54 protein-coding genes and 1 tRNA gene are annotated in these 55,698 nt (G+C 68.0%); 17 read left to right on the forward strand and 38 right to left on the reverse strand.

Annotated features, from left to right (window positions below):
• A partial coding sequence (locus VB739_RS01345; RefSeq protein ID WP_323355349.1) for a dihydrolipoamide acetyltransferase family protein occupies positions 1 to 959 on the forward strand: 959 nt, incomplete at its 5' end.
• Between the two features lie 31 nt (positions 960 to 990).
• The gene (gene queA, locus VB739_RS01350) at positions 991 to 2,133 is read left to right on the forward strand and encodes a tRNA preQ1(34) S-adenosylmethionine ribosyltransferase-isomerase QueA (RefSeq protein ID WP_323355445.1); all 1,143 of its coding nucleotides are present in this window, start codon (positions 991 to 993) and stop codon (positions 2,131 to 2,133) included.
• Here the strand turns inward: queA and VB739_RS01355 are convergent, their stop codons facing one another.
• From VB739_RS01355 to VB739_RS01365, 3 genes are all read right to left on the reverse strand, one after another.
• Positions 2,134 to 2,733 (reverse strand): superoxide dismutase, encoded by a 600-nt coding sequence (locus VB739_RS01355; RefSeq protein ID WP_323355350.1) that lies wholly within the window; start codon positions 2,731 to 2,733, stop codon positions 2,134 to 2,136.
• A 70-nt stretch (positions 2,734 to 2,803) separates the two neighbouring features.
• Positions 2,804 to 3,454 (reverse strand): FKBP-type peptidyl-prolyl cis-trans isomerase, encoded by a 651-nt coding sequence (locus VB739_RS01360; protein ID WP_323355351.1) that lies wholly within the window; start codon positions 3,452 to 3,454, stop codon positions 2,804 to 2,806.
• Positions 3,455 to 3,492: 38 nt separating this feature from the next.
• Complete coding sequence (locus VB739_RS01365) at positions 3,493 to 3,834, reverse strand: phasin family protein (protein ID WP_259725808.1); 342 nt, start codon at positions 3,832 to 3,834, stop codon at positions 3,493 to 3,495.
• A 65-nt stretch (positions 3,835 to 3,899) separates the two neighbouring features.
• On the opposite strand from VB739_RS01365, the gene VB739_RS01370 reads away from it, so the two are divergent.
• The gene (locus VB739_RS01370) at positions 3,900 to 5,381 is read left to right on the forward strand and encodes an apolipoprotein N-acyltransferase (protein ID WP_323355352.1); all 1,482 of its coding nucleotides are present in this window, start codon (positions 3,900 to 3,902) and stop codon (positions 5,379 to 5,381) included.
• Between the two features lie 24 nt (positions 5,382 to 5,405).
• On the opposite strand, the gene VB739_RS01375 is transcribed toward VB739_RS01370, so the two are convergent.
• The 5 genes from VB739_RS01375 to VB739_RS01395 all read right to left on the reverse strand — a co-directional run bounded on the left by VB739_RS01375 (position 5,406) and on the right by VB739_RS01395 (position 10,521).
• Positions 5,406 to 6,461, reverse strand: coding sequence for a mechanosensitive ion channel family protein (locus VB739_RS01375; protein ID WP_323355353.1), 1,056 nt, complete (start codon positions 6,459 to 6,461; stop codon positions 5,406 to 5,408).
• A 56-nt stretch (positions 6,462 to 6,517) separates the two neighbouring features.
• Positions 6,518 to 8,158 carry a mechanosensitive ion channel family protein gene (locus tag VB739_RS01380; protein WP_323355354.1) on the reverse strand — a complete coding sequence of 547 codons (1,641 nt, stop codon included), beginning with the start codon at positions 8,156 to 8,158 and terminating at the stop codon, positions 6,518 to 6,520.
• A gap of 57 nt (positions 8,159 to 8,215) precedes the next feature.
• A complete protein-coding gene (locus VB739_RS01385; RefSeq protein ID WP_323355355.1) occupies positions 8,216 to 8,890 on the reverse strand; it encodes a hypothetical protein in 675 nt (224 codons plus the stop codon).
• Positions 8,891 to 8,989: 99 nt separating this feature from the next.
• Complete coding sequence (locus VB739_RS01390) at positions 8,990 to 10,000, reverse strand: AraC family transcriptional regulator (protein ID WP_323355356.1); 1,011 nt, start codon at positions 9,998 to 10,000, stop codon at positions 8,990 to 8,992.
• Complete coding sequence (locus VB739_RS01395) at positions 9,997 to 10,521, reverse strand: type IV pilin-like G/H family protein (RefSeq protein ID WP_323355357.1); 525 nt, start codon at positions 10,519 to 10,521, stop codon at positions 9,997 to 9,999. The genes VB739_RS01390 and VB739_RS01395 overlap by 4 nt, the downstream gene beginning before the upstream one ends.
• 434 nt (positions 10,522 to 10,955) lie before the next feature.
• Here VB739_RS01395 and VB739_RS01400 point away from each other — a divergent pair, with 434 nt between their 5' ends.
• Both VB739_RS01400 and VB739_RS01405 read left to right on the forward strand, forming a co-directional pair.
• Positions 10,956 to 11,912 (forward strand): formylglycine-generating enzyme family protein, encoded by a 957-nt coding sequence (locus tag VB739_RS01400; protein ID WP_416233285.1) that lies wholly within the window; start codon positions 10,956 to 10,958, stop codon positions 11,910 to 11,912.
• Positions 11,905 to 14,469: an arylsulfatase gene (locus VB739_RS01405; protein ID WP_323355358.1), complete on the forward strand. Its 2,565-nt coding sequence runs from the start codon at positions 11,905 to 11,907 to the stop codon at positions 14,467 to 14,469. Before VB739_RS01400 ends, VB739_RS01405 begins: the two co-directional genes overlap by 8 nt.
• A gap of 28 nt (positions 14,470 to 14,497) precedes the next feature.
• Here the strand turns inward: VB739_RS01405 and VB739_RS01410 are convergent, their stop codons facing one another.
• The 7 genes from VB739_RS01410 to ftsH form a co-directional block, all read right to left on the reverse strand.
• Positions 14,498 to 14,926: a hypothetical protein gene (locus VB739_RS01410; protein WP_323355359.1), complete on the reverse strand. Its 429-nt coding sequence runs from the start codon at positions 14,924 to 14,926 to the stop codon at positions 14,498 to 14,500.
• 152 nt (positions 14,927 to 15,078) lie between these two features.
• Positions 15,079 to 16,656 carry an APC family permease gene (locus VB739_RS01415; protein ID WP_323355360.1) on the reverse strand — a complete coding sequence of 526 codons (1,578 nt, stop codon included), beginning with the start codon at positions 16,654 to 16,656 and terminating at the stop codon, positions 15,079 to 15,081.
• Positions 16,657 to 16,776: 120 nt separating this feature from the next.
• Positions 16,777 to 16,849, reverse strand: a tRNA-Ala gene (locus VB739_RS01420).
• A 66-nt stretch (positions 16,850 to 16,915) separates the two neighbouring features.
• Positions 16,916 to 17,530, reverse strand: a complete 615-nt coding sequence (gene lexA / locus VB739_RS01425; protein WP_416233284.1) for a transcriptional repressor LexA — start codon at positions 17,528 to 17,530, stop codon at positions 16,916 to 16,918.
• Positions 17,531 to 17,600: 70 nt separating this feature from the next.
• Complete coding sequence (gene argF / locus VB739_RS01430; protein WP_323355361.1) at positions 17,601 to 18,563, reverse strand: ornithine carbamoyltransferase; 963 nt, start codon at positions 18,561 to 18,563, stop codon at positions 17,601 to 17,603.
• 46 nt (positions 18,564 to 18,609) lie between these two features.
• Entirely contained in the window at positions 18,610 to 20,130 is a 1,521-nt protein-coding gene (locus tag VB739_RS01435; RefSeq protein ID WP_323355362.1) for a hypothetical protein, read from the reverse strand.
• A gap of 52 nt (positions 20,131 to 20,182) precedes the next feature.
• The gene (gene ftsH / locus VB739_RS01440; protein ID WP_323355363.1) at positions 20,183 to 22,078 is read right to left on the reverse strand and encodes an ATP-dependent zinc metalloprotease FtsH; all 1,896 of its coding nucleotides are present in this window, start codon (positions 22,076 to 22,078) and stop codon (positions 20,183 to 20,185) included.
• A gap of 107 nt (positions 22,079 to 22,185) precedes the next feature.
• Between ftsH and VB739_RS01445 the strand changes: the two genes are divergently transcribed.
• Genes VB739_RS01445 through VB739_RS01455 form a run of 3 tightly spaced genes read left to right on the forward strand, consistent with a single transcriptional unit; the run spans position 22,186 to position 23,658 of the window.
• Complete coding sequence (locus tag VB739_RS01445) at positions 22,186 to 22,890, forward strand: SOS response-associated peptidase (RefSeq protein ID WP_323355364.1); 705 nt, start codon at positions 22,186 to 22,188, stop codon at positions 22,888 to 22,890.
• Between the two features lie 26 nt (positions 22,891 to 22,916).
• Positions 22,917 to 23,171: a Nif11-like leader peptide family RiPP precursor gene (locus tag VB739_RS01450; RefSeq protein WP_323355365.1), complete on the forward strand. Its 255-nt coding sequence runs from the start codon at positions 22,917 to 22,919 to the stop codon at positions 23,169 to 23,171.
• Positions 23,172 to 23,175: 4 nt separating this feature from the next.
• Entirely contained in the window at positions 23,176 to 23,658 is a 483-nt protein-coding gene (locus tag VB739_RS01455) for a DUF427 domain-containing protein (protein WP_323355366.1), read from the forward strand.
• 28 nt (positions 23,659 to 23,686) lie between these two features.
• On the opposite strand, the gene VB739_RS01460 is transcribed toward VB739_RS01455, so the two are convergent.
• The 4 genes from VB739_RS01460 to VB739_RS01475 all read right to left on the reverse strand — a co-directional run bounded on the left by VB739_RS01460 (position 23,687) and on the right by VB739_RS01475 (position 28,886).
• Complete coding sequence (locus tag VB739_RS01460) at positions 23,687 to 24,490, reverse strand: glycosyltransferase family 61 protein (RefSeq protein ID WP_323355367.1); 804 nt, start codon at positions 24,488 to 24,490, stop codon at positions 23,687 to 23,689.
• A 243-nt stretch (positions 24,491 to 24,733) separates the two neighbouring features.
• Positions 24,734 to 25,813: a bifunctional diaminohydroxyphosphoribosylaminopyrimidine deaminase/5-amino-6-(5-phosphoribosylamino)uracil reductase RibD gene (gene ribD, locus VB739_RS01465; RefSeq protein ID WP_323355368.1), complete on the reverse strand. Its 1,080-nt coding sequence runs from the start codon at positions 25,811 to 25,813 to the stop codon at positions 24,734 to 24,736.
• 26 nt (positions 25,814 to 25,839) lie between these two features.
• The gene (locus VB739_RS01470) at positions 25,840 to 26,298 is read right to left on the reverse strand and encodes a DUF3122 domain-containing protein (protein WP_416233286.1); all 459 of its coding nucleotides are present in this window, start codon (positions 26,296 to 26,298) and stop codon (positions 25,840 to 25,842) included.
• Between the two features lie 80 nt (positions 26,299 to 26,378).
• A complete protein-coding gene (locus VB739_RS01475; RefSeq protein ID WP_323355371.1) occupies positions 26,379 to 28,886 on the reverse strand; it encodes a GH116 family glycosyl hydrolase in 2,508 nt (835 codons plus the stop codon).
• Between the two features lie 87 nt (positions 28,887 to 28,973).
• On the opposite strand from VB739_RS01475, the gene VB739_RS01480 reads away from it, so the two are divergent.
• A complete protein-coding gene (locus VB739_RS01480; RefSeq protein ID WP_323355372.1) occupies positions 28,974 to 31,121 on the forward strand; it encodes an acyltransferase family protein in 2,148 nt (715 codons plus the stop codon).
• Here VB739_RS01480 and VB739_RS01485 read toward each other — a convergent pair.
• Entirely contained in the window at positions 31,103 to 31,354 is a 252-nt protein-coding gene (locus tag VB739_RS01485; protein ID WP_323355373.1) for a hypothetical protein, read from the reverse strand. The genes VB739_RS01480 and VB739_RS01485 overlap by 19 nt on opposite strands.
• Positions 31,355 to 31,391: 37 nt before the next feature.
• On the opposite strand from VB739_RS01485, the gene cbiE reads away from it, so the two are divergent.
• Positions 31,392 to 32,687 carry a precorrin-6y C5,15-methyltransferase (decarboxylating) subunit CbiE gene (gene cbiE, locus VB739_RS01490; RefSeq protein ID WP_323355374.1) on the forward strand — a complete coding sequence of 432 codons (1,296 nt, stop codon included), beginning with the start codon at positions 31,392 to 31,394 and terminating at the stop codon, positions 32,685 to 32,687.
• Here cbiE and VB739_RS01495 read toward each other — a convergent pair.
• From VB739_RS01495 to pheS, 4 genes are read right to left on the reverse strand one after another with little or no spacing between them, the layout of a single operon-like run.
• Positions 32,641 to 33,150 carry a DUF192 domain-containing protein gene (locus VB739_RS01495; RefSeq protein ID WP_323355375.1) on the reverse strand — a complete coding sequence of 170 codons (510 nt, stop codon included), beginning with the start codon at positions 33,148 to 33,150 and terminating at the stop codon, positions 32,641 to 32,643. The genes cbiE and VB739_RS01495 overlap by 47 nt on opposite strands.
• Positions 33,147 to 33,827 carry a response regulator transcription factor gene (locus tag VB739_RS01500; RefSeq protein WP_323355376.1) on the reverse strand — a complete coding sequence of 227 codons (681 nt, stop codon included), beginning with the start codon at positions 33,825 to 33,827 and terminating at the stop codon, positions 33,147 to 33,149. The genes VB739_RS01495 and VB739_RS01500 overlap by 4 nt, the downstream gene beginning before the upstream one ends.
• A complete protein-coding gene (locus tag VB739_RS01505) occupies positions 33,824 to 34,750 on the reverse strand; it encodes an NAD(+) kinase (RefSeq protein WP_323355377.1) in 927 nt (308 codons plus the stop codon). The genes VB739_RS01500 and VB739_RS01505 overlap by 4 nt, the downstream gene beginning before the upstream one ends.
• Before the next feature lie 41 nt (positions 34,751 to 34,791).
• Positions 34,792 to 35,799, reverse strand: coding sequence for a phenylalanine--tRNA ligase subunit alpha (pheS, locus tag VB739_RS01510; protein WP_323355378.1), 1,008 nt, complete (start codon positions 35,797 to 35,799; stop codon positions 34,792 to 34,794).
• A gap of 73 nt (positions 35,800 to 35,872) precedes the next feature.
• Between pheS and surE the strand changes: the two genes are divergently transcribed.
• A complete protein-coding gene (gene surE, locus VB739_RS01515) occupies positions 35,873 to 36,691 on the forward strand; it encodes a 5'/3'-nucleotidase SurE (RefSeq protein ID WP_323355379.1) in 819 nt (272 codons plus the stop codon).
• Here surE and VB739_RS01520 read toward each other — a convergent pair.
• Positions 36,676 to 37,257, reverse strand: coding sequence for a DUF3611 family protein (locus tag VB739_RS01520; RefSeq protein WP_323355380.1), 582 nt, complete (start codon positions 37,255 to 37,257; stop codon positions 36,676 to 36,678). The two genes, surE and VB739_RS01520, sit on opposite strands and share 16 nt — an antisense overlap.
• Positions 37,258 to 37,320: 63 nt before the next feature.
• Here VB739_RS01520 and VB739_RS01525 point away from each other — a divergent pair, with 63 nt between their 5' ends.
• From VB739_RS01525 to VB739_RS01540, 4 genes are read left to right on the forward strand one after another with little or no spacing between them, the layout of a single operon-like run.
• The gene (locus VB739_RS01525; protein ID WP_323355381.1) at positions 37,321 to 38,283 is read left to right on the forward strand and encodes a bifunctional riboflavin kinase/FAD synthetase; all 963 of its coding nucleotides are present in this window, start codon (positions 37,321 to 37,323) and stop codon (positions 38,281 to 38,283) included.
• A 43-nt stretch (positions 38,284 to 38,326) separates the two neighbouring features.
• On the forward strand, positions 38,327 to 39,409 hold the full coding sequence (locus tag VB739_RS01530; RefSeq protein ID WP_323355382.1) for a thiamine phosphate synthase: 1,083 nt from the start codon (positions 38,327 to 38,329) through the stop codon (positions 39,407 to 39,409).
• Positions 39,406 to 39,645, forward strand: a complete 240-nt coding sequence (gene thiS / locus VB739_RS01535; RefSeq protein ID WP_323355383.1) for a sulfur carrier protein ThiS — start codon at positions 39,406 to 39,408, stop codon at positions 39,643 to 39,645. Before VB739_RS01530 ends, thiS begins: the two co-directional genes overlap by 4 nt.
• A 27-nt stretch (positions 39,646 to 39,672) precedes the next feature.
• On the forward strand, positions 39,673 to 40,632 hold the full coding sequence (locus VB739_RS01540) for a DUF1517 domain-containing protein (RefSeq protein WP_323355384.1): 960 nt from the start codon (positions 39,673 to 39,675) through the stop codon (positions 40,630 to 40,632).
• Positions 40,633 to 40,827: 195 nt separating this feature from the next.
• On the opposite strand, the gene larB is transcribed toward VB739_RS01540, so the two are convergent.
• From larB to era, 6 genes are all read right to left on the reverse strand, one after another.
• Positions 40,828 to 41,544, reverse strand: coding sequence for a nickel pincer cofactor biosynthesis protein LarB (gene larB, locus VB739_RS01545; protein WP_323355385.1), 717 nt, complete (start codon positions 41,542 to 41,544; stop codon positions 40,828 to 40,830).
• Positions 41,541 to 42,056, reverse strand: a complete 516-nt coding sequence (locus VB739_RS01550; RefSeq protein ID WP_323355386.1) for a TIGR03792 family protein — start codon at positions 42,054 to 42,056, stop codon at positions 41,541 to 41,543. Before VB739_RS01550 ends, larB begins: the two co-directional genes overlap by 4 nt.
• A complete protein-coding gene (ispF, locus tag VB739_RS01555) occupies positions 42,053 to 42,538 on the reverse strand; it encodes a 2-C-methyl-D-erythritol 2,4-cyclodiphosphate synthase (RefSeq protein WP_323355387.1) in 486 nt (161 codons plus the stop codon). Before ispF ends, VB739_RS01550 begins: the two co-directional genes overlap by 4 nt.
• A 53-nt stretch (positions 42,539 to 42,591) precedes the next feature.
• Positions 42,592 to 43,287, reverse strand: a complete 696-nt coding sequence (gene trmD, locus VB739_RS01560) for a tRNA (guanosine(37)-N1)-methyltransferase TrmD (RefSeq protein WP_323355388.1) — start codon at positions 43,285 to 43,287, stop codon at positions 42,592 to 42,594.
• Positions 43,288 to 43,294: 7 nt separating this feature from the next.
• Complete coding sequence (locus VB739_RS01565; RefSeq protein ID WP_323355389.1) at positions 43,295 to 43,828, reverse strand: phycobiliprotein lyase; 534 nt, start codon at positions 43,826 to 43,828, stop codon at positions 43,295 to 43,297.
• Positions 43,829 to 43,899: 71 nt separating this feature from the next.
• A complete protein-coding gene (gene era / locus VB739_RS01570; RefSeq protein ID WP_323355390.1) occupies positions 43,900 to 44,883 on the reverse strand; it encodes a GTPase Era in 984 nt (327 codons plus the stop codon).
• A gap of 46 nt (positions 44,884 to 44,929) precedes the next feature.
• Between era and VB739_RS01575 the strand changes: the two genes are divergently transcribed.
• Positions 44,930 to 45,505 (forward strand): hypothetical protein, encoded by a 576-nt coding sequence (locus tag VB739_RS01575; protein WP_323355391.1) that lies wholly within the window; start codon positions 44,930 to 44,932, stop codon positions 45,503 to 45,505.
• Between the two features lie 19 nt (positions 45,506 to 45,524).
• On the opposite strand, the gene VB739_RS01580 is transcribed toward VB739_RS01575, so the two are convergent.
• The 3 genes from VB739_RS01580 to VB739_RS01590 form a co-directional block, all read right to left on the reverse strand.
• Positions 45,525 to 46,043 (reverse strand): outer membrane beta-barrel protein, encoded by a 519-nt coding sequence (locus VB739_RS01580; protein ID WP_323355392.1) that lies wholly within the window; start codon positions 46,041 to 46,043, stop codon positions 45,525 to 45,527.
• 152 nt (positions 46,044 to 46,195) lie between these two features.
• Positions 46,196 to 47,233: a hypothetical protein gene (locus VB739_RS01585; RefSeq protein WP_323355393.1), complete on the reverse strand. Its 1,038-nt coding sequence runs from the start codon at positions 47,231 to 47,233 to the stop codon at positions 46,196 to 46,198.
• A gap of 100 nt (positions 47,234 to 47,333) precedes the next feature.
• The gene (locus tag VB739_RS01590) at positions 47,334 to 48,482 is read right to left on the reverse strand and encodes a polysaccharide biosynthesis/export family protein (protein WP_323355394.1); all 1,149 of its coding nucleotides are present in this window, start codon (positions 48,480 to 48,482) and stop codon (positions 47,334 to 47,336) included.
• A 369-nt stretch (positions 48,483 to 48,851) separates the two neighbouring features.
• On the opposite strand from VB739_RS01590, the gene VB739_RS01595 reads away from it, so the two are divergent.
• Entirely contained in the window at positions 48,852 to 51,260 is a 2,409-nt protein-coding gene (locus tag VB739_RS01595) for a GumC family protein (RefSeq protein WP_323355448.1), read from the forward strand.
• A 3-nt stretch (positions 51,261 to 51,263) separates the two neighbouring features.
• Here the strand turns inward: VB739_RS01595 and VB739_RS01600 are convergent, their stop codons facing one another.
• The 4 genes from VB739_RS01600 to VB739_RS01615 all read right to left on the reverse strand — a co-directional run bounded on the left by VB739_RS01600 (position 51,264) and on the right by VB739_RS01615 (position 55,529).
• Complete coding sequence (locus VB739_RS01600) at positions 51,264 to 51,698, reverse strand: hypothetical protein (RefSeq protein WP_323355395.1); 435 nt, start codon at positions 51,696 to 51,698, stop codon at positions 51,264 to 51,266.
• Between the two features lie 287 nt (positions 51,699 to 51,985).
• On the reverse strand, positions 51,986 to 52,270 hold the full coding sequence (locus VB739_RS01605) for a hypothetical protein (protein WP_323355396.1): 285 nt from the start codon (positions 52,268 to 52,270) through the stop codon (positions 51,986 to 51,988).
• A gap of 386 nt (positions 52,271 to 52,656) precedes the next feature.
• On the reverse strand, positions 52,657 to 53,469 hold the full coding sequence (locus VB739_RS01610; protein ID WP_323355397.1) for an exosortase/archaeosortase family protein: 813 nt from the start codon (positions 53,467 to 53,469) through the stop codon (positions 52,657 to 52,659).
• Positions 53,470 to 53,591: 122 nt separating this feature from the next.
• Entirely contained in the window at positions 53,592 to 55,529 is a 1,938-nt protein-coding gene (locus VB739_RS01615) for a nucleoside-diphosphate sugar epimerase/dehydratase (RefSeq protein WP_323355398.1), read from the reverse strand.
• Positions 55,530 to 55,698 lie beyond the last annotated feature (169 nt).

Genomic DNA, 55,698 nt, shown 5'->3' on the forward strand with positions numbered 1-55,698 from the left:
TCGTTGCACCGGCACCGGTGGCTGTGCCAGCAAGCGCCGGAGACGGCCGTGTGGTGGCCACCCCCCGGGCCCGCAAGCTGGCGGCCCAGCTGGGGGTGGCCCTGGCCTCGGTGCGGGGCAGCGGACCCAACGGCCGGATCCAGGCCGAGGATGTGGAGCAGGCCACCGGCCAACCGGTGAGCGTGCCACGGGTGGCCGAGGGCACCGCCCCGGCGATGGCGGTCGCCACGGGCAACGGCGCCGCTGCCGCTCCGGCCGCGCCGGCGGGACAGGCCTTCGGCCGCGCCGGTGAGACGGTGGCCTTCAACACCCTGCAGCAGGCGGTGGTCCGCAACATGAACACCAGCCTGGCGGTCCCCTGCTTCCATGTCGGCTACACGATCACCACCGACCGGCTCGATGCCTTCTACAAGCAGGTGAAGTCCAAGGGCGTCACGATGACGGCCCTGCTGGCCAAGGCGGTGGGCGTCACCCTGGCCCGCCACCCCCAGCTGAACGCCTCGGCCAGTGAGGCCGGCATGGCCTACCCGGCGGCCATCAACGTGGCCGTGGCGGTGGCCATGGATGACGGCGGCCTGATCACCCCGGTGCTGGCCGCTGCCGATCGCACCGACCTCTACGCGCTGTCGCGCCAGTGGGCCGATCTGGTGGCCCGCTCCCGTTCCAAACAGCTCAAACCGGAGGAGTACACCACCGGCACCTTCACCCTTTCCAACCTGGGCATGTTCGGGGTCGATCGCTTCGATGCGATCCTGCCGCCGGGCACCGGCGCCATCCTGGCGGTGGCCGCCTCAAGGCCCGTGGTGGCGGCCCTCACGGACGGGTCGATCGCCGTGCGGCGCCAGATGCAGGTGAACCTCACCGCTGATCACCGCGTGATCTACGGCACCCACGCGGCGGCCTTCCTCAAGGATCTGGCCGACCTGATCGAGAACCGGCCCGAGAGCCTGACGCACTAGGGCCCCTTCCTCCCGCTTGTTCACCAACGCCGTGCCGGATCCCGCCGACGGGCTCCTCTCCAGCTACGCGTTCGCGTTGCCGCAGGAGCTGATCGCCCAGAGGCCTGTCGAGCCCCGCCATGGGGCCCGCCTGCTGGCCCTGGAGGCCCCTTCCGCTGCTGATCCGGCAGCGGCAGCGGCCCGCCACCTCAGCGTTTGGGATCTGCAGGAGGAGCTGGAGCCCGGTGATCTGCTGGTGGTCAACGACACGCGGGTGCTGCGGGCCCGGCTGGCGGCGCGCCGGGCCAGCGGTGGGGCGGTGGAGCTCCTGCTGGTTGAGCCCCGCGGTGATGGCCTCTGGCTGTGCCTGGCCCGGCCAGCCAAGCGGTTGCGTCCCGATGAGGTGCTTGAGGTGGTGGCCCCGGGCGAGCCGCCGCTGCCGGTGCGCATCGAGGGGACCGACCTGGAGAGCGGCGGCCGCTTCGTGCGCTTCCCGCCCGGCTGCGCTGATGCTGCCGCGATTGAACCGCTGCTGGAGCGCTACGGCTCCATGCCCCTGCCGCCCTACATCGAACCCGGTGAAGGGATGGATGACAGCCGCTACCAGACCCGCTATGCCGCCAGGCCCGGCGCGGTGGCGGCACCCACGGCGGGTCTGCACCTCAGTGACGAGCTGCTGGAGGCGTTGCGAGCCAGGGGGGTGCAGCGGGCCACCGTCACCTTGCATGTCGGTCTGGGCACCTTCCGCCCCCTGGAGGGCGAGGACCTCAGGGGGCTGACGCTCCATAGCGAGTGGGTGGAGGTCAGCGGGGAGCTGGTGCAGGCTGTGGCCTCCTGCCGGGCCCGGGGAGGGCGGGTGATCGCTGTGGGCACCACCTGTGTGCGCAGCCTGGAGGGGGTGGCCGCCTTGAACGGCGGCCGGCTGCTGCCCCACACCGGGCCGGTGAATCTGGTGATCCAGCCCGGTTTCCACTTCGCCGTGGTGCAGGGACTGCTGACCAATTTCCATCTGCCGCGCAGCTCCCTGCTGCTGCTGGTCAGTGCCCTGGTGGGCCGGCGCCGGCTGCTCAACCTCTACGCCGAAGCCATCGAGCGGAACTACCGCTTTTTCTCCTATGGAGATGCGATGTGGATTCCCCCCGAGGCCGTGCTGGAGACCGCGCGGCCAGGGGGGAAGGGTTCGCCCGTCGCCTGATCAGGCGGCGGCGAAGTTGGCGGCCACGAAGTCCCAGTTGACCAGCTTGTCGAGGTAGGTGGTCATGTAGTCGGGACGGCGGTTCTGGTAGTCGAGGTAGTAGGCGTGCTCCCAGACGTCCATGGTGAGCAGGGCCTTCTGGCCATGGGCCAGCGGCAGATCGGCATTGGCCGTCTTGGTGATCTTCAGGGTGCCGCCATCGAGCACCAGCCAGGCCCAGCCGCTGCCGAACTGGGTGGCACCGGCGGCCTTGAACTGCTCGGTGAAGGCCTCGAAGCTGCCGAAGTCGGCGGCGATCTTGTCGGCCAGGGCGCCGCTGGGGGCGCCGCCGCCACCGGGCTTGATGCACTGCCAGTAGAAGCTGTGGTTCCACACCTGGGCGGCGTTGTTGAACACCCCGGCCTTGCTGGCGTCACCGGCGACGGCCAGGATCACCTCTTCGAGGCTCTTGTCTTCGAGGTCACCGCCTTCGATCAGCTTGTTGAGGTTGGTGACGTAGGCGGCGTGGTGCTTGCCGTGGTGGAACTCGAGGGTCTGCCTGGAGATATGGGGCTCGAGTGCGTCGAGGCCGTAGGGCAGTTCGGGCAGCTGGTGAGCCATGGAAACCGGTTGTGGTTAGGAGGCATTGTAACGATCGTCACCCGAACCCTGGCCCATCCGGCGCCGGTGCTCAGCCCTTGATCTCCAGCAGTTCCACCTCGAACACCAGGGTGGCATTGGGGGGGATCACGCCACCGGCGCCGCGCTCGCCATAGGCCAGATCGGGGGGGATGACCAGCTTGCGCTTGCCGCCCACCTTCATCCCGGCCACGCCCTCGTCCCAGCCCCGGATCACCCGGCCGGCGCCGAGGGGAAAGGAGAACGGACCGCGTCCGTAGCTGCTGTCGAACTCCTTGCCGTTGGTGAGGGTGCCGCGGTAGTTGACCACCACGGTCTGGCCGCTCTTGGCTTCGGCGCCTTCGCCCAGGGCCAGGTCGGTGATGCGCAGGCCGCTGGGGGTGGTGCGCTCGGTGGGGGAGACGAGCTCCCCACCCAGGGCCGCAGCGCCGGCGGCGGCGATCTCGGGGCTGGAGGAATCGGGGGCCATGGTGAACAGGGTGGGGTTGGGGACGTCGGGGTCGAGTTCAAGGGGAGCCGCTACAGCGGGGCCGGCCTTCGGTGCGGTGGGGGCAGGGCCGGAGCGGGCCAGGGCCTGCTGCACGCCAGCGTCGGCTGCGGCCGGCGAAGACGCTTCCACCACCGAGGGGGACACCAGCTGGCTCACCAGGGCCAGCATCAGGCAGGCCACACAGACGAACGAGCTGATCAGGATGTCGCGCATGCGGAAAGTTCCTGGATGGGGCGATTCTGCCAGTGCGATCAGTCGCTGCTCTCGCCGCTGTTCTGGCGCTGGCGCAGGGCCTGCTCCAGGCGATCAATGCGGCCACGCAGTTCGTCAAGCTCCCGCTGGCGGGCCAGGCCCAGGTCCTGCAGCAGCTGGTCGCGGTTGCGCTCCAGCTGGCGTTCCGCCTGTTGTTCCACCTCCGGCGTCTCGCCCCTCAGGGCGCGCATCACGTCCTCCACCAGAGCGGAGGCATGGTTGGGGTCGAGGCGGCCGCTGCTCACCCATTCCTGGCTGACGTACTTGAGTCGGTCGGCCACCAGCGAGGTGGTGCCGAGGCCGCGCAGCAGCAGCATCTGCAGCAGATTGCCCTGGTCCATGAAAAGGTTTCCTTGGAGGAACAGCGTCACTCTTTCGACCTTGGCGCCTCCAGCGCAGGCTGACCATGGGCAATGACCGTCGTGCCGGTTGGGTCATCGCCGGGGCCGCCGGGCTCCTGGCGGGGGTGGCCCTGCCGCCCCTGGGCTGGCCCTGGCTGCTCTGGCCCAGCCTGATCGTGCTCTGGTCCCTGACGGCGAGTCGCGGTGGCACCGCGCCGTCCAGGTTCTGGCGCGGTGGGCTGTGGGGGCTGGCGGCGGTGCTGGTGAGCCACCGCTGGCTGCTCTGGCTCCACCCCCTCGACTGGATCGGCGTTCCCGGCCCGTTGAGCCTGCCGATCTGCCTGGCGCTGTGGCTGGCCATCGGCCTGACCGCCGGACTGCTGGTCGGGGCCTGGACGGCGCTGGTGGGCCGGCTCGAGCCCGCACGGCCCAGCACGGCGCTGCTGGCGGCGACCCTGTGGGGGCTGGCCGAGGTGCTGCTGGCCCGCGGTCCCCTGTTCTGGCTGGGGCTGGGGGCGGCGTCGCTGCCGGGGGATCGGGCCCTGGCTGGTCTGGCGACCCTCGGTGGAGCGGGGCTGCTGGCCGCTGTGCAGCTCCTGATTGGCTGGGGGCTGTGGCGCACGGTGACGGCGACGGCCCGACCGCTGCGCCGGGTCGGTGTGACCCTGGCCCTGGTGATGGCAGCCCATCTGCTCGGCCTGGCGCTCCTCGGCGACGGCCCCGCTGCGGACGGGACGGTGGAGCGGTGGCTGGTGCTCCAGCCGGCCACCCCCACCCGCCAGAAGTTTCTGCCGGAGCAGCAGCAGCGCCTGCTGCGCCAGCTGGCCGCGGCCCAGCGGCGGGCCCTGCTCCCTGAGGACGCGCCGGCGCCTGAGGCGATCACGGGGCTGCTGCTGCCCGAAGGGGCGCTGGCCCTGGGCCAGCCCCTGCCGGAGCCGGCGACCGTGGAGGTGCTCAGTGGCGGTTTCCGCCGTGAGGGTCTCGAGCAGCGCAGCAGCGTGCTCCGCTTCGCGCCCGGCGAATGGCTGCCCAGCAGCTGGATCGACAAGCACCGGGTGGTGCCGCTCGGCGAGTGGGTGCCGCTGGTGGGGCTGTGGCGCTGGAGCGGACTGTCGGCGGTGGGTGGGATCGAGCCGGGAGCGGCCTCCCGGCTGCTGGACCGCCCGGGCGGGCCGGTGGGCGTGGCCATCTGCTACGAGATCTCCGATGGTGCCGCCCTGGCGGCCGCCAGCAGAGAGGGGGCCCGCTGGCTGCTGGCGACGGCCAATCTGGATCCCTATCCGTTGATGCTGCAGGGGCAGTTCCGGGCGCTGGCCCAGCTGCGGGCGATCGAGACCGGCCGCTGGCTGATCAGTGCGGCCAATACGGGACCGAGCCTGGTGGTCGATGCCCACGGGCGGATCGGCGACCAGCTGCCGGCCGGTCGGCCTGGCACCGGGATCCTCACGGTGCGGCAGCGCTCCGCCCTGACGCCCTACGCCAGCTGGGGAGAGTGGCCCCTGCTGGGGATCGCCGCGGTGGCTGGCCTCTGGCGCTGGCGCTTCTGAAGGGCCCCGGGCTGCGGTCGAGGTTCAGGCAGCCTGGGCGGTGGCGCGCTCCAGATAGAGGGTCTGGGTGGGATAGGCGAAGGCGATGGCCTGCTCCTCGAAACGGCGCAGGATGCCGAGGTTGATCTTCTGCTGCAAATCGAGATACAGCACCATGTCGCCATCGGGGACGAAGAACACGAACTCGAATTCCAGGGCGCTGTCGGCGAAGCCGGTGAAGTGGCAGCGGTCGAATTCGGCCGGGGGATGGGCGTTAACGACCCGGGCCACGAGCTCGGGGATGGCGGCCACCTGCTCCACGGGCGTCTGATAGACCACGCCGATGGTGTGGGCCACCCGCCGCCGCGGCAGGTCACCGAAGTTGCGGATGGTCTGGGTCAGCAGCTCCTCGTTGCTGATCACGATCCGCTCTCCGCTCAGGCTGCGGATGATCGAGGAGCGCAGTCCCACCCGTTCCACCGGCCCGAGCACGTCGCCGAAAACGATGAAGTCGCCGATGTGGAAGGGCTCATCCAGCAGGATTGTGATGTAGTTGATGACGTTGGTGAACGGGCCCCGCAGGGCCAGGCCGAGGCCGATGCCGGCGCCGGCCAGGGAGGCATAGACGGCCCCCAGCTCCACCCCCTGGTTCTGGAAAAACACCAGGAGGCCGATGATCCAGATGATCGTGCGGATCATGGGGGCCAGCCCCTCGAGGGTGGCCAGCTGTTCGTGGCGCCCCAGCCGCAGCATCGATCGATTAAGCAGCAGGAGCAGCGTTCTGTTGACCAGCCGCACCACCAGCAGGATCGCCACCAGAAAAACGGCAGCGCTCACGAACCGGTGCGGTCCCTGGTCGAACTGCAGGCCGTCCCAGCCCCTGACGACGGTCTGCCAGCCCCAGAAGAACATGGCCAGATACCCGAGGGGGGCGATGGTGCCGAGCACCAGCCGCAGCACGGTGTCGTCGGTGCTGCTGGCGGTGCGGCGGGTGATCCGCCCCAGGAAGCGTCCCAGCAGCATCGTCACCAGCCAGACGACGGCCGAGCCCCCCACAAACTGGATCGCGGCCGTGAGGAACGTGACGCCGAAGGTCGTCATGGGTTCTTGGTCGGCTCCTGACACCTTTGCACAGACGGCCGGTGTACCGACACGCCTCAGGCTTCCGCGTCCGGTGGTGGTGGGGACAGGCGCGCGATCAGAGCGTCGGTGATGTCGGCGGGAAAGGCCACCTCGATCCGTTCGTTGCGCAGGTGCAGATCCCGCTGGGGAAACGGGATGGTCAGGTCGTGACGGCGCAGCATCGCTTCGATGCGGAAGTTAAGTTCACTGCGGATCTCGTACTGACGCCGGGGCTGGCTGATCCAGACCAGCAGCAGAAAGTCCAGGGAACTCTCTCCGAAGCCGGTGAAGAACACCCACGGGGGCGGTGCCGCGAGGATGTCGGGGAAGCCCTCGCAGGCGTCCAGCAGGGCCTGGCGCACCAGCTGGCAATCGGAGCCGTAGGCCACGCCCACAGGAATCCTGAGGCGAGAGATCGGGCTGCCGTGGCTCCAGTTGACAACGCGGGATTCGAGAAACTCCGCATTGGGAACGATGATCGAAATGCGGTCGAGGGTCACCACCTCGGTGCTGCGCAGATTGACGCGGGTCACGGTGCCCTGCAGGTCGCCCACCTCGACGAAATCATTCACCTGAATGGGCCGCTCGAACATGATGATCAGGCCGCTGATCAGGTTCTTGGCGATGCCCTGCAGGCCGAGGCCCACCCCCACCCCCAGGACGCTGGCGAACAGGGCGAGGGAGGTGAGATTGAGGCCCCAAAGCTGCAGAAGAACCAGCGTGCCGAGGAACAGCAGGCCGTACTGAAGGATGAAGGCGATCGCTTCCTGGGAGCCCGGTTCGATGCCCGTGCGCTGCAGCACGCGGGTGCGGAGCATGCCCGTCAGGAACGCCACCCCGCGCACCAGCACCAGGAAGAGCGCCACCAGGATGACGGCGTCCAGCACCGAATAGCTGCGTCCTCCCAAGGGCAGGAAGGGGGATCCCAGGCTCTCGCTGACCGCCTCGAACAGGCGGCTGATCAGCAACCGGGTGGCTGGAAAGAAACCGGCGATCACCCGGACCGCCGCCACCCAGACCCCGAACTGCAGCACCACCAGCACCCCATGCAGCAGCCAGTCCATGCCCCGCAGAGGCCGGACACTGCCGGGCTCGCTGGCCAGCGGCTGGGTGAGGGCCGAAGGCAGGAACCGTTGCCACAGCCGCCGCAGCAGCCGCTGCAACAGGAACGCCAGCCCCAGGATTCCGAGGGACACGGGGATCCTCCGGGCCACGTAGGCGGGCTGACGCTGGGCCCGTCCACGGGCGATGGCCGACGCGATGGTCCGGCGCCACAGTTCGGCCTGTTGCCCGACGACCATGGTCTCGGGAGTGTCCCGACGGGTGACCGTGAGGATCACCTCGCCATCGAGGGTGATCACGGGCAGGTTGTTCAGCTCCCGGACGCCGATCTTTCCCGGCTGCTTCGAGGCCACCACGTCCTGCAGGAGCCGGTTGGCCCGCTCCACCCGCTGCTTGGCCGAGTAGTCCTTCGAGGCGGTGACCTCGAAAAGGCGGTGGCCATCCAGCTCCAGGAAGGCCGGGATCTCCGGCCGTGCCTGGGCCCTGGCGCCATGGAAAGGTGCCACCACCAGCAGGATCGCCAGGGCGGCCAGAACCACCAGGCGGCCCCGGGACCGACGGCCGAGGCCGCATCGTGGCCAACGGCGCGACGGCAGGGTGGGCTGGAGGGTCATGGGGACCGGGGGCTGCGACCAGCTTGACGCTGATCCTGGCGCCCGTGCCGCTTGCCGTCAGGTGAGGGTCGGCTTGGAGCCCTGGCCGGCCGTCAGGGGCACAAGGATCTTGCGCAGCCCCAGTCGACCCGTTGCATCGGCGTACTCTCCCCAGGACTCGAGGCCGGCGCCGTTCTGGTCTACGGCCGCGCCGCAGCCGTCCTCCAAGTTGTCCTGGGGTTCCAGCAGATCGAGCACGGCCTGGCGCACCCCCGAAAGGCGTCGCTCCAGCCTCAGGCGTGCCCGTTTCTCCTGCTCCAGCTCCAGCAGAAGGGCCTGACGCTGGTGCTCGGCAGCCTGGGCGGCCTCCTGCAGATGCCGCTCCATCGCCTCCTGGCGCAGGCGGTCCCGTTCCCGCTCGGCCTCCTCCAGGGCGGCCTGCTCCTGTTCGGCGATGGCCAGTTGCTGCCGCACGGCCTCGTGGAAGCGCTCCACCTCCGCTTCGGCCCGGCGTCGGCCCTCCCGGGCCTCGGCCAGTTCGGCCTCAAGCCGTTCCCGCACCAGCCGGGCCTCCTCCTGCTGGGCGGCCACCTCATGGGCCCTGGCAGCGGCGTTGGCCTCCAGGTGGCGCCGGAAGCGCCGCTCCTGCTCCAGTTCTTCACCCAGGGCGTCGACTTCGGCGCTGGTGGCAGCGATCAGGGTCTGGGCCTGGGCGGTGAGGGCCTCGACCGCCTGGGAGAAGGAGGGGGACATCGGCGTGCGCAGGGGAAGGACGATGACAACGCTTTAAGTCTGCGAGGGGGGGCTTGTCGGTAGCGATCGGCTCCTCGCATGGGTGGCACCGTTGCTGCATCAGCAGCTGTTGGTGCGCGACCGGCGCAGCAGGAGGGAGGGAGCGATGCCGTAGCACCGCTGGAAGCTGGCGGCGAAGGACGACATCTGGACGAAGCCGTGGCGGCGGGCAATGGCGGCCACGGTCTCGCCGGGCTGGGCCCGTTGCAGATCGGTGTGCACGGCGCTGAGCCGCTGGCGTTTCACCCACTGCATGGGGCTGCAACCGAACCTGCGTTGGAACAGATACTGCAGGTTGCGCTGGGAGTAGGCGCTGCGCCGACTGAGCTCCGTGGGGGTGATCGGCGTGTGCAGATGGGCCTGGATCCACTCCAGCAGCTCGTCGAAGGGGTGATTCCCGCGGTGGTCGGGGACAGGCCGATCCGTCCCCCCGACCGCGTCCGGGCAGACGATGGCGGCCACCAGCCGGAACAGCAGATCCTCGAGCTGGGAGGCGCTGAGCCCGCCCACCGACCGCAGCAGTGGGGCTTCCAGCATCCGCAGCGCCAGGTGGAGATGGCTCAGCAGCTCGGCCTGCTCCGATGCGGTGCCGCCATCCACCCGCAGGGAGCGCTCGAAGGCCGGCACACAGGACTCGGCGCTGTCGCCGAATCCCCCCATGGCGGCGGCGGTGTCGACCAGCCGCCGACGATCGAGGCAGATCATCACCTCCTCGAAGGCCCCGGTGCTGGCCGTGAAGGCGGCGCCGGGCAGGTAGGCCGCCATCGGGCCTGCCTCGAGCTTCAGCCGATGGCCGTCGCTCGCCACCTCGGCAACGCCGGACAGGGGCAGGGTGAGGGTGGCGGTCGGGGAATCGTCGAAACCGATCTCCAGTGCGGAGTGGCGGCTGCAGGACACCGCGATCTGCCCCAGGTGGATCACACCGCTGCGATGGAAGAAGCCACCGCTCCGGGGGGAGTCCAGGAAGGCGTTGAGGGGGAAGTCCCGCGCCACCCGATCCAGCAGGGCGGCGGGGTCGTTGACCTCCACCGCCCGTGACTCCAGCAGCGTGAGCGGAGCCGTGGCCGTCATTCGTTGACGACCGAGGCCGTGACTTCCACCGAGGCGTCACCGCACTGCACGACCCGGCCGGTGGGATTGGCCACGAGGCTGCCGAGCACGAGCTGGGGGTCCGCCGGACGAATCTGACCCGGCTGGCTGTTCATGCAGATGATCGTCGTGATCCTGGGATTCTGGGTGGGCGTGAGGAAGGCGGCTCCCACATAGGCGTTCAGCTGCCCCATCTTGGGTGACTGGGCCGGAATCACATAGCTGTAGGCCGCTTCGGTGGTGGTGCGAACGGCGTCATTGAAGGAGGCCGGCAGGGTGATGCCGAAATCCCGCTGGATGTTGGAGACCGTGGCCCGGAAGGCGCCGTTTCTCTGGTAATAAGTGCGCTGCGCCTCCATCATCCGGGCCACGGCGTTGAGTGCCGCCGTCTGATCAGGACTTGTCTGGGGCTGTGCCCCGGCCCCGGGGCAGGTCGCCGCGATGCCGAGGAGCAGGCAGGCCAGCAGCGTCGGGCGGTCGTGGCGGGGAAGGAGGGAGGTCATGGGTGGGGGAGTCGGAATCCTGGAGGCGAGATGGAGGGGGGCGCAAGAGGACGGGGGCTGTCCTCAGCCCGGGTGTTTCAACAACGGTCCTGTCGGGGAGTCTCCTCCTTCCGCACCGGTGGCCGAGCGGACCAGCGCGTCATGCTGGCCGGCGTCGACCCTGCTGGACACGGAACAGCCTGTTGTCTTCCCTGACAAGATCAGGGCGGCACTTCTGCGCTGCTGCGACAGTCTTGCCGTCCTGCATTCATCGGTGGCCGGTCGCCCGATCGATCGGCCAACGAGTGTGTCGAAGGTGATCAATGCGACGCTGAAGCGCACTTTCGCGCCCCCACAATGCGGACCGTGAGCCATCCGCAGGCCCCAGCGAATCCGTGCTTGTTCATCGTCCTGAGGTCAGCTCGCTGGCGCTGGCCGTCCTGCTGATGCTGGCGATGGGAGTCCTGCTGCTGGGGCCCGCCCCCGCCCCGGCGGTGGAGAGCTGCCCGCCGGCCATGGCGCCGATCCCCGGCGGCCACTACCGCATCGGCGCGGCGGGCCGCCTGCCGGAGGAGGCGCAGTCGGAGGCGCCGGTGCGGCTGCAGGCCTTCTGCATCGGCCGCACGGAGGTGACCAACCGCGAGTTCGCCGCCTTCGTGGCCGCCACCGGCTACCGGACCCAGGCGGAGCGGCCCCTGTCCCAGGAGCAGTTCCCGCAGCTCTCCGCCGCCGAGCGCCGCCCCGGCTCGGTGGTGTTCCGGCCGCCCTCCCCCGGCGAGCCCCTGGAGGAGCTCAGCTGGTGGCAATGGGTGCCGGGGGCCGACTGGCGCCACCCCGAAGGCCCCGGCAGTTCGATCGACGACCGGCTCGACCATCCGGTGGTGCAGGTGTCGCTGGCGGATGCCGAGGCCTATGCGGTCTGGGCCGGCGCCGCCCTCCCCAGCGAGGCCCAGTGGGAATTCGCCGCCCGGGGCGGACTGAGGGATCGGGCCTTCAGCTGGGGCGACAGCTGGCGAGCGGGTCTGGCCAACACCTGGCAGGGGGAGTTTCCCGTCAGCAACACCGCCGACGATGGCTTCACCGGCACCGCTCCGGTGGGCAGCTTCCCCCCCAACGGCTACGGACTGCAGGACATGACCGGCAATGTCTGGGAGTGGACGGCGGACTGGTACCGGCCCGGCCACGATCGCCTCGCTGGCCAGGACGATCCTGTGCTGGCCGACCCTGCCGCCAGCAGCGATCCGCGCGAGCCCGGGGTGGCCAAGCACGTCATCAAGGGGGGCTCCTTCCTGTGCGCCCCCAACTTCTGCAGCCGCTACCGGCCGGCGGCGCGGGAGGCGGAAAGCCCCGACACCGGCACCTCCCACATCGGTTTCCGACTCGTTTCCCCTGCCCTGACCACCCATGCCTGAGCGTCCCCTGACCCGCCTCAGCGTCGCCTTCGGCCGCCTGCTGCGGCGCCTGGTGCCGGCGTGCCTGGCCCTGGCCCTGGTGGGCTGGTCGTTCGGCGCCGTGCCGGCCCTGGCCCAGCGCATCACCGGCACAGCGGGAGCCCCCAACGCCACCACGACGCTCCCCGGTAACCAGCTGCCGGCCCCGGCGCCTGCCTTCGGCGGGGTGATCAAGGACGGTGCCCTGCAGTCAAAACCCTGGTGGGCACCGCAGATCGTGCCGCCTCAGAGCGCGCCCAATGTGCTGCTGATCATCACCGACGACGCAGGCTTCGGTGTTCCCAGCACCTTCGGCGGGGTGATCCCCACCCCGGCGATGGACCGCGTCGCCAAGGCGGGGCTGCGCTACAACCGCATGTTCTCAACGGCCCTGTGCTCCCCCACTCGCGCCGCCCTGATCACCGGCCGCAACCATCACTCCGCCGGTTTCGGAGTGATCTCAGAGCAGTCCACCGGTTTCCCCGGCTACAACAGCATCATTGAGCGGGACAAGGCCACGATCGGCCGCTTGCTCAAGGACAACGGCTACTCAACGGCCTGGTTCGGCAAGGACCACAACGTACCGGCGTTCCAGGCCAGCCAGAGCGGACCATTTGATCAGTGGCCCACCGGCATGGGCTTTGAGTACTTCTACGGCTTCGTGGGCGGAGATGCCAACCAGTGGCAGCCCAACCTGTTCCGCAACACCACCCAGATCTATCCCTTCGAGGGCAAGGAGCCAGGCAGCTGGAACCTGGTGACAGAGATGGCCGATGACGCCATCGACTACATGGCGCGGATGCACCAGATCAACCCCAGCAAGCCGCTGTTCATCAAGTACGCCCCCGGGGCCACCCATGCGCCCCATCACCCCACCAAGGAGTGGGTGGAGCGGATCCATGCCATGCATCTGTTCGATGACGGCTACGAGAAACTGAGGGAGCGCATCTTCGCCAATCAGAAAAAACTCGGCGTGATCCCCAAGGACGCCAAGCTGGACCCCTGGCCCGCCGATGTGATCACCCCCTGGGACAAATTGAGTCCGGAGGCCCAGAAACTGTTCATTCGCCAGGTGGAGGTGTTCGCCGCCTACGCCGCCTACAGCGATGACGAAATCGGCCGGGTGATCCAGCAGTTCGACGACCTCGGCAAGCTCGACAACACGCTGATCATCTACATCAACGGCGACAACGGCACCAGCGCCGAAGGCGGGCCCCTTGGCACCCCCAACGAGGTCGCCTTCTTCAATGGCCTCAACAAACTGCCGGTTGAGGTGCAGATGAAATTCTACGACGTGTGGGGCACTGCTCTCACCTACAACCACATGTCGGCGGGTTGGTCCTGGGCCTTCGACACCCCCTTCAGCTGGTTCAAGCAGAACGCCTCCCGGCTTGGTGGCGTGAACCAGAACATGGTGGTGTCGTGGCCGGCGCGGATCAAGGACAAGGGAGGTCTGCGAGAGCAGTTCGTGCACGTGATCGACGTGGTGCCGACGATCCTGGAGGCCGCCGGACTGCGGGCGCCCGAGGTGGTGGACGGGATTCCCCAGAAGCCGATCGAAGGCACCAGCTTCCTTTACACCTTCGATGCCAAGAACGCCAAGGTGCCCACCCGCCATAAGACCCAGTACTTCGAGATGATGGGCCAGTGGGCGCTCTACAACGAGGGCTGGCTGCTCAGCACCAAGGTGAACCGGGCTCCCTGGGAGGCCTTCGGCCCGGCCAACCCGGATCCTCTCAACAACCAGGTGCTCGAGCTCTACAACCTGAACAACGATTTCAGCCAGACCACCGACCTGGCGGCCCAGAACCCCGGCAAGGTGAAGGAGATGAAGGCGGCCTTCATCGCCGAGGCCAACAAGTACCAGGTGTTCCCGCTCGATGCCTCGGTGGCGGCACGGATCGTGGCCCCCCGGCCCAACATCACCGCCGGCCGCACCGAATTCGTGTACACCCATCCGATGGTGGGGCTGCCCCAAGGGGATTCCCCGCTGCTGCTCAACACCTCCTACACCGTCACCGCCGACATCGACGTGCAGGCCGGCGGCGCCGAGGGCATGCTGCTCACCTCCGGGGGCCGCTTCGGGGGCTACGGCTTCTACCTGAAGAACAGCAAGCCCGTGTGGGTCTGGAACATGGTGGATCTGGAGCGGCTCAAGTGGGAGGGCACCGATCCCCTCACCCCCGGCAAACACAAGGTGGAGTTCGATTTCGTCTACGACGGCAAGGGGGCCGGCACCCTGGCCTTCAACGACTTCAGCGGCGTCGGCCGCCCCGGCACCGGCACCCTCAAGGTGGATGGCAAGGTGGTCGCCACCAAGACCATGGCCAAGACCCTGCCGATGATCCTGCAGTGGGACGAAAGCTTCGATGTCGGCTCCGACACTCTCACGGGCGTCAATGACGCCGACTACCAGCCGCCGTTCCGCTTCACCGGCAAGCTCAACAAGCTGACGCTCAAGCTCGATCGGCCCAAGCTGTCGCCGGAGGAGATCAGGAGCCTGGAGGCGGCGATGCGCACCAAGGCCGTCAGTGAGTGAGCAGGGGGGCCACCCCCCCCGACGCGGCTCAAGGGCTGGCAGGACACAGCCGCCGCCATTCCCCGAGGGCTTCACCGGCCAGGTAGTACTGCCTGCGGCTCAGGGCCGTGTCATAACGCTGCTTCTGAAGTGAGCTGTTCCAGGAGGCGGCAGGGCAGGGCTGGGGAGCGGCCCCAGCCTTTAGGTTCTGCTCGGCCGCATCCACCCCCAGCCGCAACCGGAACAGGCCTTCCTGGCCGTACTGCTGCCGGAAGGCCTCGCGCTCGATCGGCGCCAGGGAGCCGCTGTCGGGTTCCACGATGGCTTCGGCTTTGCCGCCAGCTGGGGAGAGCAACGCCAGGCCCACTCCCACGCCCCCGGCAAGCAGCAGGGCGTGCCCGGGGCGCCACCACCGCCGTTGCCATCGCGGCCCGGGGCGTCGCGCAGCGATCGCCGCAGGGAGTGGGTCAATCTCCATGGGACCAAGGGCAAAGAAAGGATCTGCTCATCCTGTCCGCTGCACCATCAGGAAGCGTTCCCACCAGCCGGTTGGATCACAGCACCTGATCGGATCCTCATGTCCCGGCCCAGCCGGCGAGGTGGAAGCGGCCTTGCCCCGCGCCCTGGGAATCAGTTCCCGCCGATCCCTGCCCAGGGAGACACCGCCGCCAGCCGGGAGTGCACCGCCAGCGGGAACACCAGCAGCGCCCAGACCCCCAGCACGATCAGCTCAGCGGCCAGCTCCAGCGGCCAGGCGGTGATGGCCACCAGGCCACCGAGATAGAGAAACCACCACAGCCCCTGACGAAGGTTCAGTGGGGCGCCGGGCGGCTCGCCGCTCTGCCCATCGCCATGGGGCTGGCCCTTGAGGTCGAGCAGCACGAAGGCGATGGCCGGCAGCAACACGATCAGCACGGCACCCCGCAGGGAGGCGGTGCCGCACCAGCTGATGGCCCAGGTGGCCAGCACGAAGGCCAGGGGGCACCAGAGCCTGGCGCAGGGCAGGTGGTAAGGCCGGGGTCTGCCGGGGAGCTGCAAGCGCAGGGCGGCCAGGCTCACCGGACCCATGGCCAGGGCAATGACCAGGGTGGCGGTGAGCAGACTCACCACGCTCTGCCATCCGGGGCCGATCAGCAGCAGGCCGATGCCCAGGACAAGGCTGATCACCAGGGCCACCGACGGCACGGCCTGGCGATTGATCCGGCCGAGCACGTTGGGCAGCAGCCCGCAGCGGCCCATCATCCAGCCCACCCGTGAAGCGGCTCCCATGTAGGCCATGGCGGTGGCCGTGGGAGAGACCACCGCATCCAGGAGCAGCAGCCGGCCGACCCAGCCCAGGCCCAACCCCAGGGCCAGGGCCACCAGTGGCCCGCCGTGGGCGCTCAGGCGGAGCGCGGCCCAGCCGCCGCTGAGCTCCTCGGGGGGCACGGCCACCAGGAAGGCCAGCTGCAGCAGCAGGTAGATCAGCAGCGAGATACCCAGGCCCAGGGCCATGGCGATGGGCACGGTGCGCTGCGGTTGGCGGGCCTCCCCGGCCAGGTCCATGGCGGTGCGAAAACCCAGCAGCGAAAACAGAATGCCGCCGCTGCTGATGGCCCGAACCATGCCTTCAAGGGTTGTCCCCACCGGCTGGGCCAGGGGGACCAGGTTGCCCCAGTGGCCGGACATCAGCATCAGGGTGATCGAGACGACCAGCGGCACCACCAGCTTCCAGCTGGTGAGGCCGTCGATCCAGCGGGCCAGCCAGCCCACGCCGGCCAGGTTGATCCAGGCCAGCAGCACCAGCAGCAGGCTGGCCAGGGCCAGGCCGGCGCCGCTGAGCACCTGGCCGGCACCGTTGTCGGCGGTGAGCCAGGGAGCACTGCTGGCCAGGTACTGCATCACCGCCATCACCTCGATGCTGGGCAGGGCCAGATAGGAGACCCAGGCGCACCAGCCGCCGATGAAACCGGCGGTGCGGCCGTGGCTGAGCAGGGGGATCTGGGCCAGGGCGCCGGAACTGCTCACCAGGGCCCCAAGCTCGGCAAACACCAGGGCCAGGGCAAAGGCCAGCAGCCCGCCCAGCAGCCAGGCGCCGAGGGCGGCCGGCCCGGCGAAACGCGCGGCATAGAAGGGGGCGAACAGCCAGCCCGAACCAATGGTGCTGGTGACCACCGCCAGGGTCATCGAGCGAAGGCCGAGCTGGCGGGAGAGGCCGGTGTCGCTCATCGCTGCAAGGGGAGCCACTGGGCTGTGGCCATCCTGCAGGCGGATGGGCTGCCCCGCTGGGTTGATTGGGATCGACGCTACAAACAAGAAGACCCCAGCAAGGCCGGGGTTTTCAGGGGATGGAGCCAAGCGGATTCGAACCGCTGACCCCCTGCATGCCATGCAGGTGCTCTACCAGCTGAGCTATGGCCCCATTGATGCCCCGGCTGAACCGGCGCTTGAGGAGCTTACAACGTGGCCGACCGCCCCTCCGGCCGCCTCAAACCTGGCGCCAGACAGCCACCAGCCGGCCCTGGACGCTCACCTGGTCGGCGGGCACCAGGATCGGTTCGTAGGCAGGGTTGGCGGCCTCCAGGCGCACCTGGCTGCCCTGGCGGTGGAAATGTTTGAGGGTGGTGCCGCTGCCAGGCACCAGGGCGCTGACAATTGTGCCCTCCCGCAGGCGGGAGGGGTCGGCCACCGGTTCCATCAGCACCACATCGCCATCGGCGATGTGGGCGTCCACCATCGAATCGCCGTTGACCGTGAGGGCGAACAGGCCGCGGGTGTCGAGCACGGGGGCCAGATCGAGGCGGTCCTGCACGTCGTCGAAGGTTTCCACCAGCCCGCCGGCGGCCACGGCCCCGAGCACCGGAATGCCTGTGCGGGTGTCACCGAGCAGCTGCAGGGTGCGGGCCTGCCCCTCCTGCCAGGTGATCCAGCCCTTCTGCTGCAGGTGGCGCAGGCGGCTCTGGATCGGCGCCGGCGAACGCAGGCCCATGGCCTCCATCATCTGGCGGATCGAGGGGCTGTGGCGGTGACTGCCGATGTAGTCGGCGAGCCAGTCGTAGAGCTCCCGCTGGGCCTCGGTGAGCTCCTGATGGGTGGCAAACACGGGCAGTACGGATGAACCACTTCCTTTCTGCCATCCCGCGGGCGTTTTGTCCACTCCCGCCGGCGGCCGATCAGTCGGCCACGCCCCCCAGCAGGGTCGCCAGCAGGGCCTGCTGGACGTGCAGGCGGTTCTCCGCCTGGTCGAACACCCGGCTGGCGGCCCCCTCGATCACACCGGCGCTGATCTCCTCGCCCCGGTGGGCCGGCAGACAGTGGAGCACGATCGCCCGCGGATCGGCCTCGGCCAGCAGGTCCTCGTCGAGGCACCAGCCGGCGAAGGCCTGCTCCCGCTGGGCCTGCTCCTCCTCCTGGCCCATCGAGGCCCACACATCGGTGTAGAGCACATGGGCGCCGAGGGCTGTCGCCACGGGGTCCTGCAGCACTGTGATCGAGCTCCGCCCGCCGGCGAGGGACCGGGCCTGCTCCACCACGGTCGGGCTGGGGGCGAAGCCATCGGGGCAGCCGACGCGCACGTCCATCCCCAGCAGCGCCCCGACGAGCATCAGCGAGTGGGCCATGTTGTTGCCGTCGCCCACGTAGGCCAGGGTGAGGCCGTGCAGGTCGGTGGGGCCATGGCCGAAGCGCTCCTGGATCGTCAGGGCGTCGGCCAGGGCCTGGCAGGGGTGCTCCAGGTCGGTGAGGGCGTTGATCACCGGGATCGAGGCCCAGTGCGCGTAGTCGGCCAGGTCCTCCTGGGCGAAGGTGCGGATCGCCAGGGCATCGCAATAGCGGCTCAGCACCCGGGCCGTGTCGGCGATCGGCTCGCCACGGCCCACCTGGGTGACGGCCGGGTTGAGGTCGATCGTCTGACCGCCGAGCCGGGCCATGGCGACGATGAAACTCACCCGGGTGCGGGTGGAAGCCTTGGAGAAGATCAGCCCCAACACCTTCCCTGCCAGGTCGATACGTCGTTCGCCGCTCTTCAGCTGGCGGGCCAGCTCCAGCAGGGCCAGGGTCTGGGGACCGTCCAGGTCGGCCGAGGAAAGAAGGTCGCGGCCCTTGAGGGCGGCGAGCGGGGCTGAGGGGGACACCATGGCCCACGTCCCAAAGAACCCTTATGCGAGATCGACCCCCCCCACGTCAAGGGGGGCAGGGGCGCAGGCCATGGCGCGCCGGCTGGGCGGTGCTGGTGCGGGGAAGCAGGACGAAGGAGGTGCCCTTCCAGACCGCCGGGGCTTCCCAGCAGGTCATGGTGGGGTTAGCGGCGCGAAGGTCCGGAAGCTGATCGACGGCCCTGTGAAAGCCCAGGAAGGGTTGTTCAAGGGGCTTGGCGAAGGCCAGCGCTTCCCGTGGCGCTTGCTGCAGCCGGCCAGGCTCGAAGTAGAGAGGGCTGAGGGCGTTCAGCAACCAGCCGTCGCTCCAGCAGCCCTGGTCGCAGATACCGCTGCGGGACACAAAGGTGGCCATCAGCTTGTAGTTCTGCAGGGGGGCCTGCTTCTGGCTCAGCTCCCGCTGGCCCAGCTGCCACTGCAACATGAACCAGACCGCCAGCAGGCCGGCCAGGGCGAGCCTTGGTACAGGAGCGAACCGCCGGCTCAGTTCCCAGCCATTGCCGCAGAGGTAGGCCAGGGCGGGAAGAAGCACGATGTAATACCTGGCCTGAGACAGCGGCTTGATCAGGTCGATCGGCAACATGATTCCGACGAAGACGCCGATCGCCAGCAGCAGGAAACGCACTTCCCCCAGGGCCAGGCTTGGCAGGTCTGACGCCACCTGATCCCGGCGTTGAGGCCCGGCCGTGATGGCGAACACCAGGGCTGTGGCCAGCCCCATGGCGATCAGCAAGAGCCGTTCTGAGCCGGCCCTGTCAGGGGTCAGCAGCGGCAGGGTGCCGCCCGCGAATTCGGTGAGGGTGCCGCTGATCGGCGGCACCTGGATCCAGTCGAGGCGCTGCAGCTTGTTCGAGAACGAACTGGTCAGCAGATGGGCCGCGGGCCACGCCAGCACGGCTAGCAGCAGGGGGATCACCTCCCGGCGCCGACGCAGGATCAGGCCCTCGGCGCAGCCCACCGCCAGCACCACCAGGACGAACAGCAGCGAGAAGTAGTGGGTGAGGGAGAGGAGCAGGCAGGCCCCGCCGAACAGCGCTCTCAGGGCCTGGTCGCTCCAGCGGGCCAGGGGACTGTCGTTACGGCCATGGAGGCCCCGCTGCCGGAGTTCCAGGGCGGCTCCCAGCATCACGGCCGAGAGGGCCAGGGAGGTGGCGTAACTGCGGGATTCCTGCGCAAAGAACAGGAACGCCGGGCTGGTGCCCAGGAAGGCCACGCTCACCAGGCGGCGGCTAGCCCCCCGCCTAGAGGTGAACAACGCCATGGCCACCAGGGCGAGGCCAGCCATCAGCAGGCTGAGGCCCCGGGTGGCCATTTCGCCGCTGCCAGTCAGACCGATCCAGAGCTTCAGCAGGATCTGGTACAGGGGCGGGTGGGTGTCGGGGATCAGCCAGTCCCGCAGCATCACGCCCCAGTCGGCCCGGCTGGCGGACACGGACCAGAGCTCGTCCGACCAGTAGGAATAGTTGTCCCCGAGACCGCGACCGGCGGCCACCACAAAAAAGAGGATCAGCAGCGCACTGATCGCGAGCTGGATCCTCGGGTGAGTCATGGGCGGACGCACGGCCCGCCGGGGAAAGCCTGTGGGTCGGAATGGCCCTGGTTCACCCGGCGACTCCCTCCAGCACCGGCACATCGGGCAGTTGGCTGGAGGTCAGCAGCTCCTTCAGCTCATCGCCTTCGATCACCTCCTTCTCGAGGATCTTGTGGGAGATGGTCTCCAGCAGTTCGCGGTTGTGGTGGAGGATCGCCAGGGCCCGTTCGTGGGCCCTATCCACCAAGCCACGCACTTCCTTGTCGATCTCCAAGGCGGTGGCATCGCTCACGGCCCGGCGGGGATTGGACTGTCCGCCCAGGAAGCGGCTGCCGCCCTGCTTGTCGTAGGCGAGGGGGCCGAGGGTTTCACTCATGCCGTACGTGCCGATCATCTGCTCGGCGATGTCGGTGGCCCGCTGCAGGTCGTTGGCGGCACCGGTGGTGACCTCACCGAAGACCACCTCCTCGGCGGAACGGCCGCCCAGCAGGGTGGTGATCTGGCCTTCGAGATCCTCCTTGGAATTGAGGAAGCGCTCCTCGGTGGGGAGCTGCAGCGTGTAGCCCAGGGCCGCCATGCCGCGGGGCACGATCGAGATTTTCGCCACCTTGCTGCCGCCGGGCATCAGGTGCCCCACGATCGCGTGCCCAACTTCGTGGTAGGCCACCACTTTCTTCTCATCGGGCTGCAGCACGCGGCTCTTCTTCTCGAGGCCCGCCACCACCCGTTCGATCGCTTCGTTGAGGTCGGCCTGCTCCACGGTGGTGCGGTAGACCCGGGCCGCCAGCAGGGCCGCCTCGTTGACCAGGTTGGCCAGGTCGGCGCCGGCGAAGCCACTGGTGGCCTGGGCGATCTTGTCGAGATCCACCCCTTCGGCCAGCTTCACCTTCTTGCCGTAGATGTCAAGAATCTTCTTGCGGCCAGAGAGGTCGGGGCGATCCACCAGCACCTGGCGGTCGAAACGGCCCGGACGCAGCAGGGCGGCATCGAGGGTTTCGGGCTGGTTGGTGGCCGCCAGCACGATCACCGGCTTGTCCTGGGCGGTGAAACCGTCCATCTCGGTGAGCAGCTGATTGAGGGTCTGCTCGCGCTCGTCGTTGCCGCCCACGACGCCCATGGAGCCGGAACGGCTTTTGCCGATGGCATCAAGTTCGTCAATGAAGATGATGCAGGGCGCCTTCTTCTTGGCTTCCTCGAACAGATCGCGCACCCGGGCGGCGCCGGCGCCCACGAACAGCTCCACGAATTCGGAGCCGGAGATGATGAAGAAGGGCACGCTGGCTTCACCGGCCACGGCTTTGGAGAGCAGGGTCTTGCCGGTGCCCGGAGGGCCCACCAGCAGAACGCCCTTCGGGATGCGGGCGCCGATGTCCATGTACCGCTGGGGCGTTTTGAGGAAGTCGACGATCTCTGTGAGTTCGGTCTTGGCTTCATCGACGCCGGCCACGTCGGCGAAGGTGACCCGGGATTCTTCATCGGGCACGTAAACCTTCGCCTTCGATTTGGTGAAGCTCAGGGCCCCCTGGGCGCCGCCGCCACCCATGCCGCTGCGGCGAGCGAAGAACTGCAGCACCAGGATGAAGATCAGTGGCGGCACCACCCAGCTCAGGGCCGTGGTGATGAAGCTGGGCCGCTTCGGCGGGGCGGCGGCGAATTCAACACCGTGCTGCTCCAGGCGCTGGGGCAGCTCCATGTCGAAGATCGGTGTGGTGGACAGGACCGTGGGGGCCCCCTCCTCGGGAGCCTTGGTGAGCTCGTAGCGGATCTGGTCCTGGGTGATGTAGGCCCGTTTGACGTTGTCGTCATTCACCTGGTCGATGAACAGGGAATAGGGCACCCGGGGCACCTGGGTGGCGGGATTGGGCAGGAAATTGCTGAACAGCAGCAGAACGCCGAAACCGATCAGGAGGAGATTGACAATGCCGAACCGCCGTGTGGGGCGGTTGTCGTCCTGACGGATGGCCATGCTGCGCAAAACGGCTGATGGGCCCAAGCTAGGTCTGGTCGTCACCGGCCGTTCCACCACCCGGTCGGGAGAACCGAACGCCCGCCCCTTCGGCTCTCCCCTCCCCCATGTGCGGCCGCTACTCCCTGGCCACCCGCCTCGATCGGCTTCTGCCCCGGCTGAAGGGTCCGATGCCGCCGGGGTTTGTGGAGCATTACGCCCCCCGGCCCCAGGTGCGGCCAGGGGAACCGGTGCTGCTGCAGCGCCAGGAGCACGGACGCCTGGAGGTGGCCCTGGCCCTGTGGGGGCTGGTGCCGGACTGGTGCCCCGATCCGATGTCCCGCCGCCGGCCGATCAATGCCCGCAGCGAGACGGTGGGGGAGAAACCCTTCTTTCGGGGCGCCTGGCGCCACCGCCGCGCCCTGATCCCCGCTGATGGTTTCTACGAATGGCAGACAAAAACGGTGGAAGGACGTCCCTTCAAGCAGCCCTGGCTGTTCCGTCGCCGTGATCAGCGGCCCTTCTGGCTCGGCGGGCTCTGGGAGCGTTGGCTGGGGGGGGATGGGGGTGAACTCGAGACCTGCGTCGTGCTCACCACCGCCCCCAACGACCTGCTGGCCCGGGTGCACGACCGCATGCCGGTGGTCATCCCCGACGGGTTGGAGGAGGCCTGGCTGGCGTCCGTCGATGGACCGGAGCTGCGGGCCCTGGAGCCCCTGATGGCTCCCTGGGATCCGGTGGCCTGGGAGGCGGTGAAGCTGGAGCTGCGCCCGGCGGCGGCGGTGCAGTTGGATTTGCTCGGTCTGGCCCCGGAGGCCCCCGCCGGCGGCTAGAGAGGACAGGCCCTGCCGCCGGTCCCATGAGCCTCGACCAGCTGGATGCCTTTCTGGCCCACGCCCGGGCCGACGCCGCCCTCGATCGCCGCCTCCACGATCCCGCCGATCCCCCGGACCTGGTGGCCTTCCTGGCCCTGGCCCGCACGGCCGGCTTCACCGTCGAGGAGGCCGATGTGATCGCGGCCCAGCAACGGGCCGAAGCCAGCCTCAGCGACGAGGAGCTGCAGGCCCGCGCCGGTGCCGAGGCGCGCCGTCTACGCCACTTCATTCCCGGCTGATCCCATGGCTGAGCGCGTTGCCGCCTATCCCCGTCCCCCGCTGCTCTTGCCCTGTACCCAGCAGGTGCGGGTGGAGGCCCTGGGGCGGGTGCTCTGTGACACCCACCGCAGCCTGCGGGTGCTCGAAACCTTCCATCCTCCGGTGTTCTACCTGTGCCCGGAGGATGTCGACCTGAGCCTGCTGGAGCCCGTCGCCGGGGGGAGCTTCTGCGAATGGAAGGGCGTGGCCAGTTACTTCGATCTCGTGGCCACGAACGAATCGGGTCAGGAGCGGCGCCTGCGGCGGGCCCTCTGGTGTTATGCCTCGCCCACGCCGGCCTTCGCGCCCCTGGCCGGTTGGCTGGCCTGTTACCCGGCGCTGATGGACGGCTGCTGGGTGGACGGGGAGCGGGTGATTCCCCAGCCGGGTGGCTTCTACGGCGGTTGGATCACCAGTGCCGTCGAGGGGCCCTTCAAGGGGGACCCCCTGCACCCGGAACTCCGATGAGAACCAAGATTGCGCTTACAGAGTTAACCTACAGAGTCATCGCCAACCACTCCCTGAGGCGATCGATGTCGACATGAAAGTCATGGCTTCCAGGGGAATTTGAACAGAGTAGAAAGCGGTAACTCAGACCGTTAATCGCCGCCAACTGAAAGAACTCTGGGCGTACACCATGATGGGCCTGGAAAAGTTCAAGCAGATGGCCGCCCCGTGCATGGATCAGGTTGGTGAGGGCGCCGCCGTGGGGAGCGACGATATGTGTGGCGCTGCGGAAGATACTGATCTGTTGGCGAAGAGTAAGGCGCTCGCAGCGGAGAGAAACGAATCCATGGGGCTTCAGCAGTGCCAAGACGGCATCCTCATTGATCACATTCCGGTTGGGGGCTCCGCGGCGGGAAAGAAAGATCCGCTGCGGTGTCAAATCACCGTCCTGGATCGATACCGCGGTTGAAAAGCGCTGGGCCAGCTGGCGTATCGACCAAGGTGAGATGGCGTCGAAGGGTGCCAGTCCCTGGCGTTGCCAGCGCTGAGCCACCCCGGCGATCAGGCAACGGACCTCTAGCCCTCCCCCTCGTGGCGGGTGGTGGGGCAGCCGATGCTCGGCCTTCACCCCCAGCAGGTCGAGCGACTCTTCTTGCCAGGATTGGAGGCTGGAGGGAACAATCACCAGGGTCCGCTCTCCGCTACGGACCCTGTGATCGTCAGCAGCGATCAGCCTCGGCAGAGCATCCAGGAACCAGTGGAAATAGGCCCCTGACCAGCGTCTGATGTCCACCAGACTGCAGACGGGGGCGTCGATACGCGCGCACCTGGGCAGGAAGCTGCGCAGCACCACACATCGCCGCTGGGCCACCGTCAGTTCCTTGAGATGCAGCGTTTCCTCCACGAGGCGTCGATCCTTGTCGACCCCTACCAGATCAGAGCCCACCAGACGGGCCTTCCGAAAAACTCCGTAGGCCTGGGGGTCGATTGTGATCGGGACCAGGTAGTCGGCGAGACGGCCGGTGGGCTGCTGCCATGGATCCTCCAGCCGGTACTCACAGCTTTCGGGGCCGTGAAGTTCGATCCACATGGTTGTTCAGGGGAAGGCCCCTGCGCTCGGCAGGGCCCAGCAAAGGAGGTCGTCACCGATCATGCCGACCTGGGCCAGCGGCCATAGCCGGGTCTCGGCCAGGGAGGTGTGCCCCAGGTTGCCGAGGGGCGTTCGGGCGGGTTGGCCGCCCAGCAATCGAGGCGCGACCACGGCGGCTACCGCATGGACGCAGTCTTGGCGAAGCGCTGCGGCGGCAAGCGCAGGCCCACATTCCCAGAGCACCCGATTACAGCCCCGCCGGGCCAACTCCTCCATCAGGGCGGCTGGTTCACAGGCTGGTAACGCTGCGATGTCGATGCCTTGTTGGGCTAGACGAACCAGCAGATCGGTTCTCTCTGCAGGAATATCGGGTCCGTGGGCCAACAGGGAAGGAGCCGCACCGTTCCAAAGGCGGGCCTGCGTCGGCAGATCAAGGCTCCGGCTCAGCACCACCCGCAGCGGTTCGGGCGTGCGCTGCCCCCGGCTGGTGAGCAGCGGATCGTCGGCCCGCAGCGTGCCGCCCCCCACGATCACCGCATCGCAGCGGGCCCGCAGGCGGTGCACCCAGCCCCGGGCCTTTGGCCCGCTGATCCACTGGCTGACGCCGTTGGGCAGGGCTGTGCGGCCATCCAGGCTCATGGCCCACTTGAGGATCCCCAGGGGGCGACCCGTCGCGACCCGGTGCAGGAAAGCGTGGTTGCGTCGGCGCGCCTCGGCTTCCATCACCCCTTCGATCACCTCCAGGCCCGCCGCCCGCAGCCGGGCGATGCCACCGCCGGCCACCAGGGGATGGGGATCGGCCATGGCCAGCACCACCCTGGCGATGCCGGCGGCGATCACCGCCTCGCAGCAGGGGGGGGTGCGGCCGTGGTGGCAGCAGGGCTCCAGGGTCACGATCAGGGTGCCGCCCCGGGCCCGCTCGCCGGCCTGGGCCAGGGCCCCCACCTCCGCATGGGGACCTCCGGCGCGGGCATGGAAGCCCTCGCCCACCAGCTGGCCGCCGGCGTCGAGCACCACGGCGCCCACCAGGGGGTTGGGGCTGGTGCGGCCCTCCGCGAGGGCGGCCAGCTGAAGGGCCCGTGCCATCCAGGGGCCCCAGGGGGAGGACCTGGTCACGCGGCCGGCGCATCGGGGAGGCTGCGCCATTCCGCCACCACGTAGGGCGGCACCGCCAGCTCGCTGAACACCCGCGGCAGCCGCAGCCGCAGGGGACGGTTCTGCTCCAGATCGGCCAGCAGCGGCGCCAGATCGAATTCGGCCGCGGCGGATCGGGTGTCACCGGCCAGGGCGGCACTGGAGAGGGTCACATCCTCGAGGTCCCAGAGCAGACGGCCGCTGCGCACCTCCAGGGCGGTGGGATGGTCGAGGCGCACTTTGCCGGGGTAGCCGACGATCCGCAGTCGCAGCGGCCCGCCGGGCGGCCCCTCCCGGTAGGCCACCACCTGCCAGCTCTGGTCGTCGAGGTCGCGCAGGCTCTCCAGGCTGCGCACCACGGGAGTGCCGTTGCCATCCGGGTGGGCATGCAGCTTGGCCAGGGCCGGGGCCGGGGTCATGGCCAGCACCAGGCCCATGAGTGGGACCACGATCAATCCAAGGATCCCCGCCTGCCACCAGCGTCGGCGGCACGCTTCCACCAACCGGCCGGCTGTGCTCATGGCTGGCGGTCGGCTCCGGGGATCGGCTGCCAGTCGGTGTGGGTGGCCCAGAGCGCCCAGATCGCCATGGCCCGCAGGTAGTGGCAGGCGCGGAAGGTGCCGGCGGCGGTGATCGCCTCCGGTGTGCGGAACTGCAGGCCCCCCTCATACACCTGGCGCACGACGGCACCGGTGATGGCGAAGGCGGTGCTGCTCTGTCCCATCAGCCGGTAGTAGGCGGCCAGGCCGAAGTTGATGCCGGTCCAGACCTCCAGCGGATGGGTTCCCTCGGGATCGAGGGGGGTGCCATCGCGGCGCAGGCCGTTGGCCACTCCCAGGCGGCCGCCTTCGAAGGACTCGAAGCAGGCCTGGCGGATGGCCTGGAGGGCCGAGAGGGCCCGCTCGTCGGCCACCACCGGCGGCAGTCCCAGCAGGCGGGCGTAGAAGTCGCCGCAGAGCTGGTCGGCCATCACCACCGGGGTGCCGCTGCCGGCATCGATGGCGTAGTACTCGCCGTTCCAGAGCAGGGCATCGAAATGGCGGCGGGACTGTTCCAGCCAGCCACCGAAGCGCCGTTGCTCCTCGGCGGTGTCCAGCCCCAGTTCCAGCTGCAGCTGCTGGCCGATGGCCAGGGCGGCCTCCAGGGCGGCGATCCAGAGGGCGCCGCAGTAGGCGCTCACCCCCTGAAGGGGCCAGTCGTCGAAGGTCTGGTCCGGGGCACCGCCATTGTCGGGCAGCCCGTCGTCATTGACGTCGAACTGCTTGAGGTAGTCGAGGGCGGTCACCGCCGCCGACCAGCAGTCCGCCAGGAAGGCGATGTCCGGTCCGCTGGGCGCCAGGCTGTAGGTGCGCCAGACCTGCAGCACAAAATCGCTGGCCAGGTCCTTCCAGAGGTTGCAGTCCTGGTAGGCGGTGTAGTTGGTGGCGTCGAAGGGGCGCTCGTTGGGGGCCCCGAGGTCGTGGGGGGTGGCACCCGCCACCTTGCGGGCCGCCTCCACCCGGCCCCGCCCCTGGGTGAAGTACCAGCCGATCGGCCGCAGCGTGGGGTCGGCGGCGGGGATGGCGCGGGCGAAGCTGCGCAGCACGGCCTTGTCGAGCTCGGGCCAGAGCTGCAGCAGGGCGAAGGAGCCATACAGCCGCACGTCGAGGCTTTCGTACCACGCGTAGTCGAGGCACTCGAGCACCCCGAAGCGCCCCACCGGATCGTCCGTGCTGGCGGCGGTCCAGAGGCTGCCGCCGCTGGCCAGGTCGTAGAGCTCGTTGAGCAGGGCCATGCGCAACGGTTCCTGCAGGTCGTGGCGTTGCACCACCGGCGCCTGCCAGGCCCCGATCGCGGCGTGCCAGTCGCGCCACTCGGCCAGGGCCTCGCTGGCGATGGCGGCGGCGCTCTCGCCTTCGGTGCCGAAGAAATCGGTGTAGCGACGCAGGGCCCGGGTGCCGGTGGCGAAGGCCGTCACGGGCAGATCCCAGCTGATCACCATCGGGATCTCGAGCGAGGCGCCCGGCTCCAGCCGGAAGCGCACCGCCAGGGCGGCGCTGAGGGGATCGTCGCCGGTGCTGCGGCGGTCGTTGTTGCTGTCGGGGATCGAGCCGTCGCGGCTGAAGGGTTCCCAGAGTTCCGCCCCGTCGCCGCTGGGATCCCAGCGGCTGCAGCGAAACACCTCCACCCCCGGGTGGTTCAGTGCCACCTCATCGGGCACCGCCAGACACCACTGGCCTTCCCCTTCCGTCAGGGGTTGCGACCGTTCGCCCTCCAGCAGGATCCCCTTCATTCCTGGTGTCTCGACCCAGCGGTTGCGCTGACCCTGGCCCCGGCCGATCGCCGGCACGTAGTTGTGTTCCGGGCTGCCGTCGTCACGGAAGTGAACTTCCGCCGCTGGATCGGTGTTGGTGAACCAGCCGACGGTGTTGCGCCAGCTCAATAGCAGGGACAGCTCCAGCGGCTGGTTGGTGGGGTTGCTCAGCGTCCAGGCGAAAATGGCGACGGGGTAGCTGGTGCGCCGGTAGTCGCCCGGCAGGATCGGGCTGAAGGCCTCGCAGCGGACGTCAGCGGCGAAGACCGAGGCGTAGTGGTGGGAGCTGACCGGGTAGCGCACCGCCACGCTGCCGCTCGGCTGCTCGGCGCTGGCGGCGGGATACCAGTTCCAGGCTGTCAGCGGCTGGCCGCTCCCAGGCCGGGAATCGTCACGCTGGGGCGCCGTGGCCAAGCCATGGGCCCGTGCCCCACGGCCGTCGTGCTCGAAGAGGGCGAACTGGCAATCGGGCAGGACACCGAACCAGTGCTCGCCACCGTCGAGATGCCAGAGGTTGAAGGCGCCGTCGATGCCCCGCCCCAGGCAGCCGGCGCCGAAGCCCCCCAGGGGCATGCCGTGGTTGGGGCCGTCATCGAGGTTGCTGGCGTAGCGGACCGTGTAGGGCTGACTCCAGCCCTGTCCGAACGGCCGCGACCAGCTGGCCTCGGGTGGCTGCCAGGGCGTCCTGCCGCGCCGCAGGTTCTGGAGAGCGGAGAGGCCGAAGGGCGCCATGGAGCCAGATGAGGTGCGCCCAGCTTGTCAGAGCTGGCGGATGCCCAGAGGGACCGCCATTACCCTGCCAGCAACGGTCTGGATGGCGTGAATCCTCTGGTGCGGCTTTTCGGTTCGGGCCTCCGGCCGCCGCAGCGGTCCAGGGCCTACCGCCCCGAAATCGACGGCCTGCGCGCCGTGGCCGTCATCGCGGTGCTGATCAATCACCTCGATCCCCGCTGGTTGCCGGGTGGATTTCTCGGGGTGGACATCTTCTTTGTGATCTCGGGCTACGTGGTGACGTCCTCCCTGCTGGCCAGGCGGGACGGCAGCCGCTGGCAATTCCTGCGCCGGTTCTATGGACGCCGCATCCGGCGCCTGATGCCGGCGCTGGTGGTGAACATCGCCATCGTTTCGGCCCTGTTCTCGATGGTCGTTTCGCCGCTCGATGATTTCTTTGCGCCGGTCATGCGGACCGGCACGGCAGCCCTTTTCGGTGTCTCCAATCTCTATCTGCTGCGGCAGGGCTCGAACTATTTCGCCACCGACAACCACTTCAACGCCTTCATGCACACCTGGTCGCTGGGTGTGGAGGAGCAGTTCTATCTCGTCTGGCCGGCGGTGCTGCTGCTCTGTGGTCTCGGGCTGGCCGGGGCCGGTGCTGCCGGTCTGCGGCGGCTCAAGATCGCCAGCCTGCTGCTCCTGGCCCTGTCCCTGGCGCTCTTTCTGGGACTCAGCTTCAGGGGGGACTCCGAGCGGGCCTTCTTCCTCACCACAGCCCGTTTCTGGGAACTGACGGCAGGCTGCGGCGCCTATCTGCTGCATCGGGGCAGCGGCAGTGCCCGCGATCTGGGCAACTGGCTGACCCTGCCCCGCTGGCGGCAGCCCCTGAGCCTGCTGGCGGCCCTGGCGGTGCTGGCGCTTCTGGTTCTGCCGGAGGCCTGGCGAATGGGCACCACCCTGGGGATCACCGCGCTGACGGCGGCGCTTCTGATCCTGCTGGGGCCCACCACAGGTCTCGGCCGGTGGCTCTGCCATCCCATCAGCCTCGCCATCGGCATGGTCTCCTACTCCCTCTATCTCTGGCACTGGCCGGTGATCGTGCTGGCCCGCTGGACGGTGGGCTTCAACGGCCTGACCCTGCTGCCGGTCCTGGTGGTGATCACCCTGTGCACGGCGCTCTCCTACCGGCTCGAGTGCCGGTTCCGCTATGGCCATCCCGCCATCCCCTGTCTGGGGCGCTCCGGACTGGCCTACCCGGCGATGACTGTGCTGGCCGCTGTTTTCAGCGTGGGCCTCCAGGGCCCTTTATTGGGCCGGCTGTTCATCGGCGACCGCAGCCATGCTGTCGGCCAGAGCGTCAACAACAAGCGCATCGTCGCTACGACCGTCGACACAACGCACTGCTTCCAGGAGCCGACGGATCCAGTGCCTGGGAATCATCGGCCTGAACTCTGTCGAACCCAGGGGGAACGCCTCCGTCCCACCGTCCATTTCGCCGGGGACAGCCTCAGCCACATGTTGATCCCGCTCGGTGGGAAAATGTTCACCGATGGCGGGTACAACGTGGCATTCTCTGCGCGTGGAGGTTGTCCTGTTCCATTCTTCTCCCCCTGGAGTGATGACCGAGATCGGTCAGTGCGCTACCGACTCTGCAAGCCCTTCGCCGATCGCGAGTTGGATGCACTGATGCCGCTTCTCTCCGCCGGTGATCTGCTGATTCTGATCTCGAACCTGGCCGGCTACTTCGACAAGTTGGAGGGACCACAGCGGCTGCAGGCGCAGACGAACTACACCCTGGCAATACGCGCCCTCGCCGGCTCCCTGCGCCAACGAGGAGCGGGTTTGATCATCGTGGCACCGATGCCCTCATTTCCAGACAAAAAGGTCAGTGGCCCCCTGGCACTTTGCCAGCGGGAGTGGTTCCGTCCTGCCTGGGCCATGGTCCCCGAATGCAGACCGAAACTGGTCCCCCGCCAGGAGCAGCTTGAGCACTTCTTGCCCCTGGATCGTTTTCTCAAGCAGCTCGTCGAGACGACACCGGGAACGGCGCTCTTCCGGCCCTTCGACAGCCTTTGTCCACCTGGGTCCTCGTTCTGCTCTACCCACAGGGGAGATGATCTCCTCTACAGCGATGGGATCCACCTCACGAACCATGGGGCCCTACTTCTCTACCCGCGGCTGATGGCCTTCCTCAAAGGCCTGGCTGTCTCCAAGTCCACGCCCGAGGGCCACGTTCAGCCGCCCCCCAGCTGATCGCTGCCCAGTTCCTGCTCGATCAGGGCATCGAGGGTGACGGCGCTGCGCACCAGGGACTGGTAGCGCTGCACCACCCGCCGGTTGCGCTCCAGCCAGCTGCCCGGGTCGCCGCCGCTCCCCAGGGGGCTGCCGCCTGCACCGGCCCGATCGTCCTCGAGCAGTTCGAGATCGCTCTGGTGGGCCAGCAGGGCCAGCACCAGGGTGTGGATGCGCTGGCGTCGATCGCTCATGGGCAAGGGTGTGGGGCTGGCACGCGTGGGGAGCATCATGGCCAGCAGTGGCGCAGGGGCACGGCTGGAGGGTTCGCTGCTGGAGGTGCTCGGCACCGATGCCGCCGGGCTGGCGGGCCTCTCCCGCCACTGGCAGGAGCAGATCCTGCGGGCCGATCTGGTGGCGGCCCCCCGGCGTCTGCTGGCGGACATCGCGACCTGGCGCGGCGAGGCCCCGGGGCCGGAGCTGCTGGCCAGCGACCGGCCCACCGACCTGCTGCCGCGGCTGCAGCAGTCCCTCGCCGCTGGTGATCGGGTGGTGCTGCTCGCCAGCGGCGATCCCCTCTGGTTCGGTATCGGTCGGCTGTTGCTGCAGCACCTTCCCGCCGAGCGGATCCGCTTCCACCCGGCCCCCACCTCCCTGCAGCTGGCCTTCGCCCGCCTGGGCCGCCCCTGGCAGGACGCCTCCTGGATCAGCCTGCATGGCCGCGATCCCGAGCCCCTGGCGGCGCGGCTGCAGCAGCGGCCCGCCGCCCTGGCGGTGCTGACCGATCCGGCTCGGGGGGGCGCCGCCGAGGTGCGCGGACTCCTGCGAGCTTCGGGGCTGGAGGCCTCCTATGCGTTCTGGCTGGCGGAGCGCCTTGGCCATCCGGCGGAGCGTCTGCAGCAGCTGGCGCCCGCCGACCCCCTGCCGCCGGATCTCGATCCCCTGCACCTGGTGCTCTTGATCGCCGCCGAGCCGGCCGTGCCCGCGCCGGAGGCCCTGCCCCTGTTCGGTATCCCCGATGGCCTCTGGCTGCAACATGCCGACCAGCCGGGACTGATGACCAAGCGGGAGGTGCGCATCCAGCTGCTGGCCGATCTGGATCTGCTCGAGACGGGCGTGCTGTGGGACATCGGTGCAGGGGTGGGATCGGTGGGGCTGGAGGCGCTGCGCTTGCGCCCCGGGCTGACCCTGTGGGCCGTGGAGCGCCGGGCTGGGGCCGCCGCCCTGATCGGCGCCAATGCGGCCCGGCTGGGCGTGCGGCCTGCGGGGGTGCTGGAGGCGGAGGCCCCGGCGGCCCTGGCGTCGCTGCCCGACCCCGATCGCGTGCTGATCGGTGGCGGTGGTGCTGGGCGCAGCCTGCTGCTGGAGACGGTGCTGGGCCGGCTGCGGCCCGGTGGGGTGGTCGTCATGCCCCTGGCCACGGTGGAGGGACTGGCCCTGTGCCGTCCTCTGCTGGAGCAGGCCGGCCTGGGGGTGGCCGTCACCCAGATCCAGGCCTGGCGTGGCGCTCCCCTGGCGGAGGGCACACGCCTGGCGCCCCTCAATCCGGTGCTGGTGCTGAAGGGGACGCGCCCGGCAGCGGGGTGATCCGCACCGGGGTGCCCACAGTGATGCCGAGCACGGCGGCCTGGCCGGCGGCCAGCTCCAGCACCCCGTCCACCGGCGTGTCGGGGCCGTAGCTGCGGCAGGGCAGGTTCATGCAGGGGGGCACGGCACGCTCGAGGAACACAACGCGACCCTCGCGGATGAACAGCATGTCGAGGGGTTCCGGGGTTCGGTGCATCCAGAACCTGGCCACCGCGGGGGGGGCGTAGGGGAACCACATGCCACGCAGGTGGGGCAAGGGGGGGCGCAGTTGCAACCCCATGGCCTGCTGGCGCTCGCCCCGGGGCACCTCCAGCTGGATGCAGCGCGCCGGCGTCGGCCCCTCCAGGCACCACTGGGCGGTGATGGGCAGAAACTGCGGTGGCACCTGGGTCAAACCCGGTCCGCAGCCGCCCAGCAGGACCACGCCGGGCAGGGCCCATCGCCGGAGGATGGAACGGCTCATGGCACAGGCCCCGCGGGGGGCCGACCTTCACTGAGGCAGTAGCCACGGCCCCGCACGGTGTGGATCAGCCGGGATTCGCCCTCCTGTTCCAGCTTCTGGCGCAGGTAGCGCACATACACCTCGATCACGTTGCTGGCCCCCCCGCCTTGGTCGGCCCAGATCTCTTCCAGGATGCGCTCCCGGCTCACCACCGATCCCTGGTGGCGCAGCAGCAACAGCAGCAGCTGATACTCCCGGGCCGTCAGGCTGAGCTGGCGCTGCCCGCGCCAGCCCTGGCGGGCCACCAGATCGATCCGCAGAGTCGCCAGCGTCAGCAGGGCGGACACCGGCGTTGGGGCCTGCCGCTGGGCCAGGGCCAGGTGCAGCCGCAACCGGGTCAGCAGATCGCTGGTGCCGAGGCTGGGCAGCCAGAAATCATCGGCCCCCCACTCCAGGCAATGGCTGCGGCTCTCCACGCTGTCGCTGGTGATGCCCAGCAGCAGGGGGCGGGCCCCCAGCCGGCGGCGCAGCTCCGGAATCCGCTGCTCGCATCCAGGCGACAGGATCACCGCCGCAGGGAGCGCATCGCCAGGCTCCTGCTGTTGGGTGCTGTAGCCGGACACCTCCAGCCTGGGAGCCAGGCCGGTGGCCTCCGGGCCCACCAGCAACACCGCGGTCGGCGGGGGAGTCGGCGTCACAGTGGGGCGTCGGCGTGGTTGCTGGACGGCTTGGCCACGTGCGGCAGGCCCCAGCCCAGTTTGTTGCGCAGCACCTGGAAAAACTCGTGGTCGGCCAAGCGCACAAAGCGCACCGGATGTTCGCTGCGCCGCACCAGCACCCGGTCCTCGGGCCAGACATAACAACCGGCGCTGCCGTCCACCACCATCATCAACCGCTCGGGGGTGGCGGGAAACACCGTCACCGGCTCCTGGTCGCTGAACACCAGGGCCCGGGAGGCGAGGGAATGGGCGGCGATCGGGGTCAGCTGCAGCACGGGACAATCGGGGGTGATCACCGGGCCACCGGCGCTGAGGGCGTAGGCCGTGGAGCCGGTGGGGGAGGAAAGGATCACCCCGTCGGCGGCGATGTCGACGGGGGCGTGGCGGCCGATGGCGATCTCGAAGTGGCACATGCTGGTGAGCGGCTCCCGGTGCAGGGCCATTTCGTTCAGACAGAGCACCTCCCATCGCCGCTGCTCGCCGCGCATCACACTCACCACCAGCATGGAGCGCTCTTCAACGGTCCACTCCCCCGCCACCACCTGGGCCAGGGCCTGATCCAGGTCCTTCAGGTAGGCCTCGGCCAGGAAGCCCAGATGGCCGGTGTTGATCGTCAGGATCGGCACGCCGATCGGGGCGGTCTGGCGGGCGGCGGAGAGCACCGTGCCGTCTCCCCCCAGCACCACCGCCAGGGCCATCTCCGCATCGAAGCTGGCCGGGACGCAGGCGGCGTAACCCCTGGAGCGCAGGTGCTGGTCGGGATTGGCGAAACCCACCACGCCACCGGAGCTGCTCACCCGCGCCACCTCGATCCCCGCCGCCTTCAGCCGGCTCTCGATCAGGTCGGCGGTGCTGATCGCCAGATCCTTGCCGTCGTTGACGATCAGTCCGACCCGGGGCACCGATCGCAGGCGGGGGAGACCATTGAGTTTATGGGGGGAGATCAGAACTGCTCCAGGAAGCGCAGATCGCTGCTGAACAGCCTGCGAATGTCGTCAATGCCGTGGCGCACCATGCAGAACCGCTCCACCCCAAGACCGGCGGCAAAACCGCTCCAGCGTTCCGGATCGAGGCCCAGACCCTCGAGCACCGCCGGATCCACCATCCCGCAGCCCATCACTTCCAGCCAGCGACCCCGCCACTGCACGTCCACCTCGGCGGAGGGTTCGGTGAAGGGGAAGTAACTGGCCCGGAAGCGAACCGGCAGATCGCCGAAGAACTGCTGCAGGAAGGTGGTGACCGTGCCGCGCAGATGGCTGAAATCGAGCCCCTCGTCGAGGGCGAGCACCTCCACCTGATGGAACACCGGGGAGTGGGTGGCATCCACCGCATCGCGGCGGTACACCCGGCCGGGGGCGATCACCCGCACCGGCGGCGGGTTGGCTTCCAGATGGCGGATCTGCACGGGAGACGTGTGGGTGCGCAGCAGACGGTCCCCACCGAGGTAGAAGGTGTCCTGCATGTCCCGGGCCGGGTGGTGTTCCGGGATGTTCAGGGCGGTGAAGTTGTAGTGGTCGGTCTCGATCTCGGGCCCTTCGGAAACCCGGTAGCCGAGGCCGGCGAAGATGTCGACGATCTCCTCGATCGTGCTCTGCAGGGGATGGCGGTGGCCGGGGGGCACGTAGCTGCAGCCCGCCGTCACATCGATCCGTTCCCGTTCCAACCGCTCCACCATGGCGGCGTTGCGCACGGCCTCGAGCCGGGCGCCGAGCAGGTGCTGCACCTGGTCCTTGAGCCGATTGGCCCGCTGACCCACCAGGGGACGCTCCTCACCGGGCAGGCGGCCCATGGCTCCCAGCACCCCCGAGAGCCGACCCTTCTTGCCCAGCAGTCCCACCCGCAGCTCCTCAAGGGTGGCCGCATCGCTGGCGTTGGCGATGGCGGCGGCGGCCTCTGCCTCCAGGTGCTCCAGCTGGTCGGTGAGCTGCTGCAGGCTGACGGTGGCGCTCACGGGACAGATCAGGGAAGAAAGCGACTGTAGGCAGCAGCGTCTAGCTTTCCGGTAGTCCCCGCGGTCGAGGCCGATGGCACCGCTCCGGATCCTGATCAGCAACGACGACGGAGTCTTTGCCGATGGCATCCAGGCCCTGGCGGCTGAGGCGGCCTCCCGCGGCCATGCGGTCACCGTGGTCTGTCCCGACCGGGAACGCTCCGCCACTGGCCATGGCCTCACCCTGCAGACCCCGCTGCGGGCAGAGCGGGCCGACGAACTCTTCGCTGCGGGTGTCACCGCCTGGGCCTGCAGCGGCACCCCTTCCGACTGCGTCAAGCTGGCCCTGTTCAGGCTGCTGGAGCAGACCCCCGACCTTGTGCTCTCCGGCATCAACCACGGCCCCAACCTCGGCACCGACGTCCTCTATTCGGGCACCGTGTCGGCGGCCATGGAGGGGACGATCGAGGGCCTGCCCGCCCTGGCGGTGAGCAGCGCTGATTTTCACTGGCGTCGCTTCGAGGCGGCGGCGGCCTTGGCTCTCGATGTGGCCGAGCACATGCATGCCGGCGGCTGGCCCGAGGGGATGCTGCTCAATCTCAACGTGCCACCGCGACCCGCCGAGGCCCTCGCGCCCCTGCGCTGGTGCCGCACGGCGGTGCGGCGCTACATCGATCAGTTCGAGAAGCGCACCGACCCCCGTGGCCGCATCTATTACTGGCTGGCTGGCGAGGTGGTGGACGATCTGGAGGGCTCGGGAGCGGGCCCGGCAGACTGGCCCACCGATGTGGCCTGGGTGCAGCAGGGTGGATCGTCCCTGACGCCCCTGCAGCCCGAACTCTTCTGGCGCGGTTCCATCGCGTCATTGCCGGCCATGGAGGCTCTTGGCCAGGGCGATCAGGTCTTGCGATAGATCCGCTGCAGCAGCCAGAGGCTCAGGATCAGGGCGATCAGGTGGGCGAACAGCACCTGGGTGTTGCTCAGCACCGAGAGCATCTCGATCGAGGTGATCGGCAGCCCCACCACCCGACCGCCGCTGCCCGGCGTGGCCTGCAACTGGGCCCCGAGGAAGCCGGGCACCTGCTGGGAGGCCTGGACGAACAGACTGCCGGCCAGGGCTTGGTAGCCGACGGCGGCCAGGGTCAGTCCGGCCACATCGACCACCAGGCCCCGCTTCACCAGCCGGGAGGTCTCCCCCCGGCTGGGGCGTACCGGGCTGGCCAGGGCACGCCCGCAGCGCACCACCAGCCAGGATTGCCACAGACTCCAGAGCAGAACGAGGAACGAGAGGGTGGTGAGCGAAAGGCCGGGGCCCAGCCCCAGGGCGCGAGAGGAGTTGGCCGCCAGCCGGCCGCCGATGTTGTTGAACACCAGCACCACCACCACCACCACCCCGAGAGCCAGCTGGACCCAGAAGCGCACCCAGGCCGTGCGGCGAAGGGCGTCGGCCATGCGCTGCAGGTCCAGCTGGTCGGCCATGGAGACGGGAACGGTGATCCCAAACTTGGCATGGGAGGATCCAGCCGGCGAGGGCCCAGGCCGTTGATCCCCCTTCACGACCCGCGCAACGCCCTGCGACCCACGGCCATCGCCCTGGGCAGCTTCGATGGACTGCATCGGGGCCACCGCCGGGTGATCACCGCGGTCACCGAGGTGCAGCCGGTGGCGCAGCAGCGGGTGGTGCCCACGGTGGTCAGCTTCTGGCCCCACCCCCGGGAGGTGCTCCACGGGGAGACGCGGCTGAGGCTGGATCTGCCCGAGGAGAAGCTGGAGCTGCTGGCACCCCTCGGCATCGAACAACTGGTGCTGGTGCCCTTCACCCGTGAGCTCGCAGCGCTCACGCCGGAGCGCTTTGTGCAGGAGGTGCTGGCCGAGCAGCTCCAGGCCTGCCGCATCGCCGTGGGCACCAACTTCCGCTTCGGGGTCGACCGCAGCGGTGACGTGGATGATCTGGCCCGCATCGGCGCCGCCCTCGGCATCGATGTGCGGGTGCTGCCGATGCTGTGGGACGGGGCCGAGCGGGTGAGCAGCAGCCGCATCCGGCGTGCCCTGGCGGCCGGAAACATTGATGAGGCCGGACGCCTGATGGAGCGCCCCTACCGCTTCAGCGGCCCGGTGGTGCAGGGCCGCGGCCTGGGCCGCCAGCTGGGCTGGCCTACCGCCAACCTGGCGGTGGATGGGCGCAAGTTCCTGCCGCTGGAAGGGGTGTACGCGGCCCTGGCCTGGCGGGACGGCGAGGCTGGGGCGATGGCGGCGGTGATGAACCTTGGCCCCCAGCCCACGGTGGACCCCCTGGCGCCTTCGGCGGTGGAGGTGCACCTGCTGGAGCGAAACCTCGAGCTGGCGGGCGCTCGGCTGACCGTCCAGCCCCTGAGATTGCTGCGTCGGCAGCAGACGTTTGAGAGTCTCGAGGCCCTCAGTCGCCAGATCCGCCTGGATGCCGACCAGGCGCTGCAGATATGTGACTCCTGGTGCGGACCTTCGTTTCCCCCTCCTCTCGCCTGACGGACCCCTCCCATACCCTGGAGACCTCACCCCCCCCAGTCCGGTGACGCCGCAGCCCCCAGTTCCGTCGCCGACCCTCGACAGCGAGCGCGCCGCCATCGAACGCTTGCTCGATGCCAACCTCGATCGGGCCCGCGAGGGGCTGCGGGTGCTGGAGGACTGGGCCCGCTTCGCCCTGGACCGTCCCGACCTGGTGGCCCGCTGCAAGGACCTGCGCCAGCGCCTCGGGCGGTTGCACCAGGAGCGCTACAAGCTGGCGCGGCACACCGCCAGCGACCCGGCCGCAGGCATGACCCACCCAGCCCAGGCCGAACGTCAGAACGGCGCCAGCGTCCTGGCCGCCAATGCGGGCCGGGTGCAGGAGGCCCTGCGGGTGCTGGAGGAGTTCGGTCGGATGGAGGATTCCGCGCTGGCGGCCGACGCGGCGGCGATTCGCTATGCCCTCTACGACCTGGAGGTGGATCTGATCCAGGCCGGCCGCGGCGGCGACGAACGCCGGGCCCTGCTGCGCCGCTGCCACCTGTACCTCGTCACCAGTCCGGTGGAGGGGTTGGAGGAGGTGGTGGCTGCCGCCCTGGCGGCGGGGGTGCGTCTGGTGCAATACCGCGCCAAAGCCGGCGACGTCCCCGATGACCGGCGCCGTTTCGCCCAGGCGAGTGCGCTGCGCCAGCTCTGCCAACGCCATGGGGCCCTGTTTCTGGTCAACGACCGCATTGACCTGGCGCTGGCCGTCGGGGCCGATGGCGTCCACCTCGGCCAGGGCGACCTGCCGCCGGCCGTGGCCCGTCGTCTTCTGGGGCCCGACCGGCTGATCGGTCGCAGCACCCACTGCCTCGAAGACCTGCATCGGGCGGTTGCCGACGGTTGCGACTATGTCGGGGTGGGGCCCGTCAAGGCCACCCCCACCAAGCCGGGCCGCGACCCGGTGGGGCTGGCCTACGTGAGCCAGGCGGCCGCGGAATGCCCCCTGCCCTTCTTCGCCATCGGCGGCATCGACCTGGCCAACCTGGCGGCCGTGCGCCGGGCCGGGGCGGAGCGGGTGGCTGTCGTGCGGGCCATCACCCAGGCAGAGGATCCCGGGGCCGCCGCCGCTGCCCTGCTGGCGGGACTGGAGTCTGGGGCGTGACGGACGCATCTGCAAGGAATGAGCCGGGGGGGCTGCGGCTGCGGGTCAACGGTGAAACGCGCCCCTGCCCGGCGGGTCTTTGTCTCGATGCGGTGCTAGTGACCCTCGGCTATCAGCCGCGCCTGGTGGTGGTCGAGTTCAACGGCGAGATCCTGCCCAGGGAGCGCTGGGCCGCCCAGTCCGTGGGGGAATCCGATGTGCTGGAAGTGGTCACCATCGTGGGAGGGGGTTCCTAGATTCCCGTCATCAAAAGGTCTCTAGAGATGGGTTCCCGCTTGTTCCGGCGCCTGGCCGCTCTGATCGTTGTGCCTGTCCTGGTGGCGGGACTGGTCATGGCGGCCCCCCAGCCCGCCCAGGCGGCCAGCGGTGGCCGTATCGGCGGCGGCAGCTTCCGTTCCGCTCCGTCGATGCCCCGCAACTACGGCGGCGGAGGCGGCGGCTATCGGGGCAGCTATGGAGGGGGCTACGGCGGTGGCTACCGGGGCGGGGGCATGGGCTTCCCCTTCATCGTGCCGATTTTCGGCTTCGGCGGCGGCGGTCTGTTCGGCTTCCTGATCCTGATGGCGGTGGCGGGCGTCGTGGTCAATGCCCTGCGGGGCGGCGGCGGCGGCCCTGCCCTGGGTGGCTCCGGTTCCGACCTGGCCTACAACCCCCGTCCCGACGGTCCGGTGGCGATCGCCCAGATCCAGGTCGGCCTGCTGGCGTCCGCCCGCGACCTTCAGGACGACCTGCGACGCCTGGCCGGCTCGTCCGATACCTCCAACAGCGCCGGCCTTCAGAGGGTCCTGCAGGAAACCAGCCTCTCCCTGCTGCGCCATCCAGACCTCTGGGTGTACGCCAACGGTGAAGTGGGCCAGGTCCCCTTCGCCAGTGCCGAATCCACGTTCAATCGCCTCTCAATGCAGGAGCGCAGCAAGCTGGAGCGGGAGCTCACCGCCAATGTGGCGGGACGCCGTTTCAGCGAGCCCGCGACTGTGGCCCCCGGGGCCAGTGACGCAGCCAGCGACTTCATCGTTGTCACCCTGCTGGTGGCCAGCCGCCAGCGACTGGCGATCAAGGGGGCCCGTTCCGCCGATGATCTGCGCGATTCGCTCCAGAAACTTGGGGCGCTCGGTGCGGATGACCTTCTGGCCCTGGAGGTGATCTGGCAGCCGGAAGGGGCCGGAGAGGTGCTCAGCACCGAACAGGTGATCACCGCCTATCCCGATCTTCAACATCTCTGAGTGCTCCGCCTTGCCAGGCCAGGTGGGCTACCCCAAACTGCACTTGCCATGCATCGGGCGCCGGTGATTCCTCATCGGATCAGCTGGATCAATACGCCTGTCCTGATTGAGGCGATCGAGCGCTATGAGCAAGGCCGTTTGCCCCGCTCCCTGACCCTCTGGCTGCAGACCGTCCTGGAGCTTGAGGGTCCCCCCTCAGGGCCCCTGCTCCCTGGCGGCTGAAGCCACCCCATTGGCCAGCTGCAGGATTCGCAGGGCCGCCATCGCGGCGCCATAGCCGTTCTCGATGTTCACCACGGTGAGCCCCGGGGCGCAGCTGGCCAGCATGCCCATCAGGGCCGCCTGCCCCCCGGCGCTCACCCCGTAGCCGACCGCCACCGGCACCCCGATCACCGGCTGGGGCAGCAGCCCCGCCAGCACGGTGGGCAGGGCCCCCTCCATTCCGGCGCAGGCGATCAGCACCCGGGCCCGGCGCAGACCCTCGAGCTCCGCCAGCAGCCGGTGCAGCCCGGCCACGCCCACGTCGAGCACGAGGTCGCTGGCCACCCCATGGCAGGCCAGGGCCAGCCGGGCTTCCGAGGCCACGGCCAGGTCGCTGCTGCCGCCGCTGAGCACCGCCACCCGCCCGAAGGCCGGATCGGCGGGCGGGGGTGGGGGCCAGGTGAGGCAGCGGGCCAGGGGATGATGCTGCGGTGGGTCGGCCCCGCCGCTGCCGAGCTGGTCGGCCAGCAGCCGCTCCACCGCCGCGGCCTTCTCCGCGCTGACCCGCGTGACCAGGGCCAGCTCCCCGGCTTGACGCAGCCCCAGCATCACCGCAGTGATCTGCTCGGCACTCTTGTGCTCGCCCCACACCGCCTCCACCATGCCAAGCCGTTGGCGGCGGCCCAAGTCGAGCCTGGCGTCTTCGTTCACCGAACCTCCACGGCTGCCGCCGCTGGCGTGAGACCCAGCCACTCGAGGGAGCCGGCGTCCACCAGGGGAAAGGGATTGGCTGGGGTCTCGGCACCCGGCTCCGGGGATTCGAGCGCCAGGGCCCTCCTCGCAGCAGCCTCGAACTGGCCTTGCACCGCTTCGATCTCGCTGACGGGGATGGCCAGCCACTGACGGCGGCTGCGCCAGCGGATCAGCAGGAGGCCTTCCTCCCGTTCAGCGTCCCAGAGCAGATCGCGTTCCAGGAAGCCGTCCTGTCGCCGCAGCCAGGGGCCCCAGGTCTCCTGCTCCGCCTGCAGCCAGGCCTTTCGGGCGCCGGCGGGCACCTTCACCCTCAGCTGTTCCACCACGGCCGTGGGGGGATCGATCCTGCCATGGCTGACGAGCGGCGGGCTCAGGGCGCTGGCCCTCGCTGGCAGACCGGCCAGTACGAGCACCATCAGGCCGAAGCAGGCCAGCAGACCACCCAGACGGCAGAGAGGGCCGCGGCTCATGGCTGGTGCAGCAGCGCCACGGCATGGCAGGCGATGCCCTCCTCCCGCCCGGTGGGCCCGAGTCCCTCGTTGGTGGTTGCCTTGACGCCCACCTGCTCGGGAGCCAGGCCCAGGCGACCTGCAATGGCCTCGCGCATGGCGGCGATATGGGGCTTTAGCCGTGGGCGCTCCGCCACCACCACCGTGTCGATGTTGAGCACCTGCCAGCCCCGTTCCGCCACCAGCTCCATCACCTTCTCGAGCAGCACCAGGCTGTCGGCCCCCCGCCAGCGCTCGTCCTCCGGTGGAAAGTGGGTGCCGATGTCCCCCAGGCTGAGGGCCCCCAGCAGGGCATCCATCAGGGCGTGAACGAGCACGTCGGCATCGCTGTGGCCCGCCAGCCCAAGGCCGTCCGGATGCTCCAGGTGCACGCCGCCCAGGATCAGGGGCCGACCGGGTACGAGCCGGTGGATGTCGTAGCCGTTGCCGATGCGCAGCTGCATGGATGGCGTTGGAGGCTGGTCCAGTGTGGCTGCTCAGGGGTGGAGGCTGGGTTTCAGCGGTTCTGCTCCGCCTGCCACAGGGCCAGCAGGTCGGCACGCCGCTCGCGGGTGCGGGCCAGCTGCTGTTCCTGGCGCCAGCGGGCGATGGCGCCGTGGTCGCCGCTGCGCAGCACCTCCGGCACCGCCATGCCGCGGAATTCCGCCGGCCGGGTGTAGTGGGGGTGCTCGAGCAGCAAGCCACTGTGACTTTCCGCTTCCAGGCAGTCCGGAGAACCCACGGTGCCCGGCAGCAGCCGCACCACGCCGCTGATCACCACCATGGCGGGCAGTTCACCGCCGGTGAGCACGAAGTCACCCAGGGACACCTCCTCGTCCGCCAGGGGGCGGATGCGTTCATCGAAGCCCTCGTAGTGGCCGCAGAGCAGCACCAGCTGGTCGTACGCGGTGGCCCAGCGCCGCAGGTCACGCTGGTGCAGCGGTTGGCCCTGGGGGCTCATCAGCAGCACGCGGCGCTGGGGCAGCATCGGGATCGCCTCGAAGGCGGCGTAGACGGGCTCGGGCTTGAGCACCATGCCGGCACCGCCGCCATAGGGAACGTCGTCCACCTTGCGGTAGCGATCCGTGGCGTGGTCGCGGGGGTTGTGGGTGTGGACCTCGGCGATGCCGGCGGCGAAGGCCCGGCCGATCACCCCCAGCCCCTGCAGGGGCGTGAAGGCGTCCGGCACCAGGCTGACCACATCGAAGCGCATGGTGGGCTCAGCTGGCGGGTCGGCTGACCCGCCGGATCTCGGAGCTGAAGCTGGCCCGGCCCGGACGGCCGTCGGGGTGGTGTTCCACGCTGCTGCGCAGGCGCAGATTCGCCTTGGTGAACCAGATCCGTTCCCGCACCGAGGTGCCGGCCCGCTCGCTGGTCAGCTCAAGGCTGCCATCCGGCCACAGCTGCCAGCGGCCTGTGCTGACGGCTCCGTCAGGGTCCTGGCTCTGGAAGCCTCCGTCGGGTTGGAACAGCAGCCGATGGCGACCGCCACTGGGCGGGCTGATCTCCAGGCCACCTGGCCCATCGAGTTCCTGCGGAGCCAGGTAGGTCACCTGCAGGTCACCGCGCTCGGAGCTGTGCCAGCTGACCTCCTCCTCTTCGGCCTGCCGGGCCTCGTCGCGGCCCTCCTCCAGGTTGAACCGGCTGCGCAGGGCGAGCCAGTCCCCGGCGCAGAAGGCCAGGAAGGTCGCGATCGTCTCGGGCGGGAAGGGAGCGATCGTCACTGGGGTGGAAGGCTCGGTCGCGCTGGTCACGGCGGGGGCGGCGGGAGATCGGGGCCGGTGGACCCGATTGGGATCTTCGCAAACCCCCTGCCCCGGCGTGCTCAGTCGCCCCGGTAGCCCAGCTCCGCCAGCCGGCCCGGATGGCTGCGCCAGTTCGGCACCACCTTGACGAACAGTTCCAGGTACACCGGGCCGTCGAACACCTTCTGCATCTGCAGCCGTGCCCCCTGGCCGATGGCCTTGAGCATCTGACCGCCCTTGCCGATCAGGATCCCCTTCTGGCTGCTGCGCTCCACCAGCACGGTGGCGAGCACCGCCGTTCGTTCCTTGCCTTTCACCTTGCCCTCGTCCTCCACGATCCGCTCGATCCGCACCGCCACCGAGTGGGGCACCTCCTCCCGGGTGAGGGTCAGCACCTGTTCACGGATCAGCTCCGCCAGCAGCAGCTGCTCCGGCTGGTCACTGACCGTGTCAGCCGGGTACAGCAGCGGCCCGGCAGGCAGGTCGGCGGCCAGGGCTTCCACCAGGGCCTGGCAGCCGTCACCGTTGAGGGCGCTGCAGGGGTGCAGGGGCCAGGCGACGGGGCGATCGTCTGCCGCCGCGAGCATCTCCCGGTAGGTGGCAGCCAGATCCTCGGCATCGGCCCCCACCCGGTCGCTCTTGTTGAGGGCCACATGCACAGGAACCCTGCAGTGGCGCAGCAGGTCGATGATGAAGCCGTCGCCGCGTCCGGCGGGCTGGCTGGCATCCACCAGCAGCAGCACCACATCCACCTCGCCGATGGCCCCCCGGGCGCTCTGCACCAGACGTTCCCCCAGCAAGTGGTGGGGTTTATGGATGCCCGGGGTGTCCAGCAGGATCAGCTGGGCGGCGGGGGTGGTCAGGATGGCGCGCAACCGGTTGCGGGTGGTCTGGGCCACGGGGGAGGTGATCGCCACCTTCTGGCCCACCAACTGGTTGAGCAGGGTGGACTTGCCCACATTGGGCCGTCCGATCAGGGCCACGAAGCCGGAGCGGAAGGGAACCGCTTCGCTGCTGCCGTCGTCCGGCTGGCCTGGGCTGGCGGTTGGGGTGCTCGGGTCCATAGCCTCAACACTGCCAGTCCATGGGCCCCGCCGCCCGACTCTCGCCATGACAGATGCCGCCCGCCTGAACAAGACCGCGGGAACCGAGACCCCGCTGGCGCCCAGCTTTCCCCAGGCGATGGAGATCGCGGCGCAGTGGATCGGCCTCTGGGAGTCCGGGGAACTCAGCGATGAGGTGCTGGCTGATCGGGTTGGGGAACTGGTGGCCAGCCGTGATGGCGCCCGCGGCTTCTTCGTGGTGAGCCTCACCGGGGAGGCCCCCTTGCTCGACCGTCTGCCGGAGGCCCTGGTGGCCGCCCTGCGCCAGGCCGGAGCGGGGGTGGTGGATCTCACTGCCCGCAATCTGGCCATGAGCACGGCCATGGTCCTGCACCACCAGCGCTCTGGAGATCAGGAGCACCAGGCCGGTTCGGAGCGGGTGCAGCGCCGCAGCACAGAACTGCTGCGGCACCTGGAACCCATGGCCGTGAAGCAACGGTTGGAGACCCTGCTGGCAGCCGCGAAGGACCCGGCTGGAGCTAAGCAGGCCGTGGCGGAGGACCGGGCCTTCCTGGAGCGATGGGGGTATGACGCTGAACAGCTTCAATCCATCGCCGCAGCCATCGAGGCGGTGGCCGACTGAGGCTGAAGCCGACCCGGCCTCAGAACCTCACATACAGCAGCGTCATGGCTTGGAGGGCATCGAACGTGACTCCATCGGGCAGAAAAACGTAGTTGACGTTGAAGCCAAGGGTCACGTTCTCGGTGATGTTCAGATCGACGCCACCGGTAAGCATGGCGTTGGTCTCACCGGTGGAATAGGTGTTGGTGGCAATGCCCCCGCCGAGATAGGGGGAGACGACCGAGCGGCGGAAGAGGTCGAGGGTGAGGGGCAGTTGGAAAGAGGTCTGCCCGTTGTAACGGCCAAGTACATCCCTGTTGCCGAAGATGACGCTTGGTCGAAGGGAGACCGCGAGAGTTTCGTTGAGCTTGTATCCAACCCGACCGGTGAACACACCGCTGTTGGGAAGATCGCTGCCGAAATTGACACCGCCACCGATGCCGTAGATGCCGACATTCTCAATAGGTTTGCCCTGGCGTGGAACGATCGCCAGTTCGGCTGGGTTGCGATTGGCAGGCGCGGGCTGGAAATCCGGCGGCAGGCTGGCGGCGTCTGTCACGGGTTCCCAGCCGGCCGCTGCGGGTTCCGGTGCGACCGGTACCCACGGCGCCAGGCCTGCCGGTAGAGACTGGGCCCGGAGTGGTGGCAGACCCAGGCCCAGACAGGTGAGGCCCATCAGGGCAAGGCCACGGTGGTGGAGACCCGGACGCCTCACTGCGGAGCCACCATGGAACCGCCGGTTCCTGCCGGCGTTGGGGCTTCGGCGGGAGCTTCAGCAACAGGAGCCACGGTGGCAGCGGCGGGGACCGGTGGGGGTGCGATCGGGGCGCTCGCCACCGGGGAAACCTTGGCAGGGGCCGGTGTGGCCCGGACTTCAGCCGGGATTGGCTGCAGGTTCACCACCGTGGGGGTGACCGTTCCTGGGGCCTGGGCCGGCTGGCGGCTCGACCATTCCTTGATGTCCTCGATCACCGCGGGATCATCGGGCTGGCTGAGCACATCCACAGTGCCATCTGCCTGAACGGCCAGCGGCACCTGGGTGGGCTTGCTGACACGGGTGGAAGGCACGTAGATCACGCGGCCCTGCTGAAGTTTGGCGGTCTTGGTGGGGGTCGGGGCCGGCAGGGTGCGGATGGCCTGGCGCATCGGCTCCCTCAGGCTCTGGGGCAGAGGGGCCATGGGATCTCCGCTGCTGGCCCAGCGGGCTCGCTCGGCCCTGGCCACCGGTGGCATGGCAGGGGCACCCAGGTCCTGAATGGTGAGCACGCCGCCAAGGAGCTCGGAGCTTGAGAAATTGCGTTGCATCAGCGTCTTGGCGCTGCCCAGGCCCGTGGTGCCGAGGGAAGGACCTTCAATGGTGAAGCTGGCCGTGGCGGAGGCAGGCCTGGCGGTGCGGGCAGGGTTTGAGCTTCTGAGGGCAACCGCGGGGCGCCGACCGGGATCGGGCCTGGCCCGGGAGGAGTTGGAGGGACCACTCAGATCAAGACTGCGTGACAGCGGGGCGTCCAGCAGCGAGCCGATCTTCTCGGAGGCCGAGCTCAGCACATGGCCTGTTGTGACGCCGAGATCGTCAAGGGGCGACGGTGAGGTCGGTTGTGTGGTTTTGGAGGGCGCCTCAGGCAGCGAAGCGATCGCCTCATCGGGAGCCTTGGGATCGGCGGGCTGGGGGATGGCCATGTCCTTGACGTTGGCCTGCCAGCGGTCGTGGGCATCGATGGCGAGCAGGGGCAGCCAGATGGACTGACTCAACAAAGCCCAAGCGATGGCTTTGGGGCTGATGGTGGGTTCGCGGTACATGGCTTGTCAGTGGTAGCGGCTTTCGGAAGAGGCGGGAGATGGTGGGCGAATGTCAGCGGAAATTGTTGTTTCTGTTGCCGTTAAATGTATCTCGGAAGAAATAATAGGAGCTGGCAGCCTGGCTGAGGGGAACGATGACCTGATTGATGACGTCGAGGGCTTCGGCGTAGAAGGTGCGGTTCACGATAATCGTGTCCCTGTCCCGCAGCGGTGGATTCAGCCCCTTGGAGACGCCGATCCCATCTCTGTAACTGAAGACTTCACGGGTGGTGGTGCCGTTGCGGTTGAGTCGGACGAGCTGGATGTCGTTCTTGTTGGCACGCCAGTTCTCTGCTCCACCAGCTCGGAAAATGGCTTCGGCCAAGGGGGTGTTGGCGGGCACGCTGAGCGTGCCGGGGCTCCTGACTTCCCCGATCACCGAAACGGTGATGGTGGCAGGTGCCAGGTTCGTCGCACCGATTTGAAGAATTTCCTCGGGGATCAGCTCCTCGGTGCGGGCGATGACGATTGTGTCACCGTCGAAAAGGATGGGGTTCTGGCGCTGGTTGCCCACCTGAAACACTTGGGCCAGATCCAGAACGGTCTGCTTCTGGCTGCCGTCTGGCCCGGCCAGGCGGCGGAGCAACACCTTTCGAATATCCGCGTTGAGGGTCACCCCACCGGCTGTCTGGATGGCCGAAACCGGAGTGGAGAAAGAGGCCAGGGGATACAGGCCAGGACGCCCCACCTCACCAATGATGGTGACCTTGACGGGTCGGGGGGAGGTCAGGCTGAGGATGAGCTCGGGCCGCACCAGCTGCTTGGAGTAAAGGGAGGTCAGCCAGCGGGTGGCCTGACCGATGGTCAGACCTGTCAACTGAACCGATCCCAGTAGAGAAAGCGTGGAGGTTCCGTCAGGAAGGATGACGACCGGACCGCCGATGGCGGCGGCGGAAGGGTCGGTGAAGGTGAGTTGGAGACCGTCCCCTGGTCCAAGGACGTAAAGGTCGTTGTAAACCTCGGTCACCGAGAGCGGAAGCGGAGCCGATGAAGGAGGGCCTGAGGCGGGAACAGCGCTGACAGAGGGAGCCCCACTCCAGGGCGTCTGCGGGCTGACCGCCTGGGGCACCGAGGCCCATAGGCCGGTTGGGGCGAAGATCATCCCGGTAAGGCCCAGCATTCCCAAGGAGGAGAGCCGCCGTCTGGATGTCCGGTGGCCCATCCATTGACGGAAGGAGGACCGTTGAACGAAGGCAAGCCTCTGGTCTCCGAGAGGCCATTGGCGTACAGATGTTCTAGGAGGAGAAGCCACCAACGGACATTGATCGGATTACCACCATAGACGCCCGCGTCAAGGGGGCTTTCTTCGTCGGTTGCCATTATCATCGGTGGAACTTTCTCCGCAGTTCATAACGTGACAACGACGGGTGTTCCTCCTGAGACCTTTCCGGGTGGAACGCCGCGCCCGCTGTCCCTGCCACCGTCGACGGGTCAGGGCCCCAGCCAGAGCCTCCCGTTTGATCCTTCTCTTCAGAGTCCCCTGAACCCCTCAGGCGACGGCCAGTCAGGCTCTGGTGGCTTGGGAGGCTTGGTGCGGACCGTCAAGCGCCGCCAATCCATTTTCCTGATCACCTTTGCCGCGGTGACGGGTGTTCTGGCGATCAACACCTTGCGTCAACGCATCTTCGATCCCGTCTACCAGGGGGGATTCCAGATGCAGATCAGCAATCCCTTCGATAGCCCCTCCAGTGGCGGTGGCGGAGGATCGGTGGAAAGCATCGCTCGTAGTGAAATCAAGACGGACATCCCAAGTCTCATCGTCCTGATGCGCAGCCCGTTGCTGCTGGGTCCTGTTGCCCAGCGCCAAGGCGTACCTCTCGGGGCCCTCCAGGGCAGTTTATCCATCAACCAAGAATCGGCAAGTGTCGACAATGTTCTGAATATCTCTTTGCGCTGGCCTGATCCAGCCAAAGGGAAGGTGATTCTGCGTCAGCTTGCGAAGGATTACACCGCCGTCTCTCTGACCCAGCGCCAAGCCGCTGTCAATTCAGGTGTCCGATTCCTGGATGAGCAGGCCCCTGCCATCGAGGCTCGGGTTCAGAAGCTCTCCCAGGAGATGCTCAAGTTTCGCGAACGGAATAATTTCGTCGACCCTGCCACGGCCGCAGGCCAGATCCTCGGAGCCCGTGAAGGGCTCGTCAACCAGTTGCGCACCCTCCAGAACGAGCAGGTGCAGCTCGACAGCCAACTGAAATCGATTCAGACCGGAAAACTGCAGTTCACTCCCAGTGGAGCTCCTACGGCCCTTGAGCAGTTGGGTCGTAACAGCGTTCTTGTTCCGGGCCGTGCGTCCTCCGGAGCGGAGGCTGCCCGCGGCGCCGCCACTCCCCTTGATCTCCTCAACCAGTTCGAACAGGAGTTGGCCACTGCCAAAGGCACGTACAAGGAGAACTCCCCCATCGTTCAGTCCCTGTTGGCGAGACGAAACCAGTTGCTGCCCGTGGTCCAGCGCCAGGCCGCCGATGCCGTGAAAGCTCGGTTGCTCTCCAATGTGGCCCAGCAAGATGAACTCAACCGCCAGATCCTTCTGCTCAGCGAGAATTTCAGGAACAATCCGCAGAAGTTGTCGGAGTTCGAGAACATCAACCAGCGTCTGTCGATCGCCAGGGAGCAGTACTCCTCCTACATCCAGGCCAGGGAGCGCTACCGGCTGGAGATGGCCCGTTCGATCACACCCTGGGAAGTGATTGCCCCCCCCGATTTCGGCGGCAGTCCGGTGGAGCCCAACATTCAGCGCAATCTCCTGAGGGCGATCATGATCGGCCTGTTGGCCGGGCTCGGTGCAGCCATACTCAGGGAGAAGACGGACAACGTCTTTCATACCCCCATGGAGGTGGAAAAGGAACTCCAGTTGCCGGTGCTGGGCCTGATTCCCTATCTCCCCCTGGAGCCCGGTGTCGACATCGCTACCAGCATTTCCAAGATGTCCTCCAGCGAGCGCTTTGCGATCAAGGAGTCTCTACGTAGCCTGTTCACCACCTTCCGCCTGCTTCGAGCCGACAGCAACATCCGCATGGTGGGGATCACGTCCTCTACCCAGGGGGAGGGAAAGTTCACCGCAGTGGCTGTTTTCGCCCGGACACTTGCTGATCTTGGCCTGAAGGTGCTTGTGGTTGATTCCGACATGCGTCTCCCCATGCAAGCCAGATATCTGGGGGTGGAGCAGGGTGATGGCCTGTCCACGCTGTTGTCCGATTCAACTCGGAAGCCCGCGGAATTCATTCATTCCATCGTCGAAAACATGGATGTTCTTCCAGCTGGTCCGAAGCCACCCGATCCGGCCAAGCTGTTGAACTCCAGCCGTTGTAAGGAGGTCATGGAAGAGATTCGTGCCCTTCCTGGCTACGACATCATTGTCGTTGACGCCCCTCCCTGTCTGATGCTGGCTGATCCGATTCTTCTCGGAGAGAAGCTGGATGGCATTCTTTTCCTTGTGGGTCTGGGCAAGGTGAGCCGTGAGCTTGCACCGCAGGCGAGCCGCAGGATCAAAGCCTCGGGAGTTGATGTGCTGGGCATCATCTGCAACCAGGTGAACTTCCCGAGTCGCCTCAACGATTATGGCTACGAATACGGTTACTACTATCACTATGCCTATGCATCGGCTTCTGGGTACGCCAAGAGTGCTAGCGATTCCTCCACAGGTGGATTTGGCAGTTATGTCCAGCGCTATCGCGACAGCTACATGAAAGGTGCCACCACCAACACCGCGATCAGCTCCCGCTACAACGACGGTGAGTCAGACGTCAAGACCTACTTCCGTGATGAGGATGGCCAAGCTTCCGGAACCACTGCTTCCAATGGAGGCAGCGTCCCGGGCATGACCTCCAGCAGCTCCTTGCCTTCAGCCGAAAGGGTCCCATCCCGTCGACACCGCCAAGCCAGCGAGTCTCAAGGTGGTCCGATCAACTGGCTGCGCAGGCGCTTTGGCAACAGGGGCTGACCCTCAGGCTCGGTCTCCAAGGAATGGCGTGGTGCCTGGTTTGTTGGAGAGAATTCTCTCCAACAACACCAGGTGGTCGTAGATGGGCATGGCCATTGGATGACAGCGTCTCACCCAGGCCAGGGCGGCCAGCATATCGATGCCACGCAGCCTGGCCGTGAGTCCCACGGCCAGAAGCGGGGAGCGTTCTAACCCTGCCATGCAATGCAGGTAGACCGGGGCGGCGTCATCAACGAGTGCTTCCGCCCGTTCCAAAGCCAGGGCAAGCCTGACTTCCTGCAGCGGTTCCTGCTCCCGGTGATCGGGCAGGGAGACCCTGTCACTGGACCATCCAAGAGGCAGGATCAGACCGGTTTCTTCGTCTGGATAACAACAGCTGAAGCGGCTACGAAAACCGGCCTGCTCCAATTGTTGCCAGTGCCTGTCGCCGCGGGGCATCGGACCGATCGCCAGCCGATTGCTGAGAACCCAGCTGCATGGCAACGATCGATCAAGGATCGGCTGTTCAGGTCTCTCCGCCTCTCCCAGGCTCTGAAGAAACCGTCTCAGGGCTCCGAGCACTAGCTGTTCACCTGAGCGTTGTTGTGTTCGGTCGCGTGCCTGGTCATGTCTCGATGCTGCTGCTGGGTAGGACCTGGTGGGAGGCTCGTGGCGGTTGTGGGGGCGATGACGGAATGGGGGGTCGTGAGAAGTGAAACGGGAGCAGGCGGGCCGTGCTCCCTGGCTCAGCTGTGTTGGGATCGCAGCACGGGCTCGACCAGGTCCAGAACCTGCTTCCAGAGGCGGTCGGAGGGTGGCTCCCCTTTCGGCCCGCGCAAACTGATCAGAGTGCAGGCATACGTGCGATTGGGCTGGAGCCCGATCACCCGCTCGAAAGCGGCGGCCGTGCCGCTGGCCAGGCGGTCGGCAATGGTGGTGAGTTGTTCACGCGTCACCCCGAAAGCATCCTCAAGGTCAGGGGCTGCCAGGAGGCAGGTCTGCAGAATCGGACGACCTTCAGCCAGGCCCATCGCTGTGGGCACTGGTGATCTGCTCAGACGGCGCTGAGTGAGCTTGAGGCTGGGCTGATCACTGCCCAGGGTGCTCGCCTGAAAGTTGAACCGCTGGCGCACAGAACCCTCCATCAAGGTGAGCTCGAATCCCCCGCGCAGGGGCAGCCGCAGGGGTGCAGACGTCGCGAGCTCAAGGCTGCGCTTCGCAGGCCAGGGGTTGGCTGGCGAGGGCCTCTCCGATCGGGAGAGTAGTCCCGCCCCAACCAGCCGAGCTTCGAGCTGCTCTGCCGGGAGTGGCTCGGAGGCCGTTGAGGGCCAGCGTGGCAGCACGATGGCCTGGGTGGCCAGAAGTGCTGCGACTGTGGCGAGTGTGCCGTACCACTTCACCAACAGTGGAGGGGTGATCACGTTCCTTCCCCCTGCGGCGGCGGCGAGGGGAGGGGCGGGAGTTCCCTCTCCAGCAACCGCATGTAGACCATGCCGAAGATCAGGACGGCGACTCCGGAAAAGACCAGAGATCCGGTGCTCTGATGGAAGAAATCAAACCACCAGCTTCCCTTGGAGTGACCGTTGCCGGCAAAGATGGCCAGCAGAGCGATGCGAAAGGTGTTGCAGAGCAGTCCGATCAGCGGAGCCACGAGAAACAGCAGGCAGCGACTGCCCCAGGAGCGAATTGGAAAGGCCAACAGGAAGATCACTCCCACGCAGAGGATCTGGGCCATCAGGTCGAGCCCGTTGCAGGGGCCAAGGACCTTCACGCCGCCCCCAGGAAGCAGCACGCTGCGGGAATTCACAACCACGTCGAGTCCCAGGATGCTGAGCCAGATGCCGGACAACCGGGCGGTGAGCAGGCTGATGGGGGCTTCCGGCAGAATTCGCATCAACAGGGCGAAACCCGGGAGCAGCATCAGGCAGAGCAGGGGATCGCGGAAGCGGCCAAGCCTGGCGGGCTTCTCGGCCATCAGACCCAGGGAGAGGCCGCCGATCGGAGCGAGGGCGAACAGCAATCCGTCCCAATGAACGATCACCGATGATCGAGCCAAGACCCACACCAGCAGCAGGGTGCCGAGGATCAACCCCCAGGCGGCAGGTCTGGGATTGAGGTCCTCAAACTGATCCTCCATGCAGATCACGGCACCTCCCCACACCAGGACGGCGAACACAGTGGTGTGCTCGCTCTGGCTGCTTTGGAAGACGGCCGCGTTCTGGATCGCCACGGCTGCGGCAAGGGCAAGCCAGAGATTGCGGGGGGTCGGTGGGGGGATGGCTGGAATGGCCGCCCGCCAGGATGGTGGAAGCTTCCTCAGAAGCCCGTTGGCGAGACGCACGACGATGTTGCTCATCGGGCCATGGCGTCGACCAGAGAGGGGGTCGGAAGCCCTTCATAGGGATCGTATTCCGGCACCAGTCGGCGCAGCAGCGCGCCAGTTGTCGCTTCGTCCCAGTTGGCGAGGGCCTCGTGCAGTTGCTGAATGAGCGGAAACAGCTGTTCTCCTTCGCGACGTGGTTCGGTGGCACGACGGATCAGGGGGTGCTCGGTGGGCTGGTCGTCGGCACTGATCAGAAGCTCTTCGTAGAGCTTTTCCCCTGGTCGCAAACCGGAGTACTGAATGGCGATGTCACCGTCACTGTTGTGCTCGTCCCGCACCCTGAGGCCGGAAAGTTCGATCATCTGCCTGGCCAGGTCGGCGATCCGGACCGGTTCACCCATGTCGAGCAGGAACAGATCGCCCCCGATGGCCATGCCGGTGGACTGGAGCACGAGCTGGACGGCCTCCGGGATGGTCATGAAATAGCGGGTGATGGCCGGATGGGTGACGGTGACGGGTCCCCCAGTTGAGATCTGCTGGTGAAACAGGGGGATCACCGAGCCGGAAGAGCCGAGCACATTGCCGAACCGAACCATGGACAGAATCGGACCGCCGGCTTCGATCTCCGCGGCGGCGGCTTGGATCAGCAGTTCGCAGATTCGCTTGCTGGCCCCCATGACATTGGTCGGGCGCACGGCCTTGTCAGTGGAGATCAGGGTGAGGCGGCTGACCCCTGAGGCTCGGGTGGCGGCGATCACGGCCTCGGTGGCGCCGATGTTATTGGCGATTCCGGCGCAGAGATTGGACTCGACGAGTGGGACGTGCTTGTAGGCAGCGGCATGGAAAATCGTGTCCACACCGTGCCGGCGGCAGAGCAGGGTGAGGCGACTCGCGTCACAGGCATCGCCCAGGACGGCATGGAGTTCCACCCCGCAGCGGTGGGAGCTCAGCTCGCGCTCAATGGCGTATAAAGCGAACTCATTGCGCTCAACCAGCAGCAGCCGGGAAGCACCCAGGGCCACAACCTGGCGACAGAGTTCGCTGCCGATCGAGCCACCCGCTCCCGTCACCATCACCACTTTTCCTTCGACGCCAGCCTTCAGCAGCACCGGGTCGGGATTGGAGGGCTCTCGGCCCAGCAGATCTTCAATCGCCACCGCTTGCAGGTCGGAAACGATCCTCTGGCCACTGGCCATCTGAGCCAATGAGGGAATCGACAGCACCTCCAGCCCCCTGTGGGTGAGCTGGTCGACCAGCAGCCGCTTGCGCCGTCTGGACATGGCCGGCATGGCAAGCAGGACCTTGGAGACGCCGTGGCGTTCGATCAGTCGGGGCAGCCTGAGGGGCGTGTGGATTCCCATGTTCTGAAGCGTTCGCCCCTGGATTCCTTGATCGTCATCAAGGAATCCGACGATGCGGAAGCGGGGGTCGTTGCGCAGGGCCAGCAGCAGAGCCATCCCGGAGGCCCCAGCCCCGTAAATCAGGGTGGCATCGCCCTGGACGTTGTCGGGATTGTGGTTGTCCCGTTGATCAAGGTGATGGATCAGGACGTCGCGCAGCACGATGCGGCTGGCGATGGCCCCTCCGGTGAACAGCAACCAATAGAGAATCCAGAAGGATCGTGGTGGCTGGGGCCCACCCATCAGGGTGCTGATCAGCAGCAGGATCAGCACCATCGAGCCTGAGCGGGGCACGAGTCCGTAGAGGGAATGGCTGCCGGCATAGCGGGTGAGCCCCCGGTACCAGCCTGAGACCACCAGAACGGGTAGGCCCGTGATCACGGCCAGGGGCAGAAGCAGAATGGTGGAAGGCAGGAAACCACTGAGGGAGGTGGCATCCGGTAAGCGCAGAATGAAGGCCCCGAGGTAGGCCGCAATGATCATCAGACCATCAAAGACGACCAGAAGCAGCCTGCGTGCGAGCAGCTGCTTCTGGACGTAGCGGAGAATCGTGAGCTGAGGAATCAAACGTTCGAATCGCTAAGAATCGATCAATCAGGTAAAGACTTACTGAAAAGAAACTAGGAAAAGACCAGCGTTGAAGGGGGCAAGATGTGAAAGCTGCTGAAACAAGGTTGAACGGATGAGCCTGGATCCTTGGACGGTAGGACAGCGTCTGGATTGTCGCCGCTATGGC

Source organism: Cyanobium gracile UHCC 0281 (genome assembly GCF_034931305.1).
In the GTDB taxonomy this organism is placed as follows: Bacteria; Cyanobacteriota; Cyanobacteriia; order PCC-6307; family Cyanobiaceae; genus Cyanobium; species Cyanobium gracile_A.

Coding starts and splice junctions, on each gene's coding strand:
- VB739_RS01355 (WP_323355350.1), bottom strand. CDS start 2,733: ATGGCTCACCAGCTGCCCGAACTGCCCTACGGCCTCGACGCACTCGAG.
- VB739_RS01360 (WP_323355351.1), bottom strand. CDS start 3,454: ATGCGCGACATCCTGATCAGCTCGTTCGTCTGTGTGGCCTGCCTGATG.
- VB739_RS01365 (WP_259725808.1), bottom strand. CDS start 3,834: ATGGACCAGGGCAATCTGCTGCAGATGCTGCTGCTGCGCGGCCTCGGC.
- VB739_RS01370 (WP_323355352.1), top strand. CDS start 3,900: ATGGGCAATGACCGTCGTGCCGGTTGGGTCATCGCCGGGGCCGCCGGG.
- VB739_RS01375 (WP_323355353.1), bottom strand. CDS start 6,461: ATGACGACCTTCGGCGTCACGTTCCTCACGGCCGCGATCCAGTTTGTG.
- VB739_RS01380 (WP_323355354.1), bottom strand. CDS start 8,158: ATGACCCTCCAGCCCACCCTGCCGTCGCGCCGTTGGCCACGATGCGGC.
- VB739_RS01385 (WP_323355355.1), bottom strand. CDS start 8,890: ATGTCCCCCTCCTTCTCCCAGGCGGTCGAGGCCCTCACCGCCCAGGCC.
- VB739_RS01390 (WP_323355356.1), bottom strand. CDS start 10,000: ATGACGGCCACGGCTCCGCTCACGCTGCTGGAGTCACGGGCGGTGGAG.
- VB739_RS01395 (WP_323355357.1), bottom strand. CDS start 10,521: ATGACCTCCCTCCTTCCCCGCCACGACCGCCCGACGCTGCTGGCCTGC.
- VB739_RS01400 (WP_416233285.1), top strand. CDS start 10,956: ATGGGAGTCCTGCTGCTGGGGCCCGCCCCCGCCCCGGCGGTGGAGAGC.
- VB739_RS01405 (WP_323355358.1), top strand. CDS start 11,905: ATGCCTGAGCGTCCCCTGACCCGCCTCAGCGTCGCCTTCGGCCGCCTG.
- VB739_RS01410 (WP_323355359.1), bottom strand. CDS start 14,926: ATGGAGATTGACCCACTCCCTGCGGCGATCGCTGCGCGACGCCCCGGG.
- VB739_RS01415 (WP_323355360.1), bottom strand. CDS start 16,656: ATGAGCGACACCGGCCTCTCCCGCCAGCTCGGCCTTCGCTCGATGACC.
- argF (WP_323355361.1), bottom strand. CDS start 18,563: ATGGTGTCCCCCTCAGCCCCGCTCGCCGCCCTCAAGGGCCGCGACCTT.
- VB739_RS01435 (WP_323355362.1), bottom strand. CDS start 20,130: ATGACTCACCCGAGGATCCAGCTCGCGATCAGTGCGCTGCTGATCCTC.
- ftsH (WP_323355363.1), bottom strand. CDS start 22,078: ATGGCCATCCGTCAGGACGACAACCGCCCCACACGGCGGTTCGGCATT.
- VB739_RS01445 (WP_323355364.1), top strand. CDS start 22,186: ATGTGCGGCCGCTACTCCCTGGCCACCCGCCTCGATCGGCTTCTGCCC.
- VB739_RS01450 (WP_323355365.1), top strand. CDS start 22,917: ATGAGCCTCGACCAGCTGGATGCCTTTCTGGCCCACGCCCGGGCCGAC.
- VB739_RS01455 (WP_323355366.1), top strand. CDS start 23,176: ATGGCTGAGCGCGTTGCCGCCTATCCCCGTCCCCCGCTGCTCTTGCCC.
- ribD (WP_323355368.1), bottom strand. CDS start 25,813: ATGGCACGGGCCCTTCAGCTGGCCGCCCTCGCGGAGGGCCGCACCAGC.
- VB739_RS01470 (WP_416233286.1), bottom strand. CDS start 26,298: ATGGGCCTGGTGCTGGCCATGACCCCGGCCCCGGCCCTGGCCAAGCTG.
- VB739_RS01475 (WP_323355371.1), bottom strand. CDS start 28,886: ATGGCGCCCTTCGGCCTCTCCGCTCTCCAGAACCTGCGGCGCGGCAGG.
- VB739_RS01485 (WP_323355373.1), bottom strand. CDS start 31,354: ATGAGCGATCGACGCCAGCGCATCCACACCCTGGTGCTGGCCCTGCTG.
- cbiE (WP_323355374.1), top strand. CDS start 31,392: ATGGCCAGCAGTGGCGCAGGGGCACGGCTGGAGGGTTCGCTGCTGGAG.
- VB739_RS01495 (WP_323355375.1), bottom strand. CDS start 33,150: ATGAGCCGTTCCATCCTCCGGCGATGGGCCCTGCCCGGCGTGGTCCTG.
- surE (WP_323355379.1), top strand. CDS start 35,873: ATGGCACCGCTCCGGATCCTGATCAGCAACGACGACGGAGTCTTTGCC.
- VB739_RS01520 (WP_323355380.1), bottom strand. CDS start 37,257: ATGGCCGACCAGCTGGACCTGCAGCGCATGGCCGACGCCCTTCGCCGC.
- VB739_RS01540 (WP_323355384.1), top strand. CDS start 39,673: ATGGGTTCCCGCTTGTTCCGGCGCCTGGCCGCTCTGATCGTTGTGCCT.
- VB739_RS01550 (WP_323355386.1), bottom strand. CDS start 42,056: ATGAGCCGCGGCCCTCTCTGCCGTCTGGGTGGTCTGCTGGCCTGCTTC.
- ispF (WP_323355387.1), bottom strand. CDS start 42,538: ATGCAGCTGCGCATCGGCAACGGCTACGACATCCACCGGCTCGTACCC.
- trmD (WP_323355388.1), bottom strand. CDS start 43,287: ATGCGCTTCGATGTGGTCAGCCTGGTGCCGGACGCCTTCACGCCCCTG.
- era (WP_323355390.1), bottom strand. CDS start 44,883: ATGGACCCGAGCACCCCAACCGCCAGCCCAGGCCAGCCGGACGACGGC.
- VB739_RS01575 (WP_323355391.1), top strand. CDS start 44,930: ATGACAGATGCCGCCCGCCTGAACAAGACCGCGGGAACCGAGACCCCG.
- VB739_RS01590 (WP_323355394.1), bottom strand. CDS start 48,482: ATGGGCCACCGGACATCCAGACGGCGGCTCTCCTCCTTGGGAATGCTG.
- VB739_RS01600 (WP_323355395.1), bottom strand. CDS start 51,698: ATGCCCCGCGGCGACAGGCACTGGCAACAATTGGAGCAGGCCGGTTTT.
- VB739_RS01605 (WP_323355396.1), bottom strand. CDS start 52,270: ATGGGCCTGGCTGAAGGTCGTCCGATTCTGCAGACCTGCCTCCTGGCA.